Source organism: Kitasatospora sp. NPDC054795, assembly GCF_053611565.1.
Genome location: NZ_JBSHAP010000049.1, coordinates 1 through 56,040 on the forward strand (window position 1 = coordinate 1; position 56,040 = coordinate 56,040).

Below are 56,040 nucleotides of genomic sequence, written 5' to 3' on the forward strand. Positions count from 1 at the left end.
ACATTCCGAACCCGGAAGCTAAGCCTTACAGCGCCGATGGTACTGCAGGGGGGACCCTGTGGGAGAGTAGGACGCCGCCGAACAATTATTCAGAAAAGCCCCTGATCCACTCGGATCAGGGGCTTTTCGCATTTCCGGTGACGTATCGTCTGGGCATGGACGATCAGACAGCGGTCATTGCGGACGATGTGCTCCGGCCCGAGCAGCGCGACGGTTCCCTGCGCGTTCTGGCGGCGGCCCAGGCGGTGGACGGCCGGGCCGCCGTGTCCGAGCAGGGCCGGCTTCGGTTGCGGAACGCGGAGATCCCGCGGCCGGGTGTGATCCACCTCGTCGAGACCGGCGCCGACACCGGGACCGACACCGACACCAGGACCGAATCCGGGACCGGGAGCGACGCCGTCCTCGGCTACGGCCAGCTCGAGGTGCCGGAGAGCCGGGCGGCCAACCCCGCCGCCGAGCTGGTGGTCGACCCGGCCGCCCGCGGTCGCGGCCTGGCCCGCCCGCTGGTGGACGCCGTCCTGGAGCAGGCCCACCGGGCGGGGCGCGACGCGGTGGACTTCTGGGTGCACGGCGGCCACCCGGCGGCCCGGCACCTGGCCGGGGCGTACGGCGCCGAGCTGGTCCGCGAGCTGCGGCAGATGCGCCGCACCGGCCGGCAGACCGAGGAGGTGGCCGTTCCCGAGGGCATCGAGCTGCGGACCTTCCGCCCGGGCGAGGACGACGCCGAATGGCTGCGGCTGAACGCCCTGGCCTTCGCCCACCACCCCGAGCAGGGCGCCTGGACCGGGCAGGACCTGGCCGAGCGGATCGCCGAGCCGTGGTTCGACCCGGCCGGCTTCTTCCTCGCGACCCGCGACGGCAGGGTGGTCGGCTTCCACTGGACCAAGGTGCACCCGGCCACCGCCACCGAGCCCGAGCTCGGCGAGGTGTACGTGGTCGGGGTGGACCCGGCCGAGCAGGGCAGCGGTCTCGGCCGTGCGCTGACCGCGGCGGGCCTGCGCCACCTGACCGGCACCGGCACCGGGGAGCGCGGACTGGACACCGTGCTTCTCTACGTCGACGCCGACAATCCGGCCGCCGTGCGGGTATATGAACGATTGGGATTCGCCGTTCACGAGGTGGACCTCATGTACCGAGCCCAGTACCGGACGAACCGGTCGGCCTAACCGGGCCCCCGGGGCGTCCGCGCACCGGACTCCCCGGTCCTCCGGCGGCGTCGAACGCGGCCGGGACGGCCCCGCGAGCGGTCGCGGGCGAGGGACGGGACGGCGACGCCCCTTGCTCCGACCGACTCAGCTTTCCTCCTGGCCATGCGGTGTTTACCGTGGATTCAATTGCTGCCGCGAAGATCACAGGATGAAGTCCGTAGTGTCTCGCTCGTGCAGAGTCGACCGCCACGCACCGGCCGGTCCTGTACGGACCGCACCGGGAGGATGGGTGCTGTCCCCGGGTCCGGCCCGGGGCGAGGGCGACGGCCCGCAGAGCCATTCGCGTCCGGACGCCGTCCTGCTGCTGGAGGAGCTGGAGCCCATGAGCATCCCCCGCCCCGTCTCTGCCCCGCTGTCACCTACGGCCCGGATGTCCGGCGCGCTGGGTATTCCGCCGGAGCTGCCGGCCACGGACGAGGAGGAGTTCGAAGCACTGCCGCAGGGCCGCTTCCTGGACCGCGAGCGCAGTTGGCTGGCGTTCAACGAACGGGTCCTGGAACTGGCCGAGGACCCGGGCATCCCGTTGCTGGAGCGGGCGAAGTTTCTGGCGATCTTCGCGAGCAACCTGGACGAGTTCTTCATGGTCCGGGTGGCCGGCCTCAAGCGCCGGATCGCCACCGGAGTCGCCCAGCGCAGCGCGTCCGGCCTCCAGCCGCGCGAGGTGCTGGACCTGATCTGGACCCGCTCGCGCGAGCTGATGGCCCGCCACGCCGCCGCCTTCCAGCAGGAGGTGCTGCCGGACCTCGCCGGCGAGGGCATCGAGGTGGTCCGCTGGTCGGAGCTGGCGGAGAAGGAGCAGGCCCGGCTGCACACGCTGTTCCGGCAGAAGATCTTTCCCGTCCTGACTCCGCTGGCCGTCGACCCGGCGCACCCCTTCCCGTACATATCGGGACTCTCGCTCAACCTGGCCGTCGTGGTGCGCAACCCGGTGTCCGGCCACAAGCACTTCGCGCGGGTCAAGGTGCCGCAGTCGCTGGCCCGCTTCCTGGAGGCCTCGCCCCAGCGGTACGTCCCGTTGGAGGACGTCATGGGCGCCCACCTGGAGGAGCTCTTCCCGGGGATGGAGGTGCTGGCCCACCACGCCTTCCGCGTCACCCGCAACGAGGACCTGGAGGTGGAGGAGGACGACACCGAGAACATCCTCAAGGCCCTGGAGAAGGAGCTGATGCGGCGGCGCTTCGGCCCGCCGGTCCGGCTGGAGGTCGAGGAGTCGATCGACCCGTACATCCTGGACCTGCTGGTGCGGGAGCTGAACATCACCGAGGCGGAGGTCTTCCCGCTGCCCGGGCCGCTGGACCTGACCGGGCTGTTCGGGATCGCCGAGCTGGACCGCCCGGAGCTCAAGTACCCGAAGTTCGTGGCCGGCACGGCCCGGGGGCTGACCGACGTCGAGTCGGCCTCCCAGCCGGACATCTTCGCCGCGATGCGCGAGCGCGACGTCCTGCTGCACCACCCCTACGACAGCTTCTCCACCTCGGTGCAGGCCTTCCTGGAGCAGGCCGCCGGGGACCCGGACGTGCTGGCGATCAAGCAGACCCTGTACCGCACCTCCGGCGACTCGCCGATCGTCGACGCGCTGATCGACGCGGCCGAGTCCGGCAAGCAGGTGCTGGTGCTGGTGGAGATCAAGGCGCGCTTCGACGAGCAGGCCAACATCAAGTGGGCCCGCAAGCTGGAGGAGGCCGGCTGTCACGTGGTGTACGGCCTGGTCGGGCTGAAGACACACTGCAAGCTCTCGCTGGTGGTCCGGCAGGAGGGCGACACCCTGCGCCGCTACTCGCACGTCGGCACCGGCAACTACCACCCGAAGACGGCCCGGCTGTACGAGGACCTCGGCCTGCTCACCTCCGACCCGCAGGTCGGCGCGGACCTCTCGGACCTGTTCAACCGGCTGTCCGGCTACTCGCGCCGCGAGTCCTACCGCCGCCTGCTGACCGCCCCGCGCGGCCTGCGCGACGGGCTGGTCTCACGGATCCACAACGAGATCGCCCACCACCGGGCGGGCCGCCCGGCCTACGTGAAGCTCAAGGTCAACTCGATCGTCGACGAGGCCGTGATCGACGCGCTGTACCGGGCCTCCCAGGCCGGTGTGCCGGTGGACGTCTGGGTGCGCGGGATCTGCGCGATCCGCCCGGGCGTGCCGGGGCTGAGCGACAACATCCGGGTCCGCAGCATCCTGGGCCGCTTCCTGGAGCACTCCCGGGTCTTCGTGTTCGGCAACAACGGCGATCCGGAGGTCTGGATCGGCAGCGCCGACATGATGCACCGCAACCTGGACCGCCGGATCGAGGCGTTGATGCGGATCACCGATCCGGCACACCGCGCCGAGCTGTCCGGGCTGATCGACCTCGGGGTGTCGGACGAGACCGAGTCCTGGCACCTGGGGCCGGACGGCGCGTGGACCCGCCACTCGCAGGACGCCGAGGGCCGTCCGCTGCGACACGTCCAGGACCTGCTGATCGACTCGCGCCAGCGCCGCCGGGCCGCGACCTCGCGCTGACGCGTCCACTGATGCGAAGCCGCCGGGACGGCAAGGGGACCTGTCCCGGCGGTCGGCCACCAGCTCCGGGGGAGCACCTCGGAGGAACGGGGATCTACCACGCCATGACCGAAGCGCCGATGACGGCCCAGGCGGCCTCCACAGCGACCGCCGGGGACATCCTTTCCCACCACCTCACCGCCCAGGCCGGCGCCTTCCTGCGCGCGCTGCCGCTGGCGGTGGGCGAGGTCGGCGCCAGACCCGGGACGGCCTCGGTCGTCCCGTCGGCCGGCACCTCGGACCTGCTGCGGGCCGTCCGGCGGGTCGGCGGGCTGCTGCACACCTTCGGCTCGGTCTTCGAGCAGACCTGGGCGCAGGAGTCGCGCACCGAGCTGCGCTGGCTGCTCAACCTGCTGGCGCTGGAGCCCGGCTACGTCCGCCGCTCGGTCCGGCTGCTGGGCGCGCTGGACTCGCTGAGCGGCACCGACCCGGACGGGACGGGCATGCTGGCCGGCCATGTGGGCGCCCCCAAGGCGCGGGCGCTGCTGGACCGGCAGCTGACCCTGGCCCGGACCAGGGCGCACTCCACGGTGCTCCAGGAGCTCCGCTCCGCCCGGCTGCACGCTCTGGCGGACCGGATGACCCTGCTGGTCGGCGACGCCCCGCTGCTGGAGTCGGCGGCCGGCCGGGCCCCCGCGGTGCTGCTGCCGCAGGCCGCCGCCGCCTTCGCCGCGCTGACCGCGGGCGCCCAGCAGCTGCCGCTGCGGCGGGCCGCGACGCCGTACGGCGGGGACGGGCTGCGCCGGCTGGGCACGGTGCCGGCGTCCCGCGGGGCGACGGACGCGGACACCGCGCTGGCGGCCGACGACGCGCCCTGGGCCCGGATGCGGATCCTGGTGAAGCGGGCCCGGTACGCACTGGAGGTGTGCGGCCGCGCCTCCTCCGAGCTGGACGGGCTGGACCTGGTGCTGGCCCGGCAGCAGGAGGCGGCGGACGCCGCCGTCACCGCCGCCACCGCGGCGCGCACCCCGCGGATCACCCCGGCGACCGCGTACGTGCTGGGGGTGGTGCACGCCGACCAGCGGCTGGAGGTGGAGTCCGCGCGGTACGCCGTCGGCCTCCGCTGGCCCGACCTGCCGCCGGGCCCGGACGGCTGGCTGGAGCTGGTCCTGACCGACGCCTGGGGGCACTCCGCCGCGGCCGGGACGGTCTGAGGTGGGCGAGCGCCCGCCCGCCGGCCGGGCGGCGGGGGCCGTGACCGGGGCGCGGCACGCCCCGGTGGTGCTGGCGGCGGGCGCGGTGCTGTGGCTGCCGGGCCGGCCGAAGAAGAGCGGCCGGCTGGGGCGGCCGCGGATCGCGGTGATCCACCGGCCCAAGTACGACGACTGGAGCCTGCCGAAGGGCAAGCTCGAAGCCGGTGAGGGCGTGGTCGACGCGGCGCTGCGCGAGGTCCGGGAGGAGACCGGGTTCCGCTGCTTGCTGGGCCCGGAGCTGCCCACCCAGCACTACCGGGTGCAGGGCCGTCCCAAGGAGGTCCGCTACTGGGCGGCGGTGCCCTCCAGCGGGTCCTTCCGGCCCAACCGGGAGGTGGACCGGCTGGAGTGGCTGCCGGCCGGGAAGGCGCGGGCCCGGCTCACCCACGACCACGACCGGTCGCTGATCGACGCGCTGCTGGCGCTCCTGGGGGCGAAGCCGGTGCGGGCGGCCGGGGCGGCACCGGTGAAGGAACGGTGGAAGTGATCTTCCCGCGCCCTTGCCGTGACGCAACCGTTACTACCTGACGTAGTTTCCTGTCATCCGTTCGAGGTTCACTCCCCGTTCACTTGCGACCGGCTGTCGTGTCACTTACCCGGCCTAACTTCGGGACCACCGGAGGGCCGAACGGGCCCCGGACCACAGCAAAACCCGTGCTGGGCCGCCGTAGCCGTACGGCCCGCGCAAGGGCAATGCCACAGAAAGGGACACCCCTGTGAAGCTCCAGCGGAACGGCCGCTCCAAGGCCCTCGCGATCGGTGCCATGGCGCTCGTCAGCTCGCTGTCGCTCGCCGCCTGCGGGTCGGACAACAACAACAACACGACCGCGTCCGGTGGTTCCGGCGGTTCCGCCGCGCCCGCCGCCGCGATCAACTGTGGCAAGGCCGGTTCGCTGATCGCCGCCGGTTCGACCGCGCAGGGCGCGGCGATGGACGTCTGGAAGACCAGCTTCGCCGCCGCCTGCTCCGGCAGCACCATCAACTACCAGGGTGGCGGCTCCGGTGCCGGCATCCAGCAGTTCAACCAGGGCAAGATCCAGTTCGCCGGCTCCGACTCGGCCCTGAAGCCGGCCGAGGTCGACGCCTCCAAGGCGGTCTGCACCGGCGGCCAGGGCATCGACCTGCCGATGGTCGGCGGTCTGATCTCGCTGGTCTACAACGTCGACGGTGTCGACAACCTGGTCCTGGACGGCCCGACCTCCGCCAAGATCTTCGACTCGCAGATCACCAAGTGGAACGACCCGGCGATCGCGGCCCTGAACCCGGGCGCCAAGCTGCCGGACACCGAGATCCAGACCTTCCACCGCTCGGACGACGCCGGCACCACCGAGAACCTGACCAAGTACTTCGCCGCCGCCGGCGGCGGCGCCTGGTCCTACCCGGCCGGCAAGGCCTGGGCGGGCAAGGGCGGCCAGTCGGCCAACGGCAGCGCCGGTGTCTCGGCCCAGGTGAAGCAGGTCAAGAACTCGATCAGCTACGTCGAGCTGGCCTACGCCCAGACCAACAGCCTGAAGAGCGCCGCGATCAACACGGGCGCCGCCAAGCCGGTCGAGGCCACCGCCGAGAACGCCGCCTCCACGATCGCCAAGGCGCAGGCCGCCGGCACCGGCAGTGACCTCGCGCTGAAGCTCGACTACGCGACCAAGGAAGAGGGTTCCTACCCGCTGGTCCTGGTCACCTACGAGATCGTCTGCGACAAGGGCAACAAGGCCGAGACCCTCGACACCCTGAAGTCCTTCCTGACCTACACCGCCAGCGACGCGGGTCAGAAGGCCATCGGCGAGAAGGGCTACGTCCCGCTGCCGAAGGCCGTGACCGACAAGGTCAACGGCGTCATCGCCACCCTGGCCTGACCCGACAGGACCCCCGGTGGAGCGGCCCCGTGAGCGAGGGGGGCCGGGGCCGCCCCACCGGAACGGACCACACCCAGCACCACGTCCGGGGCACCGCCGCCATGGTGCCGTCCCCCTTCCGGGGCGGCACCACCAGACCGGAGTAGACCAATGACTTCATCCTCCCCTGCCGCCCCGCGAGGCAGGGAACGCCGGCCGCGCGACAGCCGGGTCGGCGACAAGATCTTCATGAACCTCGCCCGGGGCTCGGGCATCCTCCTGCTGGTCGTCATGGCCGCCATCGCCGCGTTCCTGACCTGGCGGTCGGTCCTGGCCCTGACCACCAACGAGGGCAACTTCCTCACCAGCTTCGAGTGGACGCCGGACGCCCCGAAGCCCGTCTTCGGCATCGCCGTCCTGGCCTTCGGCACCATCGTCAGTGCCGTCATCGCGATGGCGATCGCCGTCCCGGTGGCCATCGGGATCGCGCTGTTCATCTCGCACTACGCGCCGCGCAGGATCGCCCAGCCGTTCGCCTACCTGGTCGACCTGCTCGCCGCCGTCCCCAGCATCGTCTACGGCCTCTGGGGCGCGCTCTTCCTGGTCCCGCACATGGACGGCCTGACCAGCTGGCTCAACGAGTACCTGGGCTGGACGTACATCTTCGACCAGACCAGGACCGGCACCCCGCGCAACCTGTTCACCGTCGGCATCCTGCTGGCGATCATGGTCCTGCCGATCATCACCGCGGTCTCCCGCGAGGTGTTCCGCCAGGTGCCGCGGATGCACGAGGAGGCGGCGCTCGCGCTCGGCGCGACCCGCTGGGAGATGATCCGCACCGCGGTGCTGCCGTTCGGCCGCCCCGGCATCATCTCGGCCTCGATGCTCGGCCTCGGCCGCGCGCTCGGCGAGACCATCGCGGTCGCGGTGGTGCTCTCCGCCAGCAACGTCCTGTCGCCGCACATCCTCGACGCGGGCGGCGGCACCTTCGCGCAGAACATCGCGCTGAAGTTCGCCGAGGCCGGTGACAACGGCCGCAACGCGCTGATGGCCTCCGGCCTCGTCCTGTTCGTCATCACCCTGCTGGTGAACGGTGCCGCGCGACTGATCATCGCCCGCCGCAAGGAGTACTCGGGGGCCAACGCATGACCGTCACCGCCGTCATCGAGGACGCCCGGCCGGTCGGCCGTCCGCTGACCGCCAACCGACTGCCCAAGTGGGCCCCGGCCGCCGTGGCCGTCGGCTCGATCGCCCTCGGCTGCGGGATCGGCGTGGCCGGCGGGCTGGCCAGCCACCTCCAGTGGGGCCTGATCTCGGCCCTGCTCTTCGTCCTGATCAGCTACGTCCTCTCGGCCCGGGTCGAGGGCCGCCGGCAGGCCAAGGACCGCTTCGCCACCTCGGTGGTCTGGGTCGCCTTCATCCTGGCCGTCGTCCCCCTGGTCGCCCTGACCTTCTACACCGTCCAGCAGGGCATCGGGGTGGTCGACGGGAACTTCCTGAGCCACTCCATGAAGGGCGTGATCCAGTCCGGGCCCGGCGGTGGCATTTACCACGCGCTGATCGGCACCCTGGAGCAGGTCGCCCTGGCCACCGCGATCGCGGCCCCGATCGGGCTGCTGACCGCCGTCTACCTGGTCGAGTACGGCCGCGGCACGCTCGCCAAGGCGGTCACCTTCTTCGTCGACGTCATGACGGGCATCCCGTCGATCGTCGCCGGTCTGTTCATCCTCTCGCTCTGGAACCTCGCCCTGGGCTTCAGCTACTCCGGCTTCTCGGGCAGCCTCGCGCTGGCGATCCTGATGATGCCGGTCGTGGTCCGGTCCACCGAGGAGATGCTGAAGCTCGTCCCGAACGAGCTGCGCGAAGCCTCGTACGCGCTCGGCGTGCCGAAGTGGAAGACCATCCTGCGGATCGTCCTCCCCACCGCGATCGGCGGCATCACCACCGGTGTGATGCTCGCGGTCGCCCGCATCACGGGCGAGACCGCCCCGGTGATGATGCTGGTGTTCGGCGCCGACTACATCAACAACAACCCGTTCGACGGACCGCAGCAGTCCCTGCCGATGTACATCTGGACCCAGTACTCGCAGGTCAACAACGACTTCGGCTACGCCCGTGCCTGGGGCGCGGCGCTGGTGCTGATCGCCTTCGTGATGGGGCTCAACCTCGTCGCCCGGGGCATCGCACGCTGGCGCTCGCCCAAGGGCGGACACTGAGCGACCGACTGACGTACGAGACAGACGAGAGAAGCAACGATCATGGCCAAGCGCATCGACGTCAGCGGACTGTCGGCCTACTACGGCACCACCAAGGCCATCGAGGACATCTCGATGAGCATCGAGCCCCGCTCGGTGACCGCCTTCATCGGCCCGTCCGGCTGCGGCAAGTCCACCTTCCTCCGGACTCTGAACCGGATGCACGAGGTGATCCCGGGCGCCCGGGTCGAGGGCAAGGTCCTCCTGGACGACGAGAACCTCTACGCCTCCAACGTCGACCCGGTCGCCGTGCGCCGCTCGGTCGGCATGGTCTTCCAGCGCCCCAACCCCTTCCCGACCATGTCGATCTACGACAACGTGATCGCGGGTCTGCGGCTCTCCGGTGTGAAGAAGAAGTCCGTGCTGGACGAGGTGGTGGAGCGCTCCCTGAAGGGCGCCAACCTCTGGAAGGAGGTCCACAACCGGCTGAACAAGCCGGGGGCCGGCCTCTCCGGCGGTCAGCAGCAGCGCCTGTGCATCGCCCGCGCCATCGCGGTCGAGCCCCAGGTCCTGCTGATGGACGAGCCCTGCTCCGCGCTCGACCCGATCTCCACCCTCGCCATCGAGGACCTGATCGGCGAGCTCAAGGAGCAGTTCACCATCGTCATCGTGACCCACAACATGCAGCAGGCGGCCCGCGTCAGCGACCGCACCGCCTTCTTCAACCTGGCCGGCGTCGGCCAGCCGGGCAAGCTGGTCGAGCTGGACGACACCCAGCGGATCTTCTCCAACCCGCAGGTCCAGGCCACCGAGGACTACATCTCCGGCCGCTTCGGCTAGACCGGAGCCCGTCACGGGCGGCGCCGAGGCGCCGGGACGCGTGACGGACCGTGAGCTGTCCCGCGGTGCTGCATGGCGGTGCCGCCGCGGGACATGGAAAAGGGCCCGCCCCCGAGATGTGGGGGCGGGCCCTGTCCGTTCGTGCGTCCTGCGGGGCCGTCAGCCCCAGAACAGGTGGACGAACCAGTACATCAGCGCTGCGACGACGGCGGCCGCCGGCATCGTGATGAACCAGCCGAGCACGATGTTCTTCGCGACGCCCCAGCGCACCGCGCGGATCCGCTTGGTGGCCCCCGCGCCCATGATCGCCGCGGTGATCACGTGGGTGGTGGAGATCGGCGCCTTGAAGACGAACGACGAGATGTACATGACCGTCGCGGAGGTGGCCTCGGCGGCGAAGCCCTGCGGCGGGTCCAGCTCGATGATCTTTCGGCCGAGCGTCCGCATGATCCGCCAGCCGCCCGCGTAGGTGCCCAGCGAGAGCATCGTCGCGCAGGAGATCTTCACCCAGACCGGAATGCCGTTGCCGGACTGGTGGCCGGAGATGGTCAGTGCCATGACCACGATGCCCATCGTCTTCTGGGCGTCCTGGAGGCCGTGCGCCAGGGCCATCGCGGCGGCCGAGGCGGTCTGGGCGACCCGGAAGTTGCGCTTGGCCCGGTGCGGGTTGGCCCGGCGGAAGATCCACAGGATCGCCAGCATCACCAGGAAGCCGCCGACCAGGCCGACCACCGGCGAGACGAACATCGGGATGACGATCTTGTCGAGGACCCCGCTCCAGATCACCTCGGTGCCGCCGGCCAGCGCCGCGCCCACCATGCCGCCGAACAGCGCGTGCGAGGAGGAGGACGGGAGGCCGAAGTACCAGGTGACCAGGTTCCAGGCGATCGCCCCGACCAGGGCCGCGAACAGGATCGCCATCCCCTGGTTGCCGGTGGGGGTCTCGATGATCCCCTGGGAGACGGTGTGCGCCACGCCGCTGCCGAGGAACGCGCCCGCCAGGTTCATCACCGCGGCCATCGCCAGCGCCGCCCGGGGGGTGAGCGCCCGGGTGGAGACCGACGTGGCGATCGCGTTCGCCGAGTCGTGGAAGCCGTTGGTGTACGTGAAGAAGAACGCAACGCCGATGACGGCGATGAGTGCTGCCATGTCCACGGGGGTCAGGACTCCTTGACGGCGATGGTCTCCACCGTGTTGGCGACGTGCTCGAACGCGTCCGCCGCCTCCTCAAGGACGTCCACGACCTGCTTGAGCTTGAGGACCTCGATGGCGTCGTACTGACCGGAGAACAGGTGGGCGAGCAGCTTGCGGTGGATCTGGTCGGCCTGGTTCTCCAGACGGTTGACCTCGATCCAGTACTCGGTGAGGTTGGACATGCTGCGCAGGTTCGGCATCGCCTCGGCGGTGAGCTCCGCGGCGCGCGCCAGTACCTCGATCTGCTGCTCGACGCCCTTCGGCAGGGTCTGGATGTCGTAGAGGACGACCAGGTCGACGGCTTCCTCCATGAAGTCCATGATGTCGTCCAGCGACGAGGCGAGGCTGTAGATGTCCTCGCGGTCGAAGGGCGTGATGAAGGACGAGTTCAGCTGGTGGAAGACGGCATGGGTGGTGTCGTCCCCGGCGTGCTCGGCGGCGCGCATGCGCTCGACGATCTCCGCACGGGCCGACACGTCTGATCCCAGCAGCTCCAAAAGGAGCTTCGATCCGACGACGAGGTTCTCCGCCGCGGCGGCGAACATGTCGTAGAAGCTCGTCTCCTTCGGGGTCAGGCTAAAACGCACGGAAATCTCCGATGTGCGGGGTAGGGACTGAACGATGCTAGGTGCAACCGAACGCAATCACGCAAACGGGGTGTCGGGAGAGGAGCCGGAACCTCCCCTTCCGTTCGGCCGCCGCACCGGCTGATCCAGGCGCACCACCACACGTGGACGCGAGCCCCCAGTCTGACGGAACCTCGCCCGGATTGTCCCCGTCGTGCGCACCGGAGAACGGGGCGCCGCTCAGACGGGTGAACCGCCGGGAGCCCCCTCCAGGGGCCCTGCGGCACATGCCGGGACGGCCGTCGGAACACCACGGAGGGCCCCGGTGTTGGACACTTGTGGCCGACGCAGCCACCAGGCACTGAGACGAAGGCGGGGCCGATGACCACGACGCAAGCGCGCAGCGAGCCGGAGCACGCGCAGGGGACCGAGCCGCCCGCCGGCCAGGCCCCGGCCGGGCACCACGGCCCGCACGGCTACAGCGCGCAGAAGGACGCCCACCTCAAGCGGCTGCGCCGGATCGAGGGCCAGATCCGCGGCCTCCAGCGCATGGTCGACGAGGACGTCTACTGCATCGACGTGCTCACCCAGGTCTCGGCCGGCACCAAGGCGCTGCAGTCCTTCGCGCTCTCCCTGCTGGAGGAGCACCTGCGGCACTGCGTCGCCGCGGCCGCCGAGGAGGGCGGCGCCGAACTGGACGCCAAGGTGGCGGAGGCCACCGCCGCGATCAGCCGCCTGCTGCGCAGCTGAGCCGCCGGGCCGGCCGCTTCGCTCCGGGGGCGCGTCGCTCCCGGAGCGGGTCCGCCCGTGTCGCGCCCGGAGTCCGTGTCGCGCCCGGAGCCCGCGTCGCGCCCGGAGTCCGCTAGCCGTCGGCCTCCCGGTCGCACTGCCCGGGTTCGGACCGGTCCAGCAGCACCTCGTCGATCCGCTCGGTCGGCAGCCGGTCGCCGGAGCTGGCCGTCGCGGCGATCATCAGCTCGCCGGCCAGATCGATCTCGTCGAGGGCCGCGTCGTCGTGGCCGCCGCTGCGGCCGCCCGTGGACGACACCACCTGCACCACCCCTTCAGTGCCTCGCCAGCCCGGGCGGCAGCCACCCGGAGTCCAGCCTAGGCACTTCGGGGCCCGTCCACATGGCACGGACGGGCCATCTCGGCGCCGCCGAAACGGGTGGCAGTCGCTCCCCGGACGGCCACCCGCCCCGGCGGCACCCCGTCTCGCCCCGGCGCCGGAGCGCTGCCCCGGCGGCCCGGGGCGCGTCGGACCAGCCCTACTTCGGGCTCTCCGTGGGCTTCATCCGGTAGATGTCCGAGGCCGAGGGCTCGGCCGCCTCCACCGGCTTGCCGAAGTCCGACAGCGAGGTCGTCGACGTCACCTTCACCTGGTCCTTGGGCTCCTTCGACCCGGCCACCCCGGCGAAGGTGAACACCTCGACCACCTTGCGCAGCCGGCCCTGGTCGTCCAGCCAGGCGTCGTACGGAACCTCCTTGACGGTGAAGGTCTGCGCGCCCGTCCGCAGGCCGTCCCCGCCCCTGCCGCCCGTCGCGTCGGCCGCCTTCACCAGGTCCAGGGTGCCCCGGAAGTGGTGCAGCGCCACCCCGTCGACGGTCTCGGTGCCCACCGCCTCCGCCTTCTGCGCCCCGCGCAGCGCCCCCGCCGCCGAGGCCGGGTCGGTGGCGCCGCTGCTGACCAGGTTGCCGTCCGGCAGCTGGCGCACGTCCAGCTTGACCCACTTGCCCGCGGGGACCTTGGCACCGCTGTTCTGGAGGTAGACGGTGCCCGGCAGGACCACCTCGACGATCTTCCCGGTGGTCGCCGCACCCGGCGGCACCTGGACCTCCAGCCGGCCGATCCGCTTGACGTAGTCGTAGCCGCCGGTGCCGCTGAACGAGGCCTTCTTCTCGGTCGACTCGGTGACCAGCTCGGTCGCGGCGTGCGCGGAGCCGGTGCGGCCGGTGATGTCGGGGGCGTTGCGCACCGCCGTCAGCGCGTCCGCGGCGAGCTGGTCGGGGGCGCCCGACTGCTGGTCGGAGGAGCCGTCGACGGGGCCGCCGGAGCAGCCGGCGGCCCCCGCCGCCAGGACGGCGGCGAGCAGGGCGGCCCCCGCCGCCGAGCGCAGGTGCGGACCCGGACGGCGTGCCGACCGTCCGGTGCGCTGCTGGTCGGTCATCTTCATCCTCGCGACAACCCCCTCGGGCCCGACTGCCCCGCCGGCCACCACCGGGCGGGCAGAGCTCTTTCCGGGCAAACGAGTTGGGGCGCCAAGGGTTACGGGGGCCGGTGCGGGCGCTACCGTGAACCACGTGCACAGTGAGCTGCCGACGGCACCCGGCACCGCCCGGATGCCCGAACACCGCCTCGTGGTCGGCGAGCGCGGATCCTTCGCCTTCGCGACCTGCAGCTGCGGCTGGTACTCCCCGGCCCGCCGCTCGCGCGATCTGGTCCGCCGCGAGGGGGCCGACCACCTCGCCGAGAACGGTGCCGGACCGGACTGATCCCACCGGGCCCAGGGCACCTGCGCGGCGCCGGGCCCGGGGACGGCGTCAGGCCGCGAGGTCGGACTCCGGCGGCTGCTCCCCGGCCCGCACCGCCCCGCGCCCGCGGCGACGGCCGCGCGGACCGGCCCCGACGCGGGCCGCACCGCCGCGCTCGGGCGCCCGGATCAGCGGGGCGACCACCGTGCGGCTCAGCGCGTGGCAGAACGGCACCAGCACCGCCATCGCGATCGGCGCCAGCAGCAGCACCACGGCGACGGCGAGCGCGAAGCCGCCGATCACGTCGGTCGGGTAGTGGACGCCCATGAACATCCGGCAGAAGCCCTGGAGGAGCGCCAGCCCGCCGGCGATCCAGCCCAGCCTGCGGTTCACCAGGAACAGCGCCACCGCGACACCCATGGTCATGGTCGAGTGGTCGCTGACGAAGGAGTGGGTGCCGGCCTTGCCGTCCACCAGCACCAGCAGCCCGGGATGGTCGACGAAGGGACGCGGGCGGTTCACGATCGCGGCGATCGGCAGGTTGGCCAGCTCGGCGACGGCCACCGAGAGCGGCACCCAGAGCAGCCCGGCCACCGCCACCGGCGCGTCCGGCCGGCGTCTGGCCTGGAGCCAGGCCACCAGGCCGAGCATCGCCAGGCCGATCAGGATGCCGTACTCGCCGATCCAGGAGATCAGGTGGTCCAGCCACTGCGGGGAGCGCTTGGCCAGACCGTTGACGGCGTAGAGCAGGTCGAGGTCGGGGTTGGTCGTGTCGGCAAGCGGCGTCGACACGCCGCACCTCCTTCTGGTCCGCTGCACCTGTACGTTCCCGCCGGGGTCCGCCCGGCGCCGAAAGCTGACGAGGGACCACCGGACCCAACGTCAACGCCGGGACACAGCGTTCCACGGAAACGCGCGGTTATGGAAACTTGACTCAGCGTCCACAGCGCGCACACAGCTCCCCGCCGTCCCGGCCCCACCGCACCTACCGACCCGCCCCGGCTGGAGCCGGCCCGGACGGTGCGGGCGGGGCGGCGACGGCCGACCGGGCGGGGGTCGCCGGGGCGCTTCCCGGCGCGCCGCCCTGGGGGAGGCCCTGGGTGCCGCCCTGGTTCCCCGCGGGGGCGGCGGGCTCCGCCCCGCCCGGGCGGGACGGAGCGTTGACCGCGCCGTCGTTGTTGCGGGTCGGCAGCGCCTGGGCCCCGTCCGAGGTGACCCGGGTCGCGCCGATGTACTCCCGGGTGTCGATCTTGTCGTAGCGGATCACCGCACCGGTGTGCGGGGCGTTGATCATGTACCCGCCGCCCACGTAGATCCCGACGTGGTGGATGCTCCGCGGATCGCTCAGGTCCGTCGCCCAGAACACCAGGTCGCCCGGCCGCAGCTGATCGCGCGACGGGTGCGGCCCGGCGTACCACTGGTCGTTGGCCACCCGGGGCAGGGTGATGCCCACACTGGCGAACGCGGCCTGGGTCAGGCCCGAACAGTCGAACCGCCCGCTCTGCGAGGGCAGGCCCTCACCGCCCCACAGGTACGGGGTGCCGAGCTTGGTCTGCGCGAAGTAGATCGCGGCCGACGACTGCGGGGACACCTCCAGCGGCGCGGTCGGCGAGGCGGGCGCCGTGAAGCTGCGGGCCATCGCCTGGATGTTCCGCACGTAGCCCTGGGTCTCCTTGTACGGCGGCACCCCGTTGTACTTCTCCACCGCGCCCTCGCCGGCGTTGTAGGCCGCCAGCAGGTTGGCCTGGGGGTCGCCCGGGACCTTCGCGACCCGCTTGGCGATCGCGCAGTCGTAGGTCGCCGCCGAGGCGATCGCGTCCAGCGGGTCCCAGACGTCCGCCCTGCCGTCCCCGTTGCCGTCGGTGGCGTACGAGCTCCAGGTGCCCGGCATGAACTGCGCCATGCCCTGCGCCCCGACCCCGGAGCGCGCCCTGGGGTCGAAACCGCTCTCCTGGTACAGCTGCGCCGCGAGCATCGGCGGGGAGATCTCCGTGCAGAGCGCGCCCCACTTCTGGATCGGGTCCTGGTAGGCCGCGGGGACCGTTCCGGGGGAGAGGGCGGAACGATTCGCCGCCTGTTGCGGCGTCCCACTTGCCGCATAAGTCCCCATCGTCACCAGCCCGATGAACCCGAACGCAACAACTCCCGCAGCGGCGGCGGCCGTACCGGCCTTCCGGAGTACCATCAGCACCATCCCGACGAATCGTCAGTCGAAGTGTCCCGGAAGGCGTTGCTCACCGCAATCATCAGAGATACGAACAGTGAGCGCTATCCTTCGTACGGTGTACATCCTCGCGTACGTGTCCGATGCCTCACGACCGATTCGCGAGAAGTAGCCAAGTCGACATCAGATCTGGCCAAGAATAGGTACCGACCCTTCGCGCGGGCCGGGTCCGGGCCCTTGAATTTGCCTGATCGGGCGGTGAGATGGAAATGAACCTGAGCAGCGTGCACACCAATGCGGTCGGCCACCTGGCCGAGGACCCCCCCAAGAAGCCGAACATCGACACCATCATCGGCGGAATCGCCCCGGACTGGGGGCCGTTCGCGACCCTCGGGTCGGAGGCACGGGTGATGGTCGAGGTCATCATGGCCATCGCCATCCTCCTCTGCCTCGGCATCGCGGTCTGGGGCGCGGCCAAGCAGCGGATCGGTGCGACCGCGATGCGCGACAGCTTCGGCGCCGAACAGGGCAAGGGACTGATCGTCGCCGGACTGACCGGCGTGTTCATCATCGGATCACTGGGCACCCTGTTCACCATTGTCTACGGCATGGCGATCTGACGATCGGACAGCAGTAGTCCGACCCGCCTGGGACCGGGTCCCCGCCCGGACCCCCTCCGACAGCCGACCCGCCAGGAATCCACCCCGTTCCCACCCCCCGTCCGCGCCCGCCCCTGGACGGAGGGCCCCCGGAGCCGCCCCGGCTCCCCGCACCAGGAGGGCCGCCGTGCCGTTGTCCGACGACCAGCCGCGCACCCGTACGCGCCTGCCGGTCGGCGAACAAGCCTCCCCCCCGTCGAACCACCGTCAGACCCGCCCGCTGCGCGCCCTGCTGGCCGTCCTGGCCGTCGTCACCCTGCTCGTGGTGGCCATCGCCGTCGCCAACCGCGTCACACCCGGCACCAGTACCGGCAGCGACGGCTCCTCCGCCGACCGCGCAGGATCCGGCTCCGGCGCCGGCCCCGCCCCCAGCGGCGACCAGCCCGTCGGCACCACCGTCAACGGCATCCCGACCGGCTACCCGCACACCGAACCGGGCGCCCAGTCGGCCGCCACCAACTACGCGGTGGCGATCGGCTCCGCGGACATGTTCCGCACCGACAGCCGGCACGGCATCGTCGCCACCATCACCGACCCTGGCGCCCTGGCCGGGCTCCAGAGCCGGCTGGACCAGGGCTTCGGCGGCGACACCGCCACCCGCTACGGCCTCGACGCCCAGGGCCGAGCGCCCAAGGGCCTCACCTTCGTCAGCCGCACCGTCCCGGTCGGCGCCAAATCGACGGGCTACAGCGAGGGCGACGCCAAGGTCGAGGTGTGGTGCACCGGCCTCACCGGCCTCGCCGGTGAACGCTCCGTCCAGCCGGTGACCACCAACTGGTTCACCCTCACGCTCTCGCTGCACTGGACGGGCAGCGACTGGAAGCTCACCGACTACACCAGCAGGCAGGGCCCCGCGCCGGTGCCCGCAGACCAGCAGGCCGCCACCGCCGATGAGATCACCGGCGCCGTCCAGCAGTTCGGGGGGTTCCGTTTTGCGCGTTGACCAGACCTCACGCCGTTCCGGCACACGGCGCCGTGTGGGCACCCTCGCCGGTGTGCTGGCCACCTTGCAGGTGGCGGCGCTGTCGGCGGCCCAGCGGGTGTTCGCAGAGCCTTCGCCGACGGCCACTCCGACCTGTCAGAAGGTCGATCTTCCGATCCCCGGCAGCGATGCGGGCTGTGCTCCAGGGGGAGCGGTCGTTATTCCCGGGAGTGGCACCGTCGGGACGGTGACCGACCCCCTCGGGTCGTTGGCCAAGAGCTGTGCGCAGGCCGCGGCGTGGGTGGTGCGGAAGTTGTCGGGGGCGATCGACGGGACGACGCAGGTGGACTTCACCAATGCGTCGTTCCTGCAGCAGTACGCCGTGGTGTTCGCCGTGTCGACGGTGATCACGCTGGTGCTGTGGCTGCTGGCGGTGGCGAAGCGGGCGGTGCGGGGGGCGCCGTTGACGACGGCGTTCTCGGAGGCGATCGGCTTCCTGTGGCTGACGGTGGTGGCGTCCGCGTTCACGCCGTTGATCCTGTTCACCGTGGTGAGCGTGACGGACGGGCTGACCAAGGCGATAGCGGTCGGGACGAAGACGGACACCGGGTCGTACCTGGGCGGGTTCGCCGACACGCTGGAGAAGGGCGACGTGGGCGGCGGTCCGCTGATCCTGGTGATCGTGTCGCTGGTCGCGGTGCTGGCGGCGGCGGTGCTCTGGATCGAGCTGCTGATCCGGGCGGCGATGCTGTACGTCGGCGCGCTGCTGGGGACGGCCGTGTACGCGGGGCTGGTGGACCGGCAGCTGTGGAAGCACGTGCGGCGCTGGGCGGGCGTGATGCTGGCGGTGGATCTGGCGAAGCCGATCATCGTGGTCATCCTGGGCCTGGCGGGGGCGGTGGCGACGGGGTCCGGGGCCGACGACGATTTCGCCCGGGTGCTGTCCGGGTTGGCGATCCTGTTCCTGTCGATCTTCGCGAGTGCCTCGGTGTACCGCTTCGTGCCGGGTTTCGGCGACGAGCTGCTGAACATGCGCGGGGCCCGGGCCAACGCCGTGCAGGCCGGTTCGGCGATGATCAACGGCACCGCGAACCTGATGAAGCAGGGCATCACCACCCACGGCGACCGCGGTCCGCAGGGGGCCGGCACGGGTGGCGGGGGTGCGGGCGGCGGTTCGGTCGCGCCGGGCATCGCCGCCCACGCGGGCCGGACGCCGGCCCCGCCGCCGCAGGGCGGGCCGCCGCCGGCCCCGGTTTCGATCCGCGACAGCAATCCAGCGAAGGGAGGGTGACGGGTAAGTGAGCAGTGAACCGCTCGGCCAGTACGGTGCCCAGTACGCCCAGCCGTACGTGCACCAGCGCCGCACCTACCTGATCGGCAAGGCCCGCCCGAACGCGCCGATCGGCCGGAACCGGGAGTCCGGCGAGATCGTGCTGATCATCTTCGGGGCCTTCCTCGGCATGCTCTGGGGCCTGCTGATGCCGGTCCTGCCGCTGCGGATCGGCGGTCTGGTCGGTCTGCCGGCGCTCGCCATCGCGGCGGTGTACGTGCCGTACCGCAGGCGGACGTTCTACAAGTGGGTGGAGATCAACCGCACCTACCGTCGGACGGTTCGCAGCGGGCGGGCGGTGTGGCGTTCGGACGTGATGGACGCCGGCACCCGGCTGGACGGCCGGGAGGTGGAGGTGGGCCCGCCGCCCGGGGTGGGGCGGCTGCGCTGGCTGGCGGCGCCGTTCGGGCCGGACGAGGTCGGGGTGCTGATGCACCTGGAGCGGCGTACGGTGACGGCCGCGATCGAGATCGAGGGCCCGGGTGTCGGTCTGCGCGACTCGGAGGACCAGGAGGCCCTGGTCGACCGGTTCGGGACGCTGCTGAAGCACGTCGCCAACGGGGACGGTTTCGTGACCCGGTTGCAGATCCTGGCCCGGACCCTGCCGGCGGACCCGGACGCGCACGCCAAGGACGTCGAGCGGCGCGGTGACCCGTCCTCGCCGCGCTGGCTGCAGGACTCGTACGACCAGCTCCAGTCGATGGTGTCGACCTCCTCGGAGCAGCACCGGGCGTACTTGGTGGCCTGCATGCACTACACCCGTGACCTGGCGGCCGAGGCGCACGCGATGGGCCGGACGGCCACCGGGCGGCGGGCGCGGGACGACGAGGGGCTGGCGGCCGTGATGGCGCGCGAGCTGACGGACATCTGCGCCCGGCTGGCCGAGGCGGACATCCGGGTGCGCCAGCCGCTGGGCCAGGCCCGGCTGTCCTCGCTGCTGCACTCGATGTACGACCCGGACCACCCGATCGACCACATCCAGGCGATGTCCCGGCGCAACGCCTGGCCGGCCGAGCTGGACGCGACCCAGCCGCAGTACCTGCAGGCGAAGACCCGCGAGTCGGCGACCCGGGAGCCGTGGTGCCACGCCACCGCGTGGATCAAGGAGTGGCCGCTCACCCCGGTGGGCGTCAACTTCCTGGCGCCGCTGCTGGTGCACACCCCGGACGTGATCCGGACGGTGGCGGTGACGATGGACCTGGAGCCCACCGACGTCGCGATCGAGCGGATGCTGACCGAGAAGACCAACGACGAGGCCGAGGCCAGCCGTGCGGCCAAGATGAACCGCACGGTGGACCCGCGCGACCTGGCCCACACCGGCCGGGTGGACCAGCGCGGCGACGACCTGGCCTCCGGCGCGGCCGGGGTGAACCTGGTCGGCTACATCACGGTCTCCTCGCGCAACCCCGACGCGCTGGCCCGCGACAAGCGGACCATCCGGGCCTCGGCCGGCAAGAGCTACCTCAAGCTGGAGTGGTGCGACCGTGAGCACCACCGGGCCTTCGTCAACACCCTCCCGTTCGCCACCGGCATCCGCCGCTGAGCGCACCGGCCGACCCGCGCACCCGCACACCCGCACGTCCGTCCACCGCTGACCCGTCAGGAGACCGCCCATGGCGCTCGGCAACCTCACCGATGCGTTCACCAGCCTGATGTTCGGCAAGGTGGAGACCACCCGCCTGCCGGTGCGCACCTCCACCGGCCAGGCACAGGCCGTCTACCTGCCCACCGCCGCCCCGGGGCTGGGGGACTCGGGTGTGATCATCGGCCGCGAGGTGTACAGCGGCAAGGGGTACGTGTACGACCCGTTCCAGCTGTACGGGCAGCAGCTGCCCGCCCCGCACTGGCTGGTGCTCGGGGAGTCCGGCAACGGCAAGTCGGCGCTGGAGAAGACGTACGTGCTGCGGCAGCTGAGGTTCCGTGACCGCCAGGTCGTGGTGCTGGACGCGCAGGGCGAGGACGGTGTGGGCGAGTGGAACCTGATCGCCAACGCGCTGGGCATAAAGCCGGTCCGGCTGGACCCGATGGCGGCCCGGGACGGCGGGGTGAAGCTCAACCCGCTGGACCCGGCGATCACCCAGAACGGCCAGCTGTCGCTGCTGCGCACCATCGTCGAGGTGGCGATGGGGCGCGGGCTGGAGGAGCGGGCCGGCTTCGCGCTGAAGGCCGCGCACGCCCATGTGGTGGCCTCGGTGCAGGACCGCCAGCCGGTGCTGAACGACATCATCGACACCCTGCGCAGCCCCGAGCTGTCCTCGGTGGAGTCGCTGGGCGTGGCGGTGGACGAGGTGCAGTCCTGGGGCCTGGACGTGGCGCTGGTGCTGGACCGGCTGGTCGACGGTGACCTGCGCGGCATGTTCGACGGGTCGACCACCGACGGTATCGACCTGGACGCGCCGCTGATCGTCTTCGACCTCTCGCACATCGACCGCAACTCGATCGCGATGCCGATCCTGATGGCGATCGTCGGGGTGTGGTTGGAGCACACCTGGATCCGGCCGGACCGGAAGAAGCGCATCTTCCTGGTCGAGGAGGCCTGGCACATCATCAACAGCCCGTTCGTGGCCCAGCTGTTCCAGCGGCTGCTGAAGTTCGGCCGCCGGCTCGGCCTGTCCTTCGTGGCGGTGGTGCACCACCTGTCCGACGTGGTGGACGGCGCGGCCGCGAAGGAGGCCTCGGCGATCCTGAAGATGGCCTCCACCCGGACGATCTACATGCAGAAGGCCGAGGAGGCGCGGGCCACCGGCCGGGTGCTGGGCCTGCCGCGCTGGGCGGTGGAGATCATCCCCACCCTGTCGCCGGGCATCGCGGTCTGGGACGTCAACGGCAACGTCCAGGTGGTCAAGCACATCATCACCGAGGCCGAGCGTCCGCTGGTCTACACCGACCGCGCGATGACCGAGGACGCGGTGGCCGAACGGGTGCGTGCGGAACGGCAGTTGGCTGCCGAGCCGGGAGTCTGAGCGGGGTCGTCGGGGCTCTTCCGCATGGTCTCCGCATCCGGCGGACGGCGACGGTTCGTCAGTAGGTAATCCTCTCGTTACGTTCGACGTCCTGACAGCTACGCGCGTTGACCCTAGGCTTCGCAGTCGCAACACATGTTCGAACGCCGATGCTGTCCACAGCCGGTGCTCCTTCCAAGGTGCAGGGGAACCCTTCATGCTCACCGTCAGATCCCGACGGACGGCGCTCGCCGTCGTCGCCGCCGCTGGTCTGTTCGGCACGGTGGTCGTGCCGACGGCCGCCCAGGCCGCCGACGCCGACGCCAAGCGCCACAAGACCGTCAACCTCCAGCTGCTGGCGATCAACGACTTCCACGGCAACCTGGAGCCCCCGGCCGGTTCGTCCGGCACGATCAAGGAGATCGATCCGGCCACCGGCAAGGAGGTCGCCACCCCGGCCGGCGGCATCGAGTACCTGGCCACCGAGCTGCGCAAGGCGCGCATCCCGGCCGACGACTCGATCACCGTCGCGGCCGGCGACATCATCGGCGCCAGCCCGCTCACCTCGGCGCTCTTCCACGACGAGCCGACCATCGAGGCGATGGACAAGCTCGGCCTGGACGTCACCTCCGTGGGCAACCACGAGTTCGACGAGGGCGCGCAGGAGCTGCGCCGCATGCAGGACGGCGGCTGCCACCCGACCGACGGCTGCTACGAGCCCGGCCGCACCTTCAAGGGCGCCAACTTCAACTACCTGTCGGCCAACGTCACCGACGAGAAGACCGGCAAGCCGCTGCTGGCCCCGTACTGGATCACCAAGTCCCAGGGCGTGAAGGTCGGCTTCATCGGCGTCACCCTGGAGGGCACGCCGAACATCGTGACCGCCGAGGGCGTCAAGGGCCTGAAGTTCGCCAACGAGGTCACCACGATCAACAAGTACGCCGCCGAGCTCAAGGCCAAGGGCGTCAACTCGATCGTCGCGCTGATCCACGAAGGCGGGTACCCGGCCAGCAGCGTCTACAACTACGACTGCGGCGCGGCCGGCCAGGGCATCTCCGGCCCGATCGTCGACATCGCCAAGAAGATCGACCCGGCGGTCGGCGCCATCGTCACCGGCCACACCCACAACGCGTACGCCTGCAGCATCCCCGACCCCAACGGCGTCCCGCGCTCGGTGACCAGCGCCGCCTCCTTCGGCCGGCTCTTCACCGAGATCGACATGAAGCTGGACAAGACCACCGGCGAGATCGTGCGTCCCTCGGTCAAGGCCGAGAACCACGTGGTGCGCCGCACGGTCGAGAAGGCGCCCGACATGACGGCGCTGGTCGACCGCTACTCCAAGCTGGCCGCCCCGATCGCCAACCGTCCGATCGGCTACATCGCCTCGGACATCAACGGCCGCGGCAACAGCGACCTGGAGAAGCCGCTCGGTGACGTGATCGCCGACGCGCAGCTCGCCGGGCTCGCCCCGGCCGACAAGGGCGGCGCGCAGGTCGCCTTCATGAACCCCGGCGGCATCCGTTCCGACCTGGTCTACAAGGCCTCCGGCGGCGAGGGCGACGGCGTGGTGACCTACGGCGAGGCGTTCACCGTCCAGCCGTTCACCAACATGATGCAGGTCAAGACGCTGACCGGCGCCCAGCTGATCCAGCTGCTCCAGCAGCAGGTGAGCGGCTCCAACGCCGCCGCGCCGAAGGTCCTCCAGGTGTCCTCGAACCTGCACTACACCCTGGACATGCGCAAGACCGGCGCGGACCGGGTGATCCTGGACTCGGTCCGGCTGAACGGTGCCCCGGTCGACCCGGCCGCCACCTACCGGGTCGCGGCCAACGAGTTCCTGGCCGGCGGCGGCGACGGCTTCCCGGCCTTCGCGGCCGGCACCGACAAGCTGGTCGGCGCCTCGGACCTGGACGTCTTCGCGACCTACCTGAGCGCCCACAGCTCGGCGGCCTCGCCGCTCCAGGCCCCGGCGCAGGACCGGATCAAGGTCATCGGCCCGGGCAGCGACATCGACTGACCGTGAGCCGGCCCGGGAGGGGCGGGGCCGCCGGGCAGCCGGACGGTGGCCAGCGCGCCCGGGCCGCCGTCGGCCGCCGGACCGAGGCTGACCTCGCCGCCCGCATCCCGGACGCTCTGCGCGACGATCGACAGCCCGAGGCCGGAGCCGGGCAGCTGGCGCGAGGAGGGCGAGCGCCAGAACCGGTCGAAGACGTACTGGAGCTCGTCCGGAGGGATCCCGGGGCCGTGGTCGCGGACGGTCAGCACGCCCTGGTGCAGCCGGACCTCGATGGTGCCGCCGGGCGGGCTGTACTTGACCGCGTTGTCCAGCAGGTTGATCACCGCGCGTTCCAGCCCGGCCGCGTCGCCGTGCACGTACCAGGGCTCGGTGTCGGTCTCGAACACCAGCCCCGGGCCGCGCAGCTCGGCCCGCTCGACGGCCCGTCCGGCGATCTCGTGCAGGGCGACCACGGTGAGGGCCGGGCCGCTCTTCGGGGTGTCCGGGCGGGAGAGCTGGAGCAGGTCGCCGATCAGCAGGGTGAGTTCCTGCATCTGCGACTTCATGTTGCCGAGCAGCTTGGTCCTGGTCGCGGCGGGCAGCGGGCGGCCGGTGTCGTTGCTGCGGATCAGCAGGTCGACGTTGGTGCGCAGGGAGGTCAGCGGGGTGCGGAGCTCGTGCCCGGCGTCGGCTATCAGCCGGGTCTGCCGCTCGCGGGAGTTGGCGAGGGCGGTGCTCATCGAGTTGAAGGAGGTGGAGAGCCGGGCGATCTCGTCGTCCCCGTGGACCGGGATGGTGCTGCCGACCTCCTCGGTCCGGGCGATGTGCTCGACGGCGTCGGTGAGCTGGTCGACGGGCTTCAGGGCGGAGCGGGCGACCAAGCGGCCGGCGACGGCGGCGAGCAGGATGCCGCCGACGGAGACCGAGGCGAGGAGGATGGCGAGGCCCTGGAGGGAGTCCTCGACGGGTTGGGTGGAGGTGGCCACCATGACGACGACCGGCACCGTGTACCTGGGGTCCACCGTCAGCCGGACCAGCGCGGGATCCCCGTTGGTGTACCGGCCTTCCCGGATGATCGACTGGCCGGGTTTGAGTGTGAACGCTACTGAGTCCTTGGGCTCGGTCACGATCGCCTTGGTCGCGGTGGGAGGCAGACAGACCCCCTTGCCGAACGCGAGGAACTGGGTGTCCCGAGTGGCGGCTCCGCTGGTCTCCGGCAGTACGCTGACGGGTTGGCGTTCCAGCGCGTGTTCCGGGGTGTCGTAGCAGGTGAGGTTCCTGCCGACCATGCCCGGGGGCGCGCTCGCCAGGTCGGCCCGTACCTGCCCGTACAGCTGCTTCTCCACGATGAACCAGCACGCCAGTGCCGACAGCGCGATCGCCACCGCCACCGCCGCCGCGCTCAGGAAGATGAGGCGGCTGCGCAGGGAGCGGGAGCGGAACCAGTGGAGGAGGCGCTGTCGGCGGTCGGGCGTGCGGGGCCGGGCCTGCGGAGGCGTCAGCGGAGGGGGCGGAACGTTGTTCACGCGCTCGTGCCGGCGGCCTGGCGCAGGGCGTAGCCGACGCCGCGTACGGTCTGGATCAGACGGGGCATGCCGCCCTGCTCGGTCTTGCGGCGCAGGTACATCACGTACACGTCCAGGGAGTTGGAGGAGGGCTCGAAGTCGAAGCCCCAGACCGCCTTGAGGATCTGTTCGCGGGTGAGGACCTGGCGGGGGTGGGCGAGGAACATCTCCAGCAGCATGAACTCGGTGCGGGTGAGCTCGATCGGCTTGCCGGCCCGGGTGACCTCGCGGGTGGCGGTGTTCATCCGCAGGTCGGCGAAGGAGAGCACCTCGCTCTCGTCCTCGACGGCGGCGCGGGCGGCGGCCTCGGCGGCGAGGGCGTTGCGGCGCAGCAGGGCGCGGACGCGGGCGAGCAGTTCGTCGAGCTCGAAGGGCTTGGCGAGGTAGTCGTCGGCGCCGACGTCGAGGCCGGTGACGCGGTCGCCGACGGCGTCGCGGGCGGTCAGCATCAGGACCGGGACGGTGTCGCCGCGCGAGCGCATCCGGCGGACGGCGGTGAGGCCGTCCATCCGGGGCATCATGATGTCCAGCAGGACGAGGTCGGGCCGGTCGCGTTCGACGGATTCCAGGGCCTCGTAGCCGTCGGTGGCGGTGGCGACCTCGTACCCCTCGAAGGCGAGGCTGCTCTCCAGGGCGTCCCGGAGGGCGGGTTCGTCGTCGACCACGAGGAGCCGGGCGGAGGGGTGGCCGGCCTCGGCGGTGGTGCGGTCGTCGGCGGACGGGGTCATGGGCGGGTGCCCTTTCTCGTCGGGTGGAGGGCCTGCTGGGAGCAATTGTCCGTCTCAGCGAGTGTGGCTCACAGGTTCTGGCCGGCTTCGAGTTTCGGCAGCACCTGCTTGATGTCGTTGATCGGGATGGCGAAGCCGAGGCCGACGCTGCCGGCCGAGCCGCCGCCGGAGGAGCCGGAGCCGCCGGGCGCGTACATCGCCGAGTTGACGGCGATGACCTGGCCGCTGGCGTTGATCAGCGGGCCGCCGGAGTTTCCGGGGTTGAGCGCGGCATCGGTCTGGAAGGCCTTATAGGTGGTGCTGCTGCCGCCGGTGGGCTGCGGGGTGGTGCCGCGCAGGCCGGGGACGCCGGGCAGGAAGGGGAGGCCGAAGCCGCCGTTGTTGCTGGTGCTGCCCTCGTCGAGCTGGACGGTGACGTCGCGGTTCTCGGCGCTGATGATGCCGGAGGTGACGGTGCCGGTGAGTCCGTCGGGGTTGCCGATGGCGACGACCGGGTCGCCGACGGCCACGGCGGAGGAGTCGCCGAGGACGGCGGGGGTGAGGTTCTTGGCGCCGGTCGCGGTGATCACGGCGACGTCGAGGGCCTTGTCGGTGCCGGTGACGGTGGCCTGGGCGGTGGAGCCGTCCTTGAAGGTGACGGTGATCCGGCCGCCGGCGGTCGCGGTGTCGATCACGTGGTAGTTGGTGAGGATCCGGCCGTCGGTGTCGAGGACGACGCCGGTGCCGGTGGCGGTGCCGTTGCCGTTCTTGACGGTGATCTGGACGGTGCTGGGCGAGACGGCGGCGGCGATGGCGGCCACGTCGGCGCTGCCGTCGGAGCGGGCGGAGACCGGGCTGGCGATGGTGCCGACGCGGTTGTCGGTGCCCTGCCGGTCGGCGGCGACCAGGCCGCCGGTGACCCCGCCGAGGACGGCGGCGATCGCGGCGACGGCGGTGACCAGGGCGAGCCGCCCGCGCAGCAGTCCGCGCCGGGCCCGGTTGCCGTGGTCGCCGGGGCCCTCGGGGGAGCCCGGCCCGAGGATCGTGGGCGGCTCGGGCGGGGTGGGCGGGGGCGGCGGCGGGCCGTCGAAGACGCCGCCGGAGTGGTCCTCGCGGTAGCCGTACCCAGCCGGGCCGGTGGTGCCGTGGGCGTCGGCGGTCGGGCCGCCGCCGAGCACGGTGCCCTCGATCACCCGGGGCTCCGGGGCCCGGTCCGGGCCCTGCTGCTCGTACTGGCCGTACTGGCTGTACTGCTCGTACTGCTCGTGCTGCGGGTGGGACGCGTGGGGCTCGTACGGGCCGTAGTGCTCGCCGGGGTACCGCTGCTGTTCGCTCATGCCGACCAAGCTCGTCCCGCTGCATGAGGAGTGCATGAGAACCGGCTCAGAACGGGGAGAGAAGCCCGTTGGATTCTCATAAAGCCTGGTCAGGCGACCTGCCGAGCGGAATCGGCTACTCCGGTACGGATCGGTCCGGGGCGGAGCCGCCGCAGCCGCAGGAGCGGCGGATGACCAGGCGGGACGGGAAGGTGCGGACCCGCTCGGTGTCCGAGCCGGGCACCATCAGCGAGTCGTCCAGCACCAGGTCCACGGCGGCCCGGGCCATCGCGTCGCGGTCGGAGGCGACGGTGGTCAGCGGCGGGTCGGCGAGCGCGGCCTCCGGCACGTCGTCGAAGCCGGCCACCGCGAGGTCCTCCGGGACCCGCAGGCCGACCTCGCGGGCGGCCCGCAGCACGCCGATCGCCTGGTCGTCGGTGGAGCAGAAGATCGCCCGCGGCCGGTCCGGCGAGCGGAGCAGGCCGAGCGCGACGTCGTAGGCGCCGTAGCGGTGGAAGGGCGCGTCGATCAGGTGCGGCTCGGTGGGGATGCCGTGCGCGTCCATGGCGCGCTGCCAGCCCTCGACGTGGTCGATGACCGGGTCGCCGGGGGCGGGGGACTCGACCGGGCCGCCGAAGCAGGCCACGTACGGGTGCCCGTGCACCTCCAGCAGGTGGCGCACCACGGCCTCGGCGCCCGCCACGTCGTCGGTGACCACCGCGACGTCGTCGATCGCCTCGGGCCGGCGGTGCAGCAGCACCACCTTGGCGCCCTCCATCGCGGCGAACTCCTCGGCGGCGCGCTGCGAGGGGCCCTGGCTGACCAGGATCAGGCCGGAGACGCGCATCCCGAGGAACGCGCGGACGTAGTGCACCTCGCGGTCGTCCACGTAGTCGGAGTTGCCGATCAGCACCAGCTTGCCGCGGTCGGAGGCGGCCCGTTCCACGGCGTGCGCCATCTCGGCGAAGAAGGGCTGGCGGGCGTCCGGGACGACCATGCCGATCAGGTTGGTGCGGCGGGAGGCCATCGCCTGGGCGACGCTGTTCGGCCGGTAGCCGAGCTGCTCGATCGCCGCGAGGACCTTCTCCCGGGTCGCGGGCGCGACCGGGCGCGGCCCGTTGTTGATGACGTAGCTGACGACCGCGGTCGAGGTACCAGCCAGCCGGGCTACATCGTCGCGCGTCACTTTGGCCACGGGGGGAGTCTACGCGTGTGGCCTCCAGGGCGGCAGTGGGGTCCGGGGCCCTGTTCGGCAGGCCGACGGGCCCCTCCGGGAGGAAGCGGACAAGCCGGGCGGGGCGCGGCCCGCCCGGCTCCGGAGCGGTGTCCGGGCGGGCCCGGGCTCAGGCGTCCAGGTGGGTGGCGGGGCGCTGGGCGAGCTCCGGCCGCTCGCCCTTCTCGGGTTTCTCCGGGACGACGAAGCGGTAGCCGACGTTGCGCACGGTGCCGATCAGCTGCTCGTGCTCCACGCCGAGCTTGGCGCGCAGCCGCCGGACGTGCACGTCCACGGTCCGGGTGCCGCCGAAGTAGTCGTAGCCCCAGACCTCCTGGAGCAGCTGCGCCCGGGTGAAGACCCGGCCGGGGTGCTGCGCGAGGTACTTGATCAGCTCGAACTCCTTGAAGGTGAGGTCGAGCGCGCGGCCCTTGAGCTTGGCGGAGTAGGTGGCCTCGTCGACCGAGAGGTCGCCGTTGCGGATCTCCATCGGGCTGTCGTCGGTGACGACCTGGAGGCGGCCGAGGGCGAGCCGCAGCCGGGCCTCGACCTCGGCCGGGCCGGCGGTGTCCAGCAGGACGTCGTCGATGCCCCACTCGGCGGTGACGGCGGCCAGGCCGCCCTCGGTCACCACCAGGATCAGCGGGCAGCCGATGCCGGTGGAGCGCAGCAGCTGGCAGAGGCTGCGGATCTGCGGCAGGTCACGCCGGCCGTCGACCAGGATGACGTCCGCGCTGGGGGTGTCCACCAGGGCCGCGCCCTCGGCGGGCGCCACCCGGACGTTGTGGAGCAGCAGTCCGAGGGCGGGCAGCACCTCGGCGGAGGGTTGCAGCGCATTGGTGAGGAGGAGGAGAGAACTCATGCCCGGTGGTCCCCTTTCCGGGTCGTCGCGGTCGCGTTACGGCTGCCGCCACAGCCGGATGGCGCACGTGCTGAGGGGGAGGGGAGGACGACGGTCGGCCGCGGCGAACCGGTGGAGCGGACGGCGAGCAGGGCGCGACGGCGGGTCGGCCGGGGGTCCCGCAACCCCTGGCGCACCGTTTCTGCCCTGTTCATCACCGCGAACCCTCCGGTCTGGTCCGGTGCCGGGTGGCGGCCCGGTGCCGGTGGCGGTGCCCCGGCCGGCCGGGGCACGTCGTTGTGCCGCGTCAGGCGGGGCGGTTCCTGCTGCGCGCCGGGGGTGGGCCGACGAATCGCAAGAACATCCGTACTGGCGTCCTGAAAGCACAAAAGGACCCGGGGGCGACTCTGCCCGGATCCCTCTTGGTGGTCGAGGATAGCCGACCGCCCCCGCCACCGGGAGTGCGGGAATCCGGCGGTTCGCCCAATTCGGGCGTGCGCCGGGTGAGGCTGGACACAGCTTCGAGCGCCGGTCCGGCGCGCCTCGGTGGCGCTCCAGTGGCGCTCCGGTGGTGTTCCCCGTGCCGGCCAGGCCAGGGCGATTGCCGCTCGTGGCGGTGGACACGCCATCATGGGACGCACATCGAAGGCGCTGTTCGGGTCCATCGTTCGGGTGGTCGGGCGGCCGTTGAGGTGTCGAGCCGGACCGGGACACCGGCACCGGGCGAGGACGACGAGAAGGGGTGGCCCGATGGGCGTGACCACCGAGCCCGCGAGCGGCGCCCGGGTGCGCGGGACGATCCGCTACTGGGCAGCGGCGAAGTCCGAGGCCGGGCTGGCCGAGGAGCCGTACGAGGCGGCGACCCTGGCGGAGGCGCTGACGGCGGCCAGGGAACGGCACGCCGACCGGCCGAAGCTCGTCCGGCTGCTCGGGCACTGCTCGTACCTGGTCGACGGGGCCCAGGTGGGCGGCCGCGACCACGCGGCCGTCGCCCTGACCGAGGGCGGGACGGTGGAGGTCCTCCCCCCGTTCGCGGGAGGCTGAGCGGCGTGACGGACATGAACAACCCGAACGACCCGAACCGCGGCGGCTACGGCGGATCGCCGCAGCAGCCCCACCAGCCGCAGCAGCCGTACCCGCCCCGGGCGCAGCAGCAGCACCCGCAGCAGCACCCGCACCCGCAGCAGTCGCACGTCCCGCAGCAGCAGCCGGGCCACCCGTCGCCGTACGGTTTCCCGGTGGACGACGCGGCGGCGACCACGGTGATGCCGCCGGTGCCCGCGTTCGACGACGGGGCCGCGACCACGGTGATGCCGCCGGTGCCGGCCGTGGACGACGCCGAGGTGACGGCGCTGCTTCCGCCGGTGGTGGTGTCCGGTTCGGTGCCGGTCGCGCCGCCCCGGTCGCACCAGCCCCACCAGCAGCAGTTCCAGCCGCAGCCCCGGCTCCACCAGCCGCAACAGCCGCAGCCTTACCAGCAGCAGCCCCAACAGTTCCAGCAGCCGCAGCCGCAGCCGCAGCAACCCCAGCCGCAGCCGCAGCAGTCGAGGCAGCAGCGGCGCCGGCAGTCGGAGCAGCCGCAGCAGCCGGTGCAGCCCCAGCCGGACCCGACGATCCAGCTCCAGCTCCAGCAGCCGTCGAGGCCGCGGGCCCGGCACGCGGCCCCTGCGGCGCAGCCGGCTCCCGCGCCGCAGCCGGCGGAGGCCTTCGATCCGCCGACCATGACGCTCAAGCGCCCGACCGCCCCCGGCGTGCCGGGTCCGGCCGGGGCCCCCGGCCCGCTGGGCGTCCCCGCCGCGGCGCCGTTCCCGGCCGTCCCGCCGCAGTCCGCGCCGTCCGCGGGCCCGCGTGGCCGGACCGGCTCGCCGATCATCGACCCGGGCCTGCAGCCGGCCCTGATCACCGCGGGTGCGGCCGCGCTGCTGGCCGGCGGTGCCGCGCTCGGGCAGGTCGCGTTGGCCCTGGTGGTCGCGCTGCTCCAGCTGCTGACGGCGGCCGGCTGGTTCCGGCTGAACGGCATGTGGCCGGCCCGGCAGGGCATCCTGCTCGCCGCGCTGGCCGGTCTCACGGCGGACGTGGCGGTGCTGCTGGCGGACTCCGACGGCGGCGTGGCGGCGGTGGTGGGCACCCTGGGCGGGTTCTTCCTGCTCGTCCTGGTGCTGCAGACGTTCCGTCCGTCGGACCCGAAGGAGCGGTTCTACGCGCTGACCGTGCTCGGCTCGGCCACCGTGGTGACCGCGCTGTGCACCATGCTGCTGCTGGCCGACTGGGTGCCGGCCGCGGTGGGCGCGGTGGCGCTGGCCACCCTGCTGGCCGCGGCGCCGCTGCCCGGACCGAAGCAGCTGGGCCCGGTGCTGGGTCTGGCCGCGGCGGTGGTGCTGGGCCTGCTGGTCGGGGCGCCGGTGGCGCTGGGTGCGCTGGCCGGGCTGGGGGCGCTGGTCGGCCGCCGGGTCGCGGCGTACGACTTCCCGTCCCGCTTCGTGCACATGACGGCGGGGGTGGCGCTGCCGCTGGCGGTGGCCGCGCCGCTGATCTGGATCGCCACCGAGCTGCTGGCCTGATCCTCCCGTCCGCTGTGCGCAGGGTCGGATTCCGGCTCCGGAACCATGTTCCGGGGCCGGACGTCGTACGGTCGTGCGAGGCGGACGTGTCCCGCGTCCGCCGCGGAACGACGAGCGACCCACTGCGAACGACCGACTGCGAACGATTTCAGCGACGAACGACCACAGCGAGCGGCGACGACGGGGGACACGATGCGCGGATGGCTGAAGGCCACGATCGGCCTGGCGGTGCTCTCGGGCCTGCTGCTGGGGGCCGACCGGATCGCGGTGGGCGTGGCCGAGGACGAGGCCGCCGACCGGATCGTGAAGAGCGGCCGGATGAGCCAGCGCCCGGACGTCTCGATCGAGGGCTTCCCGTTCCTCACCCAGGTGGTGTCGATGAAGCTGGACGACGTCCGGATCTCCTCCGACGGCCTGACCGTCGGGGACGGCAGTCACCAGGTGGCGCTGCACTCGTTCAAGGCGCAGCTCTCCGGCGTCAAGGTCAGCGACAGCATGAGCAGCGCCACGGTGGACAGCGGCACCGGCAGCGGGGTGATCTCGTACGCGGACCTCGCGCAGTTGCTGCCGCCGGCCTCCCAGCTGCTGCACGGGGCCAAGCTGCCGGTGGGCGGCAGCTCGCGGCTGATGCTGTCCTACGCCGGTCCGGGCAAGGTCAAGGCCTCGCTGGGGCCGATCGCGATCGGCGAGGGCACCGTGCACAACAAGGGGAACACCGTCACGGTGGACGGCTTCCGGCTGAGCTCGCTGGCGGGGTTGGTGGCCGGTGCCACCAACCAGCAGCTGGAGCCGATGAGCTTCACCCTGGACTCGCTGCCGGCCGGGCTGAAGCTGGCCGACAAGGACGGCGGCAGCGGGGTGGCGCCGCTGCCGGAGGGCCTCCAGCTGACCTTCGACGGCAAGGGCGTCAAGCTGCTGGGCTGATCCCCGGCCCGGTCCTGGTTTCGGTCCCCGTCCCGTTCCCGGGCACGGGAACGGGAAGCCGAATCGTTCCGCTCCGCGAGACGCGCTGTCCAGCGCGGACCGCGGAGCGGTGCCGTTTCCGCCCCGCGCATGCGTTCGGACGGCTTCGGTTCGGGCTCCCGCGGGCCGGTCCGGGGCAGAATCCCATCATGCGGTCGTTTCGATCCCACCATTCGATACGCTGATGACAGCGGGCCTCCGGTGTCCCTAGCATCGTCGGCATGAAGCGACAGACGGACCTCACGAAGCGGCGGGCGGTAGACCTGTGCCGCGTGTCCGCCTGTCTGTGTCGAATGCGCTGATTCGGCGCTCCGGCTGGGCAGTTGAAGCCCGCCGCCGATCTTTCCGGTGACCGCGTCCGGCTCTGTGAGCGGGTGGTCGCCGAGGTACTCCGCAGTTCACTGCCCGGCCGCGCCGGTCCGCCCCCTCGTCCCGGTATTCGGACAGGATTTCGGACCGCACCCACTCGGGCACCCTGCAGCACCCTCCTGAGCAGCACCTTCCGCACAACCGCCCTCGGATGGAGAACCCACCATGAGCCGCAGCGACGTCCTGGTCGACGCCGACTGGGTCCAGGCCCGCCTGGACGACCCGAAGGTCGTGATCGTCGAGGTCGACGAGGACACCTCCGCGTACGACAAGAACCACATCCGCAACGCCGTCCGGATCGACTGGAAGCAGGACCTCCAGGACCCGGTCCGCCGCGACTTCATCGACCAGGCCGGCTTCGAGGCGCTGCTCAGTGCCAAGGGCATCGCCAACGACGACACCGTCGTCCTGTACGGCGGCAACAACAACTGGTTCGCCTCGTACGCCTACTGGTACTTCAAGCTGTACGGCCACGGCGACGTCCGCCTGCTGGACGGCGGCCGCAAGAAGTGGGAGCTGGACTCCCGCGACCTGGTCGCCGAGGTGCCGGCCCGCCCCGCCACCGAGTACACGGCGCAGGCCGTCGACTCCTCGATCCGCGCCTTCCGCGACGACGTGCTCGCCGCCATCGGCACCCTGAACCTGGTCGACGTCCGCTCGCCCGACGAGTTCTCCGGCAAGCTGCTGGCCCCGGCCCACCTCCCGCAGGAGCAGTCGCAGCGCCCCGGCCACGTGCCGAGCGCCCGCAACATCCCGTGGGCCAAGAACGCAAACGACGACGGCACGTTCAAGAGCGACGACGAGCTCAAGGCGCTGTACGAGGCCGAGGGCATCGACCTGGCCAAGGACACCATCGCCTACTGCCGCATCGGCGAGCGCTCCGCGCTCACCTGGTTCGTGCTGCACGAGCTGCTCGGCCAGGAGAACGTCAAGAACTACGACGGCTCGTGGACCGAGTACGGCAGCCTGGTCGGCGTGCCGATCGAGCTCGGCAACTGAGCCCAGGCCCGACCCGTAAGTCAGAAGGCCAGTAAGTCAGAAGGTAGGCAGACATGTGCGGTGCGAAGGCCGGCGGCCCGGACCTGGCAGGAGTTGACGTGGCGAACGAGACGATCATCCAGGGTTCGGTGACCCGCGACGGTGAGCCGGTCAACGGCTACGTCCGGCTGCTGGACGAGGGCGGTGAGTTCACGGCCGAGGTGCCCACCTCGGCGACCGGCCAGTTCCGGTTCTTCGCCCGCCCGGGCAAGTGGACCCTGCGCGCGCTGGTGCCGGGCCAGACCGTGGACCGCCAGGTGGTGGCCTCCCAGGGCACTGCCGTCGAGGTCGCGATCGCGGTCTGACCGGAGCCGCGACGTTCCCGGATCACCCCGAGGGCCCCTGCCGTGCAGGGGCCCTCGGTCGTACCGTGGAGGGGTGCAGGCAAGGCGGCGGCGTCGCTACTACTTCGCCATGATGGGCGTGTGCCTGGGCCTGTTCGTCATGGCCTGGGGTGTGGTGCGGTTCTTCTCGGTCGGCGCGGCGATCGGCATGTGCGTGGTCGCGATGGTCATCCCGCCCGCCGCCGCGGTGTTCGCCAACAAGCGGGACCCGGACGACGACTGGTGGGACGACCCTCGCTGGGACGACCCGAAGTGGGACGAGCCCGGCCACGACCGGGACCGCCCCGACCACGAGGAGCACCCGTAGGGCCCGGGGGAGGCGTCAGTACACGAGCGCCTGGACGCCGTCCGCCATGATCTCGCTGACGAAGACCTGGGCGCCCGCGATGCGGACACCCTCGACGGTGTCCTTCTGTTCGATCCCGCGCCGGGCCGCGCACTGGGTGCACAGCGTCACCGAGCCGGCCGCCAGGATCGACTCCAGCAGGTCCGGCAGCGGTGCCGCGTGCGGCAGTTCGAACTCCGCCGCCCGGTCCGGCAGCGCGAACCAGGAGGACTCCCCGGTCAGCCAGAGCGAGACGTCGATCCCGCTGGCGACGGCCACCGCCGCCACCGTGAACGCCTGCGAGCACCGCTCCGGCGCGTCCGCCCCTGCGGTGACCTTGATGACCAGTTTCTTCGGCATGGCGCCACCATAGAGGTCGGGCCGCCCCCGCCGTCCGGCATCCCCGGAACCCTTGGGCAAAGCTTGGGCAGCCGCGGTAGAGCGGCGCGAACCGCGACGTGGTGGGGCTCACCGCGACCGGCCGGAACCCGGCGGATAGAGTGAGCCGAGCACAATCCACCACACTGTCGCCGCCTGGGAGCCACCCGTGTCCGGTCTGGAAATCTTCTTCGACGGTCTGCTGGCCCTCATGGCCGTGCTGATCACCTGGTTCGCCATCTTCTCGGTGATGAAGCTGTACCAGGGCCAGCGCTGAGCCTGCCGTACGGTTGAGGCAGGCCCACACCGACGAGAACAGCGACCAGGAACATGATCGAGATCCCTTCCGACCTCCACAAGGACGTCGTCCCGCTCGCCTTCCTCCTCGGCACCTGGGAGGGCGCGGGCGTCTACGCCCCTCTGCCGGGTGACGGGGGCCCGGGCGCGGAGAAGTGCAACTTCGGCCAGGAGATCGTGATCCGCCACGACGGCCGCCCCTTCCTGGAGTTCCGCTCCCGCACCTGGGTGCTGAACGAGGAGGGCGAGAAGGTCCGTCCGCTGGAGAACGAGCACGCGTTCTGGCGCATCACCAGCAACCACGACGGCACCAGCGGCGCCCGGGGGATCGAGATCTCCTCCGTGCGCGACGACGGCACGGTCGAGATCTGGTACGGCGAGCTGGCCGACGGCAAGCCGCAGGTCGACGTCTCCACCGACGCGGTCGCCCGGATCGAGGGCTCCCCGGAGTACTCGGGCGGCAAGCGGCTGTACGGCTTCGTCAACGGCGAGCTGCTCTGGGTCGGTGAGAAGGCCGCCCCGAACGTGCCGCTGCGCCCGTACATGTCCGCGCAGCTGAAGAAGGTGCTCAGCCCGGCCCAGCTGATCAAGGACATCAACGACCTGCCGGACGACGGCATCGCGTTCTTCAAGTAGGCCGATGGCGCAGGCCGGTCGCACGACCGGCACTTCCGTGCACGAGGTAGGGACCGGCCCGCGGCCGGTCCCTACACTTGTCCCAGGACCCCAGACCATTGGCAGGGACGAGTACCGTGGCGGACACCGGCACCACCGACTGGCAGCTCTCCGGCGACTGGAAGGCCGACCTGCGCGAACGCGGGTACCGGCTCACCCCGCAGCGCCAGCTCGTGCTGGAGGCTGTCGACGAACTCGACCACGCCACCCCCGACGACATCCTCTGCCACGTCCGCCGGACCGCCAGCGGCGTCAACATCTCCACCGTCTACCGGACCCTGGAGCTGCTGGAGGAGCTGGGGCTGGTGTCGCACGCCCACCTCGGCCACGGCGCCCCGACCTACCACCTGGCCGGCCGCCACCACCACCTGCACCTGGTCTGCCGGGACTGCGAGCAGGTCACCGAGACCAGTACCGAGATCGCCCAGCCGCTGATCGACAGCCTGCGCGAGCGGCACGGCTTCGACACCGACCTCAAGCATTTCGCCATCTTCGGCCGCTGCGCCGACTGCACCGCCAAGGCCGCCGGGGAGCAGCCGTAAGCTGGCCGGTATGACCGGTGTGAAGAGCCCGCTGCTTTCCCTGCCCGGAGCCGTCCCCGCCGAGGGGGCCGACGAGGGTGTCGCCGCCCACTACGGCGACATCTTCCGCGAGCAACGCAACCTGTCGCAGGGCGCCGGCTTCGTCGACCTCTCGCACCGCGGTGTGGTCACCGTGACCGGCCCGGACCGGCTCTCCTGGCTGCACCTGCTGCTCACCCAGCACGTCAGCGAGCTGCCGCCGCAGCAGGCCGCCGAGGCGCTGGTGCTCTCCCCGAACGGGCACGTCGAGCACGCGCTCTACCTGGTGGACGACGGCACCACCACCTGGGCGCACGTCGAGCCGGGCACCCAGGAGGCGCTGGTCGCCTACCTGGACGGCATGCGGTTCTTCTACCGGGTGGAGGTCGCCGACGCGACCGCCGAGTACGCCGTGGTCCACCTGCCGGCCGGCTCCACCGCTTCTGTGGAGGGCGCCGCCGCCGTCCGCGAACTCCCGTACGGGCGTGACCTGTTCGTGCCGCGCGGCGAGCTGGGGCGGCTCACCGCCGGGTACGGCCCGGCGGCCGGGGTCTGGGCGTACGAGGCGCTGCGGATCGAGGGCCACCGGCCGCGGCTGGGCTTCGAGACCGACCACCGGACCATCCCGCACGAGGTGGACTGGCTGCGCACCGCCGTCCACCTGCAGAAGGGCTGCTACCGCGGCCAGGAGACCGTCGCCCGGGTGCACAACCTGGGCCGGCCGCCGCGCCGGCTGGTCTTCCTGCACCTGGACGGCACCGAGGAGTCGCTGCCCCCGCACGGCACCGAGGTGCGGCTGGCCACCGACCCGGACGGGCGGGCGCTGGGCTTCGTGACCTCCTCGGCCCGGCACCACGAGCTGGGGCCGATCGCGCTGGCGATCGTCAAGCGGAACGTCCCGGTGGACGCCGTGCTGCTGGCCGGGACGGTGCCCGGCACCCAGGACGTGATCGTCCCGCAGTAGGGGCCGCTCAGACCTCGACGAGGACGGTGAACGGGCCGTCGTTCACCAGCGCCACCTGCATGTCGGCGCCGAACCGGCCCGTCTCCACCTTGGCGCCCAGCGCCCGCAGCTGCGCCACCACCTCGTCCACCAGCGGCTCGGCGACCGGGCCGGGGGCGGCGGCGTTCCAGGTGGGGCGGCGGCCCTTGCGGGCGTCGCCGTAGAGCGTGAACTGGCTGATCACCAGCAGCGGGGCGCCGAGGTCCGAGCAGCTCTGCTCGACGCCCTCGTCGTTCGCGGGCAGCAGCCGCAGCGTCCAGAGCTTGCGGGCCAGCTGGGCGGCCTTCGCGGGGGTGTCGTCGTGGGTGACGCCGACCAGGGCGCAGAGCCCCGGTCCCTCGATCGCGCCGACGGTCTCACCGGCCACGGTCACCCGGGCCTCGGTCACTCGCTGCACCACTGCTCGCATGCCGCCATTGTGCCGGAGCGCCGTACGGCCCCCGGAGGGCCCCCGGCGGCCGTGGGGACCTCCCCGCGCATCGGCCCGTGCGCCCGTTGCCGCCGCGTCGGACGCCGTGCGTCCGTTGCCCCTGCGCCCCTGCGCCCCCGTCGTGCCTACGGGCCCGCGCCATGCCCTTCCCGTGCGCCCCGGCTGCCTCCCCAGGGCGCACACCAGGGGCGCGTGAAGCGGCTCTGCGCGCCTCTGGGTGCGCGCCTGCGCCGAATCGGGCGCTGCTCTTCCTGCGGAAAGGACCGGTCATATCAGCCACCCCTGTTCGCCAGGGGGCCGTTCGGGTGCACGGGCGGTGCGCGTGCGTCGGGCGGGGTGGCAGGGTGGACCGTACGAAGGGTCCGGGGCGCCAGGAGGTCCGCCGCGCCGGGCCGGGTTCGGCCTGGCGGTCGAGCCGGTAGGTCAGGCGTCTGGCGGTGCCGCCCCGGTGGGCGGTCGCGGCCGGGGACCGGAGCCTCCGGGGGGTTCCCGGGCGTGCCGGTGGACGGGACGTGCGGCCCGTCGGGGGACGGGCCGGACCGGCGGCAGGGACGGGGTGCCGCGAGCGGGCGGGATCGGACGACGTCAGGTGGTTGGGTGATGGACGCGAGCAGCGCGGCGCGGGACCGGTCCGGGCCGGTGGTGCGGCCCCCCGGGGCCCCGTACGGCCCGGCGGCGGGCGCGGGGGACGAACCCGACCTGGAGCGGCTGGGCCTGGAGCAGTTGCGGGTGCTGCGCCGGGAGACCCTGGAGCAGGAGGCCGACCTGTCGTACCTGCGGCGGCTGCTGCACGGGCGGATGGACATCCTGCGCGCCGAACTCGACCGGCGGCCCGGCGCGGGCCCGGTCCGTACCGCCGGCCCGTCCGGCCCCGAGCCGGCCCCCGGCGACCTGCTGGACCGGCTGCCCGCGATCCTGACCGACGCGCCCTCCACCGTGCGGCGCTCGGCCCGGCACGTCACCCTCGGTCCGCCGCGCACCCGGGAGTCCGGGCTGGAGGCGGACGCCCTGATGGGCGACGTTCAGCTCGCCGACCTGGCCGCGCACCCGGCCGAGGAACTGCTGGCCGCGCTGGAGCGGCTGCGGGCGCACGAGCGGGAGGTGTCCGGACGGCGCCAGCGGCTGCTGCGCACGGCCGACGGTTGCAATGCCGAGATCACCCGCAGGTACCGTGATGGGGAAGCACGGGTCGACGACCTGCTCGCAGGGGGGCCGCTCTGACCGGGTGAGTCGCCGCGGGCGGTGGGCCCGGCTACCGCCCGGCCCACCCTCGCCCCGGAAGGCTCACCCGCCATGTCCCTGCCCGCCACCACGCCCGTTCTCGCCGAGGTCGTGCGCTCCGGTTTCGTCGAGGGCCGCCACCGCGGCTCCCTGGTGCTGCTCGCGGCCGACGGCTCGGTCGAGTTCGCGCTCGGCGACCCGGACGCCCCGGTCTTCCCGCGGTCGACCGCCAAGCCGTTCCAGGCGGTGGCCACGCTGCGGGCCGGGCTGGCGATCGAGGGCGAGCTGCTGGCGCTGGCGGCCTCCAGCCACTCTGCAGAATCGTTTCACCTCGATGGTGTGCGGAGCATCCTCGGCTCCGCCGGGCTCGACGAGTCGGCCCTGCGCACCCCGGCCGACCTGCCGCTGGACGAGACCGAGGCGGAGCTGCTGCTCGCCGGCGGCGGCGGGCGCGCCCCGATCCTGATGGACTGCTCCGGCAAGCACGCCGGCTGGCTGGCCGCCTGCACGGCCAACGGCTGGGACACCGAGAGCTACCTCGACCCGGCCCACCCGATCCAGCGGCTGGCCCGCGAGGCCCTGGAGGAGGCCACCGGCGAGACCGCCGCGCACGCCGGGGTGGATGGCTGCGGCGCGCCGCTGCTGGCCGTGTCGCTGACCGGGCTGGCCCGCGGCTACCGCGGCCTGGTGCTGGCCGCCGAGGGCACCGAGCCGCGTCGCGTCGCCGACGCGATGCGCGCCCACCCCGAGTACGTGGCCGGCACCCGCCGGGCCGACACCCGGCTGATGCGGGCGGTGCCGGGAGCGCTGTCCAAGATGGGCGCCGAGGCCGTCCAGGTGGTCGCGCTGCCGGACGGGCGGGCGCTGGCCTTCAAGATCGAGGACGGCGGCGAGCGGGCCCGCGGCCCGGTGCTGGCGGCGGCGCTGCGCCGGCTCGGGGTGATGGGGGCGGACGGGACCGTCGAGCGGATCGGCGCGGCCCCGCTGCTCGGCGGCGGCGTGCCGGTCGGCGAGGTGCGGGCGGCGTTCTAGGGCGTTTTTCGGGCGGTCGGCGGCCGCCCGTCCGGGTGCGGGAGGACCCGGGCCGGTGCACGGTGGACCGGGGGCCGTCGCACAGCTGAGGAGTCCGCCATGACCGACCATGTGTACCGGGTGACCGAGATCGTCGGGTCCTCGACCGAGAGCGTCGACGCCGCGATCCGCAACGGGGTGGAGCGCGCCTCCCGGACGCTGCGCAACCTCGACTGGTTCGAGGTCTCGCAGGTCCGGGGCCACCTGGAGGAGGGCCGGATCAAGCACTACCAGGTGTGCATCAAGGTCGGCTTCCGGCTGGAGGACTGACCGGGCCCGGAAGCCCGACCAGGCCGCCCGGCAGGACCGCCCCGGTTCAGCCGCGTTCCGGCAGCACCAGCGGCACCCCGGTGCGCGGGTGCGCCAGCACCTCCACGGGGTGCCCGTACACCTCGCTGAGCAGCGGGGCCCGCAGCACCTCGGCGACCGGACCGTCCGCGACCGTCGTCCCGTCCGTCAGCAGGACCACCCGGTCCGCGTAGGCCGCCGCCAGGGACAGGTCGTGCAGCACCACGACCACCCCGTCCCCGGCCGCGGCCCGGGCCCGGGCGACCCGCAGCACCAGCTCCTGGTGGCGCAGGTCGAGGGCGGCGGTCGGTTCGTCCAGCAGCAGCAGCGGGGTGCGCCCCTGACGATCGGCGGTTTCCAGGGGCGTTCCTGACCGCCGGCGTCAACGGCAGGCCCCCGGACGGCGCGTCGACCTCGCTGCGCGGTGCCAGGATCGCCAGGCTCGACGTTCCGGCCTCCGCGCTGAAGCCGGTCGGCGGCGTGGTCACGCTGGCGAACGTCCCGGCCACCCTCACGGCCGAGGGCGTGCCGGCGTTCTCCAACTACCCGGCCGGTACGGCCCTGGACCCGGTCAGCGCCACGCTCGCCTTCGACAAGGACGCCGAGCTGCCGACCGCCCCGCGGCGTACGCCTCGATCCCGAGTCGGCCTCCCAGCAGCCGGCTCATGAACGTGGACTGCTCGGCGGCCTCGTGCTCCTCGCTGCTGGCGGTGCGGAGCACGGTGGAGAACGGGGCGGGCGCGGGCGTGGGCATGCGGCCTCCAGGGTTCGGGGTCGGCCGTTCGGGTCGGCCGTTCGGGTCGGGCCGAATATTTTGGTTAACCTAACCTAACTTCACATCATGCCGACAGGGTGTCGGCAAACCGTCCCGTCCCCGGAAACGACAGAGGCCGGGGCCCGCGGAAGAAATCCGCGAACCCCGGCCCCGGGCTGTCCCGACCTGCCTCGAACCGCTCTCGATCGAATGAGATCGGAACGACGGCTCAGTGGCCGCCCTGCTCCGCCAGACGCTTGATCGAAGCGGTGACCTCGGCCTCGGCCTCGGCGCGGCCGACCCAGTCGGCGCCCTCGACGGACTTGCCGGGCTCCAGGTCCTTGTAGACCTCGAAGAAGTGCTGGATCTCCAGGCGGTCGAACTCCGACACGTGGTGGATGTCGCGCAGGTGCTCCCAGCGCGGGTCGGTCGCCGGGACGCAGAGCAGCTTGTCGTCGCCGCCCGCCTCGTCCGTCATCTTGAACATGCCGATGGCGCGGCACTTGATCAGGCAACCGGGGAAGGTCGGCTCGTCCAGGATGACCAGGGCGTCCAGCGGGTCACCGTCGTCCGCCAGGGTGCCCTCGACGTAGCCGTAGTCGGCCGGGTAGCGGGTCGAGGTGAAGAGCATCCGGTCGAGCCGCAGACGGCCGGTCTCGTGGTCGACCTCGTACTTGTTACGAGAGCCCTTCGGGATTTCGATAAGGACGTCGAACTCCAACGGTTCCTCCAAGGTAGGGACTGACAGAATCCAAGTGTCTCCTACGGGAGCGAGTGCTCGGGAAAGGGTCCGGTCGGTGGGAGCAGGGGGAGGGGCGGCGCGCCGTCGCGGGGGGACGGCCGCGGGGCTGGTCGGAGCGGCGCTGCTGGTCGTCGGTACGGTCCTGACCTCGGGTGGTGCGTACGCGCAGCCGTCCCCGCCGCCGGGTGGGCACAGTGCCGGGCGGGGAGAGGACGAGGACCACGACGGGCAGGGCGGCCGCGACCGAGGGAAGGGCGACCACGGGAAGGGCGGCGCCGGACCGCGGTCGAACGACGGTCCGGGTGCCGAGCCCACCCGTCGGGCCGTGCCGCCCGTGGCCTCCGGGCCCGCCGCCCCCACCGCCGGCGGCAGCGACGCGCCCGGCGCACGCCCGGCGCCCGCGCCGGGCGCCGTCCTGGCCGCCGTGGACGGCGCCACGGGCGCCGCCGTCCCCACCGCGCAGGGCCTCCAGCAGGCGCTCGCCGCCGCCCTCGCCGACAAGAGCCTCGGCGAGGTCACCTTCGCCGTCGCGGACGCCGCCACCGGCCAACTCCTCTACGGCTCCGGGGAGAACACCCCGGCCACCCCCGCCTCCACCACCAAGCTGGCCACCGCGATCGCGGCCCTGTCCCTCATCCCGGCGGACACCCGGCTGCACACCCGGGTGGTCCGGGGCGCGGACCCGGGCACGATCACCCTGGTCGGCGGCGGCGATCCGACGCTCACCGCACTGCCCGCCGACCAGGTGCAGATCGGCGGGCAGCCGGCCGACGCCGACACCGCCCCCGCCTCGCTGGACCTCCTCGCCCGGCAGACCGCCGACACCCTCAAGAACCTCGGCACCACGACGGTCCGGCTGGACTACGACCTGTCGCTGTACGCGGGCAGCCCGCAGCACCGGAACCACGACGGGCAGAACATCGCCCTGGTGGTCCCGTTGATGGTGGACGAGGGCAGGGTGGACCCGAAGAGCCGGGAGGACGCGCCGGACCGGGTCGCCGACCCGGCGGCCGCGGCCGCCGAGACCTTCGCCGCCCTGCTCAGGGCCCGCGGCATCACGGTGACGGGCAAGGCCGCCCCGGCCGCGGCGCCCGCCCCCGCCCCGACCGCCTCCGGTCAGGCCCCGCTCGGCGACGTCTTCTCGCCGACGGTCGTCCGGCTGGTGGAGCGCTTGCTGACCACCTCGGACAACCAGCTCGCCGAGGCGATGGCCCGTCAGGTCGCCGTCGCCGCGCACCAGCCGGCGAGCTTCGAGGGCGCCGCGGCGGCCGTCACCCAGGAGCTCACCCGGCTCGGGGTGCCGATGGGCGGCGTGGTGCTCAACGACGGCAGCGGCCTGCACCCGGGCAACGCGATCCCGCCCGCCGTCCTGACCCGGCTCCTCGCGCTGGCCGCCTCCGAGCAGCACCCCACCCTGCGCCCGGTGCTCACCGGCCTCCCGGTCGCCGGCTTCACCGGCACCCTCAACAAGCGCTACGGCTCCGGGTCCGGCGCCGCCGACGCGGCCGGTCTGATCCGCGCCAAGACCGGCACCCTCAACGGCGTCAACACCCTCGCGGGCACCGTCGTCGACGCCGACGGCCGCCTCCTTGCCTTCGCCGTCATGACCCGCACCACCGCCCCCGCCGACACCGCCCGCGCCGCCATGGACCGGGTCGCCGGCCGCCTCGGCGGCTGCGGCTGCCACTGACCCGGCCCCGCCCGTCCCGTCGCGCCGGCCGTGCCGATCGGCCGCCGGGGGAGAGGTCTTGGCCGCGGGTGGCTGCCGCCGGTGGTGGGGAGCACGTACGGTGAGGGCATGACGAGCGCGAGTGGCGGTGCTGACATGGTCGACTGGAACCTCGCGGTCGCAACCGCGACCAGGTTGGTGCGGCCGGGGCCGGAAGTGAGCCGGGAGGAAGCGGCGGCGGTGGTCGCCGAGCTCCGCCGGCACGCCCTGGAGGCGGAGGAGCACGTGCGGGCGTTCACCGGCATGCGTTCGTCCAGCCTGTCCCGGGCCGCGGCGACGCCGGTGCTGGTGGTGGACCGACCCGGCTGGATCCGGGCCAACGTGGCGGGTTTCCGCACGGTCGTCCAGCCACTGGTGGAGAAGCTCCAGGCGCGTCGGGCGAACAGCGCGACGGCCGGGGTGTTCGGCGCGGTGGGCGAGAAGGCCACCGGGATCGAGGTCGGGGCGCTGCTGGCGTTCCTGTCCACCAAGGTGCTGGGCCAGTACGAGACCTTCGCCCCGGCGGGGCCCCCGCTGGAGGCGCCGGACAGCCCGGCGGCGCTGTTCGACAAGCCGCGGCTGGGGCCGGACGGCCCCGGGCCGGGCCGGCTGCTGCTGGTGGCGCCGAACATCGTGCACGTCGAGCGGGAGCTGGACGTCGACCCGTCCGACTTCCGGCTCTGGGTCTGTCTGCACGAGGAGACGCACCGGACGCAGTTCACCGCGGTGCCGTGGCTGCGCGACCACATCCAGTCCGAGGTGCAGTCCTTCCTCTCCGAGACGGACGTCGACCCGGGCGCCCTGCTGGAGCGGCTGCGGGACGCGGCCGGTTCGTTCGGCGGCCTGCCGGGCGGCGGCAACCGGGAGAGCGCCTCGTCCGGGAACCTGCTGGAGATCGTCCAGTCGCCCGCGCAGCGCGAGATCCTCGGCCGGCTGACGGCCGTGATGTCGCTGCTGGAGGGCCACGCGGACGTGGTGATGGACGGCGTCGGCCCGGCCGTGGTGCCGACGGTCGCCGAGATCCGGGAGAAGTTCCAGCAGCGCCGGGACCGCGGCGCCAGCCGGCTCGACCTGCTGCTGCGCCGGCTGCTCGGCATGGACGCGAAGCTGCGCCAGTACCAGGACGGCGCGGTGTTCGTGCGCGGCGTGGTGGAGCAGGTCGGCATGGAGGGGTTCAACCGGGTGTGGACCTCCCCGAACACCCTGCCGACCAAGGACGAGATCCACGATCCGGCCGCCTGGGTGGCCCGGGTGGCCCGCTGAGCGGGTGCTCCTGACGCGGGCGCGCCGTGAGCCGGGCGGCAAGCGGCGCGCGTCGGTCAAACCCGCTCGTACGAGTGGTCCAATCGGCCAGACGATGGGTGAAGAAGCGTTTCTTCATTCACCCGTACGTGGGACGGTGGTCGTACCGGTGGCGCGGGTGGCGTAGCGGGTCGCTCCTTTCTGCCACCATCTGTGAGCGCCCGGTAACAGGGCGCTCATGCGGTGCGCGGTCCCCGCCGCGTCCGCCGCGAGTCCTGTCCCCTCCGACGAGGAGTCTTCCGCCGTGGGCCCTCACCCCGCTGTCGCCGCGATACGCCTGGCCGTTCGCCGTACGCTCACCGACCTCGCCGCCGAGGCCGGTACCACCTTCACCGCGCCCGTGCGCGAGCCCCGCGAGCGCCCGGCCGGGGCGCCGCTGGTGGGCGCCGCGGTCGGCACCACCCTGATCGGCAACGCCGCGCGCCACCCCTCCGGGCTGCCCCGCACCCCGGCCGCGCCCGGTTCACCGCTGATCCTGGTCGCGGTCAGCGGCGGCGCGGACTCGATGGCGCTGGCCATCGCCGCCGCCTTCGAGGCCCCCAAGATCGGCCTGCGGGTCGGCGCCGTCACCGTCGACCACGGCCTCCAGGCCGGCTCCGCCGAGCGCGCCGCCCAGGTGGCCGACCGGCTGCGCACGCTCGGCCTCGACCCGGTGGAGGCCGTCCCGGTGCGGGTCGGCCGCGCCGGGGGCCCGGAGGCCGCCGCCCGGGACGCCCGCTACGCCGCCCTGGACGCGGCCGCCGACCGCCACGGAGCGATCGCGGTGCTGCTCGGCCACACCCGGGACGACCAGGCCGAGACCGTGCTGCTGGGACTGGCCCGCGGCTCCGGCGCCCGTTCGCTGGCCGGGATGCCCGCCCACAAGGGCCGCTACCGCCGCCCGCTGCTGGAGCTGGACCGGGCCGCCACCCGGCAGGCCTGCGCCGCCCAGTCGATCCCGGTCTGGGACGACCCGCACAACTGTGATCCCGCCTACACCCGCTCAAGGGTCCGCCACGAGGTGCTGCCGGTCCTGGAGAAGCACCTGGGCGGTGGCGTGGTCGAGGCGCTGGCCCGGACCGCCCGGTTGTTCCGCGACGACGCCGACGCCCTCGACCAGTGGGCCTCTTTGGCCGAACGCGACCTCCGTACGGGCGACGGCGCCCTGGACGCCGTGAAACTGGCCGAACTGCCGCCCGCGGTGCGCCGCCGGGTGCTGCGCAGGGCCGCGCTGCGGGCGGGCTGTCCGGCCGGGGACCTGTTCGCCCGGCACCTGGAGACGATCGACCTGCTGGTCACCGGATGGCGCGGACAGGGCCCGCTGCACCTACCCGGGGGAGTCGAGGCCACCCGCAGGTGTGGCACGCTGGTCTTTCGGCGGCAGGGCGACTGACGGGCGAGGCATGCCCCGGGGGAGCCGACCGCCGGCCACACAGACCCCGAACGTTTGAGGACGTATCCCCGGTGGACCAGAACGACATGGGCGCTGACCTCGCGAAGGTGCTCATCAGCAAGGACGAGATCGACGCCAAGCTCCTTGAGCTGGCCGAGCGCATCGACCGGGACTACGCAGGGAAGGACCTGCTGATCGTCGGCGTCCTCAAGGGGGCTGTGATGGTCATGGCCGACCTGGCCCGGACCCTGCACTCGCAGGTCACCATGGACTGGATGGCCGTCTCCTCGTACGGCATGGGCACCAAGTCCTCCGGCGTGGTGCGGATCCTGAAGGACCTGGACACCGACATCGCCGGCCGTGACGTCCTGATCGTCGAGGACATCATCGACTCCGGTCTGACGCTGTCCTGGCTGCTGGGCAACCTGGGTTCGCGCGGTCCGGCCTCGCTGGAGGTCTGCACCCTGCTCCGCAAGCCGGACGCGGCCAAGGTCGAGATCGACGTGAAGTACGTCGGTTTCGACATCCCCAACGAGTTCGTGGTCGGCTACGGCCTGGACTACGCGGAGAAGCTGCGCAACCTTCCCTTCATCGGCACCCTCGCGCCGCACGTCTACGGCGGCTGAGGTCCCCGTTCGGGCGACGGGCGGGAACAGTGGGCCGTTCCCGCCCGTTGCACCCGGGAGACAGAGAACCAAAGCCGTGTCGCCGTGCTCCCGCCATGGGTGGGTCGGACTGCGGTACGGTCCAATAAACCGCTCTTCACATGAGCATCAATTCGGACGCGCCGCGGTCAACAGTCCTCGGCGCCGTTGAGTGGCAGGAGGGACGGGGCGGCAACGCCCCGCATGGATGGACGTCAAGCGATACTTCCGTGCGCCGATCATGTGGATCGTGCTGGCCGTCCTCGCCGTCATCGTACTGATGCAGGTCGTTTCGGACTCGAACGGCTACAAGACGGTGGACACCGGTCAGGTCGTCGCGGCGATCGACGCGCACAACGTCAAGTCGGCGCAGATCACCACCGGTGACTCGAACACGATCAAGATCCAGCTGAAGGACGGCGCCACACTGCCCAGCTCCGGTACGGGCAAGGCCCCGTCCGGCACCAAGTTCCAGGCCTCGTACATCGGCGACCAGGGCGTCGCCATCGCAGACAAGCTGCAGGCGCAGGTCAACGACAAGGACCAGAGCACGCTCGCCGAGGGCTACACGATCAGCCCCGAGAAGCAGAGCACCTTCGTCAGCCTGCTGCTGTCGATGCTCCCGATCGTGATCATCGTCCTGGTCTTCCTGTTCCTGATGAACCAGATGCAGGGCGGCGGCTCCCGGGTCATGCAGTTCGGCAAGTCCAAGGCCAAGCTGCTCACCAAGGACACCCCGAAGACCACCTTCGCCGACGTCGCCGGCGCGGACGAGGCGGTCGAGGAGCTCCACGAGATCAAGGAGTTCCTCCAGGAGCCGGCCAAGTTCCAGGCCGTCGGCGCCAAGATCCCCAAGGGCGTGCTGCTCTACGGCCCGCCCGGTACCGGCAAGACCCTGCTGGCGCGCGCCGTCGCGGGCGAGGCCGGGGTGCCGTTCTACTCCATCTCCGGCTCGGACTTCGTCGAGATGTTCGTCGGCGTCGGCGCCAGCCGCGTCCGCGACCTCTTCGAGCAGGCCAAGGCGAACGCCCCGGCGATCGTCTTCGTCGACGAGATCGACGCCGTCGGCCGGCACCGCGGCGCGGGCCTCGGCGGCGGCCACGACGAGCGCGAGCAGACCCTCAACCAGCTGCTGGTCGAGATGGACGGCTTCGACGTCAAGGGCGGCGTGATCCTGATCGCCGCGACCAACCGCCCCGACATCCTGGACCCGGCGCTGCTGCGCCCGGGCCGCTTCGACCGCCAGATCGCGGTGGAGCGCCCCGACCTCCAGGGCCGGCTGGACATCCTCAAGGTGCACCAGAAGGGCAAGCCGATCGCGCCCGACGTCGACCTGTCGGCCGTCGCCAAGCGCACCCCCGGCTTCACCGGTGCCGACCTGTCGAACGTCCTCAACGAGGCGGCGCTGCTGACCGCCCGTTCGGACAAGAAGCTGATCGACAACGGCATCCTGGACGAGGCGATCGACCGTGTCGTGGCCGGTCCGCAGAAGCGCACGCGGATCATGTCCGACAAGGAGAAGAAGATCACCGCGTACCACGAGGGCGGCCACGCCCTGGTCGCGGCGGCCTGCCAGTACAGCGACCCGGTGCACAAGATCACCATCCTGTCCCGCGGCCGGGCCCTCGGCTACACCATGGTGCTGCCGGAGGAGGACAAGTACTCCACCACCCGCAACGAGATGCTCGACCAGCTCGCCTACATGATGGGCGGTCGCGCGGCGGAGGAGCTGGTCTTCCACGACCCGACCACGGGCGCCTCGAACGACATCGAGAAGGCCACCGCGACGGCCCGGGCCATGGTCACCCAGTACGGCATGACCGAGCGCCTGGGTGCGATCAAGTTCGGCAACGACAACTCGGAGCCGTTCCTGGGCCGTGAGATGGGCCACCAGCGCGACTACTCGGAAGAGGTCGCCGGGCTGGTCGACGAGGAGGTCAAGAAGCTCATCGACACGGCGCACAACGAGGCCTGGGAGATCCTGGTCGAGAACCGCGACGTGCTCGACAACCTGGTCCTGGAGCTCCTGGAGAAGGAGACCCTGAACAAGGAGCAGATCGCCGAGGTCTTCGCCCCGATCGTCAAGCGCCCGGCCCGGCCGGCCTGGACGGGTTCCTCCCGTCGCACGCCGTCCACCCGGCCGCCGGTGCAGTCCCCGAAGGAGCTGGCGCTCACCAACGGCGCCGCCTCCGTCGAGAGCGCTCCGGTGGACGTCGTGAAGCTCCCGCCGCTGCCGACGGCCGAGCCGCCGACCGAGGGCTGACCCCCGCTCCGCAGGGAATGGATGCCGCGTCACCAGGGTTTGTACCCTGGAGGCGCGGCATCCGTGCTGTTCAGCCAGAGTCTTCCGATACATAAGCGAGGCCCGCATGATCGACCCGGTGACGTTCGACGGTCCGCCCGCCGTCGGTACCTTCGACCAGAAGCGGGCCGAGGACGCCATCCGCGAGCTGCTGCTCGCCGTCGGGGAGGACCCGGACCGCGAGGGCCTGCGGGAGACCCCGGCCCGGGTCGCGCGGGCCTACAAGGAGATATTCGCGGGCCTGTGGCAGGAGCCCGAGGACGTCCTCACCACCACCTTCGACCTCGGCCACGACGAGATGGTGCTGGTCAAGGACATCGAGCTGACCTCGGTCTGCGAGCACCACCTGGTGCCGTTCCGCGGCGTGGCCCACGTCGGGTACATCCCGTCCACCAGCGGCAAGATCACCGGGCTGTCCAAGCTCGCCCGGCTGGTCGACGTCTACGCCCGCCGGCCGCAGGTGCAGGAGCGGCTGACCAGCCAGGTGGCCGACGCGCTGATGCGGATCCTGGAGCCGCGCGGGGCGATCGTCGTGGTCGAGTGCGAGCACATGTGCATGTCGATGCGCGGCATCCGCAAGCCCGGCGCCAAGACCATCACCTCCTGCGTGCGCGGCCAGCTGCGCGACCCGGCCACCCGGGCCGAGGCGATGAGCCTCATCATCGGCCGCTAGGGGCACCGGCCGGGCGGTGCTCAGAGCACCTCGTGCTCCGCGTGGGGCGGGGCCGGGGTGCCCAGCGCGTCGCGGCGCTCCGGCATCCGCAGCGTGACCATCCGGCGCCAGCCGTAGGCATGGTCGTACAGGTAGAGCGCCCGCACCCCGAGGGTGACCAGGGTGAGCTGCCAGCGCGGCCAGCGCAGGATCCGGGCCATCCGGGAGGTGACGGCGAGGCCGACGTCCCGGTGGGTGCGGATCTCGCCGCGGGCGCTGGTCTCCAGGGCGTGCCGGATGTACGGGCCGTGGCCCTCGGAGACCAGCCGCAGCAGCTCCTCGTGGCAGTAGGCGAGGTGGTTGTCCTCGTCGGCGGAGATCATCCGCATTGCCCGGCCGAGGTCGGGGTTGTCCTGGTACACCTTCACCAGCAGGCGCATCTGCTCGGCGGCGCGCTGTTCGGTGACCCGGCTGTGCACGAGGTAGGTGATGATCTCGCGGTCGGTCAGCGGGACGTCGCTGTTCAGCCGCTCGTGCGAGAGGCCGACGCCCTGGCGCTCCAGCAGCATGCAGTAGTCGGCCTCGTCCGGCACCGGCACCTTGGGCAGGCCGCGCTTGTGCAGCAGCTGGGTGAAGATCCGGCCGTGCTTGCGCTCGTCGGCACCGTGCCGGGCCACCTTCGGGGCGAGGACCGGGTCCCGGGTGAGCGTGGTGATCCGCTCGTTCTCCCAACCGCCCTGGTCCTCGCCGTCGGCCGCGATGCTGCAGAACAGCTGGTACGCCTGGTCGTTCCGGTAGATCTCGTCGAAGAGCGAGCGGGTGCTCAGCACGGTGCCTCCTGCGCGGGTCCGGGGCGGTGCCCGGCGGTGGCCGACGGGCGGTCGCGATACGTTCCCCCCGGGCCGCCGGCCGTCCGGGCCGGCCGGCGGTAATCACTCACCTGTCCTAGCCGGGTCCTCGCCGGGGCCTAGCCCAGGTGTGAGCCCAGCCATTCGAGGGTGGCCGGGAGCTCCCTGGTCCAGCTGTCGAAGTTGTGCCCGCCGTCGTCCAGGTAGAGCGAGTCGATCGTGAACTGCGGGTTGGCCGCCGCGGCCCGCGTGGCCTCGTCGACGAACTGGACGGTCTGGGGGTAGTCGCCCTCGGTGCGGGTGGAGACCGCCAGCAGGTTGAGCGCCGGGACGGGCAGGTTCTGCAGCCGCCAGCCGAGGTCGTGCTGCTGGGTCAGCGCCTTGTCGCCGTTGAAGAGGTCCCCGCCGGTGTAGTTGTCCTGGCGCACGGTGAAGTCGCCGTGCAGGCTCGCCGCGTTGCCGTAGACGTTCGGGAAGCGCATCGCCAGGCGCAGCGCGCAGCTGCCGCCGGTGGAGTAGCCGAGGGTGCCCCAGGAGCCGGCGGTGCGGCCGACCCGGTAGCTGCTGCGGATGGCCTCGGGCACGTCCTTGACGAACCAGGTCTCGGTGCGCGGCCCGCCGGGGACGTCCACGCACTCGGTGTCCCGGGACGGGACGACGGCCGGGCGGGCCATCACCAGGACGGTCGGCGGCATCCTGCCGGAGCGCTGCAGGTCGATCGCGGTCTGGGCGAACGGGAGCTCGTGCAGCAGGTTCAGCGTGGTGCCCGGGTAGCCGGCGATGGCCAGCAGGACGGGGAAGCGGACCAGGGCGAGCTTCTGGTCGAAGTACGCGGGCGGCAGGTAGACGAACATCTGGTCGGAGAAGCCGGTCTCCTTGCCGCTGACCCGGACCGACTCGATCCTGCCGACCTCCTCGGGCGGGCCCTTCGGCAGGTTGGTGATGGTCTCCAGGCCGCCCTCGGTGGTGGGCTGGACCAGCGCGTCCGAGACCGGGGTGCCGCCCTTGTGGTTCGCGCTGCCGGTCAGCGCGAGCTTGGCGCCGCCCGGACTGAGCAGGTCGTCCCAGGAGGTGTAGAACCCGAAGGAGTTGTTCACCGACAGCGCGAGCACGGCCAGGACCGAGGCCTGAACGACAGTCAGCAGTCCGATCCGGCCGAGCACCGGCAGCGGCCGCTGGGGCGCCAGCCGCGGCCAGACCCACAGGGTCGCGACGACTGCCGCGACGCCGAGTGCGAGCAGCGAGTTCACCAGCGCGTCGCTGGTCAGTTCCATGCCGTCGGCCTTCCGGTGGGACACGGGCGGTGCAGGCTTCATGGTCTGGCGGTCCATCAGGCCGGGCCACCGCGGCTAGGCCGTCCGGACGCCGGGCGGGCTGGGAAGGGCGGGGGGAACCGCAGGCAACCGGCGCCCTAGAATGCGGCGTCCACCGTACGTAACGCGTCCCGGAGGGTCCTGTCGCACCACGCTGCGGCGGGCCCCCGGCTCCCACCGCCGGCTCAACCCGCAGCGCGACCACGGACCCGGTTTACCGATCGTTTCCGGGTCCTTGGTATGCGCATTGCCTGATGAAGGAATAGGCATGAAGGTCCATCACGCGTCCTCCCCCGGAGTGACAGGACACCGCACCGCAGCCTCTACGCTGAGCTTCCATGAGCGTTCCCGTGTCCGTTGAGCCGAGCCCCGAGCAGCCGCCGCGCCGTCGCCGCGGCCTGCAGACGCTGCGCAACCAGGCGTCCGCCGTCCCGAGGGCCTGGCTCCCCGGGGCGGTCGGCTACGCCTGTCTGCTGATCGGGCTCGTGGACATCGCCAGCGCGGTGTTCCCCAAGCTCCGGCACACCAAGGTGCACACCTTCGCGGGGCAGCTGCCGGGCGGCACCACCAGCCTGGCGGCGGTCGGCGCGCTGATGGTCGGCATCCTGCTGGTGCCGCTGGCGCACGCGCTGCGCCGCCGCAAGCGGCGGGCCTGGCGGGCGGTCTGCGTGCTGCTGCCGGTCAGCGCCGGACTGCACATCGTGCGCTGGCACCAGATCGGCCCGGCGGTCGTCTCGCTGGTGCTCCTCGTCGTGATGCTGGTCCACCAGCGCGAGTTCTACGCCAAGGCCGACCCGCGCACCCGCTGGCGGGCGCTGGTCAACCTGGTCGTCATGGGCGTCCTCAGCGTGCTGCTCGGCCTGCTGATCGTGAGCACCCGGACCAAGTACGAGATCGGCCACCCCGGCCTGACCGAGCGCCTGCAGCACGTCGGGTACGGGCTGTTCGGTTTCGAGGGCCCGGTCCGGTACAACAACGTCCGGATGTCCGACCTGGTCGCCTACCTGCTCGGCGGGCTCGGCCTGCTGACCGCCTTCACCACCGCCTACCTGGCGCTGCGCCCGGGCAAGCCGAAGCCCGAGCTGACCGCGGAGGACGAGGAGAAGGTCCGCGAGCTGCTCGGGCGGCACGGCGAGCGGGACTCGCTCGGGTACTTCGCGCTGCGCCGCGACAAGAGCGTGCTGTTCTCGCCCACCGGCAAGGCCGCGATCTCCTACCGGGTGGTCTCCGGCGTGATGCTGGCCTCCGGCGACCCGGTCGGCGACGTCGAGGCCTGGCCCGGCGCGATCAAGGTGTTCATGGCCGAGGCCCGCGAGCACGCCTGGGTGCCGGCCGTGATGGGGTGCAGCGAGGTCGGCGGCGAGGTCTGGACCCGCGAGGCGGGCCTGGACGCGCTGGAGCTGGGCGACGAGGCGATCGTGGACACCGCCTCCTTCTCGCTCTCCGGCCGGGCCATGCGCAACGTGCGCCAGATGGTCAAGCGGATCGAGCGCAACGGCTACTCCTGCCAGGTGCGCCGGGTCTCCGAGCTCACCGCGGAGGAGAAGTACCGGATCGCCGACGCCGCCGCCCGCTGGCGCGGCACCGACACCGAGCGCGGCTTCTCGATGGCCCTCGGCCGCTTCGGCGACCCGCTGGACGACGACTGCGTGGTGGTCACCGCCCACAAGGCCCCGGAGGAGGGCGAGGAGGGCGACGACCTGAAGGCCGTGCTGCACTTCGTGCCCTGGGGGCCGGACGGCATCTCGCTGGAGCTGATGCGCCGCGACCGCGCCGCCGACCCGGGCCTGAACGAGCTGTTGATCGTCGCCGCGCTGCAGGCGGTGCCCGCGATGGGCGTGCGCCGGGTGTCGCTCAACTTCGCGATGTTCCGCTCGGCGCTCGCCCGCGGCGAGCGGATCGGCGCGGGCCCGGTGCTGCGCGCCTGGCGCGGGCTGCTGGTCTTCCTGTCGCGCTGGTTCCAGATCGAGTCGCTGTACAAGTTCAACGCCAAGTTCCAGCCCGAGTGGGAGCCGCGCTTCCTGGTCTTCCCGAGCACCCGGGACCTGCCGCGGATCGGCTTCGCCGCGATGCAGGCGGAGGCCTTCATCACGCTCGGCATGCCGCGCTTCGGCCGCCGGCGCCAGCGCGAGGGGCTGATGCCGGTCCCGTCGACCCGTGAGGTCACCGAGGCCGCCTGAGACCCGTCACCGCCCTCCGGGGCCGGCCGCCGACACGGAACGGGGCCCCCGCCGAGCATCCTCGGCGGGGGCCCCGTTCGATAATGGGAAGCATGAACGATTCGCCGTCCTTCTCCCTGCCGGCCGGTCTGCCGCGGCTGGAGCGCTGCGCCGTGATGGGCGTGGTCAACGTCACGCCCGACTCCTTCTCGGACGGCGGGATGTGGCACGACCCCGCCAAGGCGATCGCGCACGGCCTCGCGCTGCGGGCCCGCGGCGCGGACCTGGTGGACGTCGGCGGCGAGTCCACCCGGCCGGGCTCGCAGCGGGTGTCCGAGGAGGAGGAGCTGCGCCGGGTGCTCCCGGTGGTGCGCGAGCTCTCCGACGCCGGGGTGATGGTCTCCGTGGACACCATGCGCGCCACGGTCGCCGAGCGCGCCGTCGAGGCCGGCGCCGCGATCGTCAACGACGTCTCCGGCGGCCTCGCCGATCCGGCGATGGCCCGGGTGGTCGCCGAGACCGGCGCGCCCTTCGTGGTGATGCACTGGCGCGGGCAGTCCGCCGACATGTACGCGACGGCGGTCTACGACGACGTGGTGCGGGACGTGGTCGCCGAGCTGACCGACCGGGTGGACGCGCTGCTGGCGGCCGGGGTCAAGGAGGACCAGCTGATCCTCGACCCGGGGCTCGGCTTCGCCAAGACCTCCGAGCACAACTGGGCGCTGCTCGGCCGGCTGGACGCGCTCACCGCGCTCGGCCGTCCCGTGCTCGTGGCGGCTTCGCGCAAGCGGTTCCTGGGTACGCTGCTCGCCGACCCGGCAACCGGGGAACTGCGCCCGGCCCGGGAGCGCGACGACGCGACGGCCGCGGTGTCGGTGCTGTCCGCCCGGGCCGGAGCCTGGGCGGTGCGGGTGCACGACGTGTCCGGCACGGCGGACGCCGTCCGGGTGGTCGCGGCCTGGCAGCACGCGGCGCGGTTGGGGTGAGGGAGGGTCTGTGACAGGTGACGGCAGGTTGAGCGGCGGCA

General features: G+C 72.2%; 55 protein-coding genes, 1 rRNA gene and 2 pseudogenes (1 of these 58 only partly in view). 40 read left to right on the top strand and 18 right to left on the bottom strand.

Annotated features, from left to right (window positions below):
• The 9 genes from rrf to pstB all read left to right on the top strand — a co-directional run.
• A 5S ribosomal RNA gene (gene rrf / locus ACWGJO_RS19135) occupies positions 1-83 on the top strand; the annotation flags it as partial.
• A 72-nt stretch (positions 84-155) separates the two neighbouring features.
• Positions 156-1,166 carry a mycothiol synthase gene (gene mshD / locus ACWGJO_RS19140; RefSeq protein WP_452185224.1) on the top strand — a complete coding sequence of 337 codons (1,011 nt, stop codon included), beginning with the start codon at positions 156-158 and terminating at the stop codon, positions 1,164-1,166.
• Between the two features lie 190 nt (positions 1,167-1,356).
• Complete coding sequence (locus tag ACWGJO_RS19145) at positions 1,357-3,708, top strand: RNA degradosome polyphosphate kinase (protein ID WP_452185226.1); 2,352 nt, start codon at positions 1,357-1,359, stop codon at positions 3,706-3,708.
• Positions 3,709-3,812: 104 nt separating this feature from the next.
• Positions 3,813-4,901, top strand: a complete 1,089-nt coding sequence (locus tag ACWGJO_RS19150) for a CHAD domain-containing protein (protein ID WP_452185228.1) — start codon at positions 3,813-3,815, stop codon at positions 4,899-4,901.
• A gap of 40 nt (positions 4,902-4,941) precedes the next feature.
• The gene (locus ACWGJO_RS19155; RefSeq protein WP_387695524.1) at positions 4,942-5,427 is read left to right on the top strand and encodes an NUDIX hydrolase; all 486 of its coding nucleotides are present in this window, start codon (positions 4,942-4,944) and stop codon (positions 5,425-5,427) included.
• 229 nt (positions 5,428-5,656) lie between these two features.
• Entirely contained in the window at positions 5,657-6,793 is a 1,137-nt protein-coding gene (pstS, locus tag ACWGJO_RS19160) for a phosphate ABC transporter substrate-binding protein PstS (RefSeq protein ID WP_359914160.1), read from the top strand.
• Positions 6,794-6,943: 150 nt separating this feature from the next.
• Positions 6,944-7,921, top strand: coding sequence for a phosphate ABC transporter permease subunit PstC (gene pstC / locus ACWGJO_RS19165; protein WP_359914163.1), 978 nt, complete (start codon positions 6,944-6,946; stop codon positions 7,919-7,921).
• Positions 7,918-8,988 (top strand): phosphate ABC transporter permease PstA, encoded by a 1,071-nt coding sequence (gene pstA / locus ACWGJO_RS19170; RefSeq protein ID WP_401047802.1) that lies wholly within the window; start codon positions 7,918-7,920, stop codon positions 8,986-8,988. The genes pstC and pstA overlap by 4 nt, the downstream gene beginning before the upstream one ends.
• Before the next feature lie 42 nt (positions 8,989-9,030).
• Positions 9,031-9,807: a phosphate ABC transporter ATP-binding protein PstB gene (gene pstB / locus ACWGJO_RS19175; protein WP_359914169.1), complete on the top strand. Its 777-nt coding sequence runs from the start codon at positions 9,031-9,033 to the stop codon at positions 9,805-9,807.
• A gap of 159 nt (positions 9,808-9,966) precedes the next feature.
• Here pstB and ACWGJO_RS19180 read toward each other — a convergent pair whose 3' ends face one another.
• On the bottom strand, positions 9,967-10,962 hold the full coding sequence (locus ACWGJO_RS19180; RefSeq protein WP_359914171.1) for an inorganic phosphate transporter: 996 nt from the start codon (positions 10,960-10,962) through the stop codon (positions 9,967-9,969).
• 5 nt (positions 10,963-10,967) lie between these two features.
• Positions 10,968-11,588: a DUF47 domain-containing protein gene (locus ACWGJO_RS19185; RefSeq protein ID WP_359914173.1), complete on the bottom strand. Its 621-nt coding sequence runs from the start codon at positions 11,586-11,588 to the stop codon at positions 10,968-10,970.
• A 360-nt stretch (positions 11,589-11,948) separates the two neighbouring features.
• Between ACWGJO_RS19185 and ACWGJO_RS19190 the strand changes: the two genes are divergently transcribed.
• On the top strand, positions 11,949-12,317 hold the full coding sequence (locus ACWGJO_RS19190; RefSeq protein WP_359914176.1) for a metal-sensitive transcriptional regulator: 369 nt from the start codon (positions 11,949-11,951) through the stop codon (positions 12,315-12,317).
• Between the two features lie 112 nt (positions 12,318-12,429).
• On the opposite strand, the gene ACWGJO_RS19195 is transcribed toward ACWGJO_RS19190, so the two are convergent.
• Both ACWGJO_RS19195 and ACWGJO_RS19200 read right to left on the bottom strand, forming a co-directional pair.
• The gene (locus ACWGJO_RS19195; RefSeq protein ID WP_359914178.1) at positions 12,430-12,618 is read right to left on the bottom strand and encodes a hypothetical protein; all 189 of its coding nucleotides are present in this window, start codon (positions 12,616-12,618) and stop codon (positions 12,430-12,432) included.
• A gap of 217 nt (positions 12,619-12,835) precedes the next feature.
• Positions 12,836-13,735 (bottom strand): hypothetical protein, encoded by a 900-nt coding sequence (locus ACWGJO_RS19200; protein WP_359914181.1) that lies wholly within the window; start codon positions 13,733-13,735, stop codon positions 12,836-12,838.
• A 133-nt stretch (positions 13,736-13,868) separates the two neighbouring features.
• On the opposite strand from ACWGJO_RS19200, the gene ACWGJO_RS19205 reads away from it, so the two are divergent.
• On the top strand, positions 13,869-14,060 hold the full coding sequence (locus ACWGJO_RS19205; RefSeq protein WP_387695504.1) for a hypothetical protein: 192 nt from the start codon (positions 13,869-13,871) through the stop codon (positions 14,058-14,060).
• A 48-nt stretch (positions 14,061-14,108) separates the two neighbouring features.
• On the opposite strand, the gene ACWGJO_RS19210 is transcribed toward ACWGJO_RS19205, so the two are convergent.
• Positions 14,109-14,831 (bottom strand): phosphatase PAP2 family protein, encoded by a 723-nt coding sequence (locus ACWGJO_RS19210; RefSeq protein WP_452185232.1) that lies wholly within the window; start codon positions 14,829-14,831, stop codon positions 14,109-14,111.
• A gap of 193 nt (positions 14,832-15,024) precedes the next feature.
• A complete protein-coding gene (locus ACWGJO_RS19215; RefSeq protein WP_452185233.1) occupies positions 15,025-16,233 on the bottom strand; it encodes a C40 family peptidase in 1,209 nt (402 codons plus the stop codon).
• 239 nt (positions 16,234-16,472) lie between these two features.
• On the opposite strand from ACWGJO_RS19215, the gene ACWGJO_RS19220 reads away from it, so the two are divergent.
• The 6 genes from ACWGJO_RS19220 to ACWGJO_RS19245 all read left to right on the top strand — a co-directional run bounded on the left by ACWGJO_RS19220 (position 16,473) and on the right by ACWGJO_RS19245 (position 24,073).
• Complete coding sequence (locus tag ACWGJO_RS19220; RefSeq protein ID WP_380546944.1) at positions 16,473-16,823, top strand: hypothetical protein; 351 nt, start codon at positions 16,473-16,475, stop codon at positions 16,821-16,823.
• 166 nt (positions 16,824-16,989) lie between these two features.
• Entirely contained in the window at positions 16,990-17,805 is an 816-nt protein-coding gene (locus ACWGJO_RS19225) for a hypothetical protein (RefSeq protein WP_452185236.1), read from the top strand.
• A gap of 52 nt (positions 17,806-17,857) precedes the next feature.
• The gene (locus tag ACWGJO_RS19230; RefSeq protein WP_452185238.1) at positions 17,858-19,075 is read left to right on the top strand and encodes a hypothetical protein; all 1,218 of its coding nucleotides are present in this window, start codon (positions 17,858-17,860) and stop codon (positions 19,073-19,075) included.
• A gap of 7 nt (positions 19,076-19,082) precedes the next feature.
• On the top strand, positions 19,083-20,657 hold the full coding sequence (locus tag ACWGJO_RS19235; RefSeq protein WP_380546938.1) for an SCO6880 family protein: 1,575 nt from the start codon (positions 19,083-19,085) through the stop codon (positions 20,655-20,657).
• A 70-nt stretch (positions 20,658-20,727) separates the two neighbouring features.
• Positions 20,728-22,077, top strand: coding sequence for an ATP-binding protein (locus ACWGJO_RS19240; protein ID WP_452185240.1), 1,350 nt, complete (start codon positions 20,728-20,730; stop codon positions 22,075-22,077).
• A 196-nt stretch (positions 22,078-22,273) separates the two neighbouring features.
• Complete coding sequence (locus tag ACWGJO_RS19245; RefSeq protein ID WP_452185242.1) at positions 22,274-24,073, top strand: bifunctional metallophosphatase/5'-nucleotidase; 1,800 nt, start codon at positions 22,274-22,276, stop codon at positions 24,071-24,073.
• Here ACWGJO_RS19245 and ACWGJO_RS19250 read toward each other — a convergent pair.
• The 5 genes from ACWGJO_RS19250 to ACWGJO_RS19270 form a co-directional block, all read right to left on the bottom strand.
• Positions 23,980-25,578: a HAMP domain-containing sensor histidine kinase gene (locus tag ACWGJO_RS19250; protein ID WP_452185244.1), complete on the bottom strand. Its 1,599-nt coding sequence runs from the start codon at positions 25,576-25,578 to the stop codon at positions 23,980-23,982. The genes ACWGJO_RS19245 and ACWGJO_RS19250 overlap by 94 nt on opposite strands.
• Entirely contained in the window at positions 25,575-26,345 is a 771-nt protein-coding gene (locus ACWGJO_RS19255) for a response regulator transcription factor (protein ID WP_359915066.1), read from the bottom strand. The genes ACWGJO_RS19250 and ACWGJO_RS19255 overlap by 4 nt, the downstream gene beginning before the upstream one ends.
• A 68-nt stretch (positions 26,346-26,413) precedes the next feature.
• Entirely contained in the window at positions 26,414-27,661 is a 1,248-nt protein-coding gene (locus ACWGJO_RS19260) for a S1C family serine protease (protein WP_452185246.1), read from the bottom strand.
• Between the two features lie 115 nt (positions 27,662-27,776).
• Positions 27,777-28,835 (bottom strand): LacI family DNA-binding transcriptional regulator, encoded by a 1,059-nt coding sequence (locus ACWGJO_RS19265; protein ID WP_387695514.1) that lies wholly within the window; start codon positions 28,833-28,835, stop codon positions 27,777-27,779.
• Positions 28,836-28,983: 148 nt separating this feature from the next.
• Positions 28,984-29,715, bottom strand: a complete 732-nt coding sequence (locus ACWGJO_RS19270; protein WP_387695515.1) for a response regulator transcription factor — start codon at positions 29,713-29,715, stop codon at positions 28,984-28,986.
• A gap of 729 nt (positions 29,716-30,444) precedes the next feature.
• On the opposite strand from ACWGJO_RS19270, the gene ACWGJO_RS19275 reads away from it, so the two are divergent.
• The 7 genes from ACWGJO_RS19275 to ACWGJO_RS19305 all read left to right on the top strand — a co-directional run bounded on the left by ACWGJO_RS19275 (position 30,445) and on the right by ACWGJO_RS19305 (position 35,276).
• Positions 30,445-30,738: a MoaD/ThiS family protein gene (locus ACWGJO_RS19275; protein ID WP_452185249.1), complete on the top strand. Its 294-nt coding sequence runs from the start codon at positions 30,445-30,447 to the stop codon at positions 30,736-30,738.
• Between the two features lie 5 nt (positions 30,739-30,743).
• Entirely contained in the window at positions 30,744-32,255 is a 1,512-nt protein-coding gene (locus tag ACWGJO_RS19280) for a hypothetical protein (RefSeq protein ID WP_452185251.1), read from the top strand.
• Positions 32,256-32,447: 192 nt separating this feature from the next.
• Entirely contained in the window at positions 32,448-33,179 is a 732-nt protein-coding gene (locus ACWGJO_RS19285; RefSeq protein ID WP_452185253.1) for an LmeA family phospholipid-binding protein, read from the top strand.
• Between the two features lie 260 nt (positions 33,180-33,439).
• Positions 33,440-33,520, top strand: coding sequence for an Ms5788A family Cys-rich leader peptide (locus ACWGJO_RS19290; RefSeq protein WP_353652343.1), 81 nt, complete (start codon positions 33,440-33,442; stop codon positions 33,518-33,520).
• A 232-nt stretch (positions 33,521-33,752) separates the two neighbouring features.
• Complete coding sequence (locus ACWGJO_RS19295; protein ID WP_380354414.1) at positions 33,753-34,586, top strand: sulfurtransferase; 834 nt, start codon at positions 33,753-33,755, stop codon at positions 34,584-34,586.
• A gap of 53 nt (positions 34,587-34,639) precedes the next feature.
• Positions 34,640-34,930, top strand: a complete 291-nt coding sequence (locus ACWGJO_RS19300; RefSeq protein ID WP_030059605.1) for a DUF1416 domain-containing protein — start codon at positions 34,640-34,642, stop codon at positions 34,928-34,930.
• 73 nt (positions 34,931-35,003) lie between these two features.
• A complete protein-coding gene (locus ACWGJO_RS19305; RefSeq protein ID WP_359909413.1) occupies positions 35,004-35,276 on the top strand; it encodes a DUF3099 domain-containing protein in 273 nt (90 codons plus the stop codon).
• Between the two features lie 15 nt (positions 35,277-35,291).
• On the opposite strand, the gene ACWGJO_RS19310 is transcribed toward ACWGJO_RS19305, so the two are convergent.
• Positions 35,292-35,654 carry a DsrE family protein gene (locus ACWGJO_RS19310; RefSeq protein ID WP_387737085.1) on the bottom strand — a complete coding sequence of 121 codons (363 nt, stop codon included), beginning with the start codon at positions 35,652-35,654 and terminating at the stop codon, positions 35,292-35,294.
• A gap of 348 nt (positions 35,655-36,002) precedes the next feature.
• On the opposite strand from ACWGJO_RS19310, the gene ACWGJO_RS19315 reads away from it, so the two are divergent.
• The 3 genes from ACWGJO_RS19315 to ygfZ all read left to right on the top strand — a co-directional run bounded on the left by ACWGJO_RS19315 (position 36,003) and on the right by ygfZ (position 38,168).
• Complete coding sequence (locus tag ACWGJO_RS19315) at positions 36,003-36,605, top strand: FABP family protein (RefSeq protein WP_359909407.1); 603 nt, start codon at positions 36,003-36,005, stop codon at positions 36,603-36,605.
• Between the two features lie 116 nt (positions 36,606-36,721).
• The gene (locus ACWGJO_RS19320; protein WP_387695520.1) at positions 36,722-37,186 is read left to right on the top strand and encodes a Fur family transcriptional regulator; all 465 of its coding nucleotides are present in this window, start codon (positions 36,722-36,724) and stop codon (positions 37,184-37,186) included.
• Between the two features lie 19 nt (positions 37,187-37,205).
• Positions 37,206-38,168: a CAF17-like 4Fe-4S cluster assembly/insertion protein YgfZ gene (gene ygfZ / locus ACWGJO_RS19325; RefSeq protein WP_359909431.1), complete on the top strand. Its 963-nt coding sequence runs from the start codon at positions 37,206-37,208 to the stop codon at positions 38,166-38,168.
• Between the two features lie 7 nt (positions 38,169-38,175).
• On the opposite strand, the gene dtd is transcribed toward ygfZ, so the two are convergent.
• Positions 38,176-38,616 carry a D-aminoacyl-tRNA deacylase gene (dtd, locus tag ACWGJO_RS19330; RefSeq protein WP_387695521.1) on the bottom strand — a complete coding sequence of 147 codons (441 nt, stop codon included), beginning with the start codon at positions 38,614-38,616 and terminating at the stop codon, positions 38,176-38,178.
• Positions 38,617-39,237: 621 nt separating this feature from the next.
• Here dtd and ACWGJO_RS19335 point away from each other — a divergent pair.
• From ACWGJO_RS19335 to ACWGJO_RS19345, 3 genes are all read left to right on the top strand, one after another.
• Entirely contained in the window at positions 39,238-39,858 is a 621-nt protein-coding gene (locus ACWGJO_RS19335) for an RsiG family protein (RefSeq protein WP_387695522.1), read from the top strand.
• 72 nt (positions 39,859-39,930) lie between these two features.
• Positions 39,931-40,890 carry an asparaginase gene (locus ACWGJO_RS19340; RefSeq protein WP_452185256.1) on the top strand — a complete coding sequence of 320 codons (960 nt, stop codon included), beginning with the start codon at positions 39,931-39,933 and terminating at the stop codon, positions 40,888-40,890.
• Positions 40,891-40,989: 99 nt separating this feature from the next.
• Positions 40,990-41,199 carry a dodecin gene (locus tag ACWGJO_RS19345; protein ID WP_359909395.1) on the top strand — a complete coding sequence of 70 codons (210 nt, stop codon included), beginning with the start codon at positions 40,990-40,992 and terminating at the stop codon, positions 41,197-41,199.
• A 46-nt stretch (positions 41,200-41,245) separates the two neighbouring features.
• On the opposite strand, the pseudogene ACWGJO_RS19350 reads toward ACWGJO_RS19345, so the two are convergent.
• Positions 41,246-41,554: pseudogene (locus ACWGJO_RS19350) on the bottom strand (hemin ABC transporter ATP-binding protein); the annotation flags it as partial.
• A 32-nt stretch (positions 41,555-41,586) separates the two neighbouring features.
• Between ACWGJO_RS19350 and ACWGJO_RS19355 the strand changes: the two are divergent.
• The gene (locus tag ACWGJO_RS19355; protein WP_452185275.1) at positions 41,587-41,886 is read left to right on the top strand and encodes an HtaA domain-containing protein; all 300 of its coding nucleotides are present in this window, start codon (positions 41,587-41,589) and stop codon (positions 41,884-41,886) included.
• Here the strand turns inward: ACWGJO_RS19355 and ACWGJO_RS19360 are convergent.
• Positions 41,840-41,971, bottom strand: a pseudogene (locus ACWGJO_RS19360) (biliverdin-producing heme oxygenase); the annotation flags it as partial. The gene ACWGJO_RS19355 and the pseudogene ACWGJO_RS19360 sit on opposite strands and share 47 nt — an antisense overlap.
• 229 nt (positions 41,972-42,200) lie before the next feature.
• A complete protein-coding gene (locus ACWGJO_RS19365; protein ID WP_316526893.1) occupies positions 42,201-42,692 on the bottom strand; it encodes an inorganic diphosphatase in 492 nt (163 codons plus the stop codon).
• 76 nt (positions 42,693-42,768) lie between these two features.
• Here ACWGJO_RS19365 and dacB point away from each other — a divergent pair, with 76 nt between their 5' ends.
• From dacB to folE, 6 genes are all read left to right on the top strand, one after another.
• A complete protein-coding gene (dacB, locus tag ACWGJO_RS19370; RefSeq protein ID WP_452185258.1) occupies positions 42,769-44,403 on the top strand; it encodes a D-alanyl-D-alanine carboxypeptidase/D-alanyl-D-alanine endopeptidase in 1,635 nt (544 codons plus the stop codon).
• 108 nt (positions 44,404-44,511) lie between these two features.
• Positions 44,512-45,684, top strand: a complete 1,173-nt coding sequence (locus ACWGJO_RS19375) for a zinc-dependent metalloprotease (RefSeq protein WP_452185260.1) — start codon at positions 44,512-44,514, stop codon at positions 45,682-45,684.
• A 283-nt stretch (positions 45,685-45,967) separates the two neighbouring features.
• A complete protein-coding gene (tilS, locus tag ACWGJO_RS19380) occupies positions 45,968-47,095 on the top strand; it encodes a tRNA lysidine(34) synthetase TilS (protein ID WP_387695567.1) in 1,128 nt (375 codons plus the stop codon).
• A gap of 71 nt (positions 47,096-47,166) precedes the next feature.
• On the top strand, positions 47,167-47,721 hold the full coding sequence (gene hpt, locus ACWGJO_RS19385; RefSeq protein ID WP_280685463.1) for a hypoxanthine phosphoribosyltransferase: 555 nt from the start codon (positions 47,167-47,169) through the stop codon (positions 47,719-47,721).
• A gap of 226 nt (positions 47,722-47,947) precedes the next feature.
• Positions 47,948-50,002 carry an ATP-dependent zinc metalloprotease FtsH gene (ftsH, locus tag ACWGJO_RS19390; RefSeq protein ID WP_452185262.1) on the top strand — a complete coding sequence of 685 codons (2,055 nt, stop codon included), beginning with the start codon at positions 47,948-47,950 and terminating at the stop codon, positions 50,000-50,002.
• Positions 50,003-50,108: 106 nt separating this feature from the next.
• Positions 50,109-50,714 carry a GTP cyclohydrolase I FolE gene (folE, locus tag ACWGJO_RS19395; protein ID WP_359909368.1) on the top strand — a complete coding sequence of 202 codons (606 nt, stop codon included), beginning with the start codon at positions 50,109-50,111 and terminating at the stop codon, positions 50,712-50,714.
• A gap of 20 nt (positions 50,715-50,734) precedes the next feature.
• On the opposite strand, the gene ACWGJO_RS19400 is transcribed toward folE, so the two are convergent.
• Positions 50,735-51,523: a ferritin-like domain-containing protein gene (locus ACWGJO_RS19400; RefSeq protein WP_452185264.1), complete on the bottom strand. Its 789-nt coding sequence runs from the start codon at positions 51,521-51,523 to the stop codon at positions 50,735-50,737.
• Between the two features lie 137 nt (positions 51,524-51,660).
• Positions 51,661-52,839, bottom strand: coding sequence for an alpha/beta hydrolase (locus ACWGJO_RS19405; RefSeq protein ID WP_452185265.1), 1,179 nt, complete (start codon positions 52,837-52,839; stop codon positions 51,661-51,663).
• 353 nt (positions 52,840-53,192) lie between these two features.
• Here ACWGJO_RS19405 and ACWGJO_RS19410 point away from each other — a divergent pair, with 353 nt between their 5' ends.
• The 3 genes from ACWGJO_RS19410 to ACWGJO_RS19420 form a co-directional block, all read left to right on the top strand.
• Positions 53,193-55,034: a phosphatidylglycerol lysyltransferase domain-containing protein gene (locus tag ACWGJO_RS19410; RefSeq protein ID WP_452185267.1), complete on the top strand. Its 1,842-nt coding sequence runs from the start codon at positions 53,193-53,195 to the stop codon at positions 55,032-55,034.
• 83 nt (positions 55,035-55,117) lie between these two features.
• Positions 55,118-55,999, top strand: a complete 882-nt coding sequence (gene folP, locus ACWGJO_RS19415) for a dihydropteroate synthase (RefSeq protein WP_359909356.1) — start codon at positions 55,118-55,120, stop codon at positions 55,997-55,999.
• Positions 56,000-56,027: 28 nt separating this feature from the next.
• Positions 56,028-56,040 carry the 5' end (the start) of a nuclear transport factor 2 family protein gene (locus ACWGJO_RS19420; RefSeq protein ID WP_359909353.1) on the top strand. It continues 467 nt past the right edge of the window, so the window shows 13 of its 480 coding nt (coding positions 1-13); its start codon is at positions 56,028-56,030; the stop codon falls past the right edge of the window.

Coding starts and splice junctions, on each gene's coding strand:
- ACWGJO_RS19260 (WP_452185246.1), bottom strand. CDS start 27,661: ATGAGCGAACAGCAGCGGTACCCCGGCGAGCACTACGGCCCGTACGAG.
- ACWGJO_RS19410 (WP_452185267.1), top strand. CDS start 53,193: ATGAGCGTTCCCGTGTCCGTTGAGCCGAGCCCCGAGCAGCCGCCGCGC.
- ACWGJO_RS19375 (WP_452185260.1), top strand. CDS start 44,512: ATGACGAGCGCGAGTGGCGGTGCTGACATGGTCGACTGGAACCTCGCG.
- pstB (WP_359914169.1), top strand. CDS start 9,031: ATGGCCAAGCGCATCGACGTCAGCGGACTGTCGGCCTACTACGGCACC.
- ACWGJO_RS19335 (WP_387695522.1), top strand. CDS start 39,238: ATGGACGCGAGCAGCGCGGCGCGGGACCGGTCCGGGCCGGTGGTGCGG.
- ACWGJO_RS19345 (WP_359909395.1), top strand. CDS start 40,990: ATGACCGACCATGTGTACCGGGTGACCGAGATCGTCGGGTCCTCGACC.
- ACWGJO_RS19285 (WP_452185253.1), top strand. CDS start 32,448: ATGCGCGGATGGCTGAAGGCCACGATCGGCCTGGCGGTGCTCTCGGGC.
- pstC (WP_359914163.1), top strand. CDS start 6,944: ATGACTTCATCCTCCCCTGCCGCCCCGCGAGGCAGGGAACGCCGGCCG.
- dtd (WP_387695521.1), bottom strand. CDS start 38,616: ATGCGAGCAGTGGTGCAGCGAGTGACCGAGGCCCGGGTGACCGTGGCC.
- ACWGJO_RS19245 (WP_452185242.1), top strand. CDS start 22,274: ATGCTCACCGTCAGATCCCGACGGACGGCGCTCGCCGTCGTCGCCGCC.
- ACWGJO_RS19315 (WP_359909407.1), top strand. CDS start 36,003: ATGATCGAGATCCCTTCCGACCTCCACAAGGACGTCGTCCCGCTCGCC.
- ACWGJO_RS19310 (WP_387737085.1), bottom strand. CDS start 35,654: ATGCCGAAGAAACTGGTCATCAAGGTCACCGCAGGGGCGGACGCGCCG.
- ACWGJO_RS19220 (WP_380546944.1), top strand. CDS start 16,473: ATGAACCTGAGCAGCGTGCACACCAATGCGGTCGGCCACCTGGCCGAG.
- ACWGJO_RS19290 (WP_353652343.1), top strand. CDS start 33,440: ATGAAGCGACAGACGGACCTCACGAAGCGGCGGGCGGTAGACCTGTGC.
- ACWGJO_RS19255 (WP_359915066.1), bottom strand. CDS start 26,345: ATGACCCCGTCCGCCGACGACCGCACCACCGCCGAGGCCGGCCACCCC.
- ACWGJO_RS19190 (WP_359914176.1), top strand. CDS start 11,949: ATGACCACGACGCAAGCGCGCAGCGAGCCGGAGCACGCGCAGGGGACC.
- folE (WP_359909368.1), top strand. CDS start 50,109: ATGATCGACCCGGTGACGTTCGACGGTCCGCCCGCCGTCGGTACCTTC.
- ftsH (WP_452185262.1), top strand. CDS start 47,948: ATGGACGTCAAGCGATACTTCCGTGCGCCGATCATGTGGATCGTGCTG.
- ACWGJO_RS19240 (WP_452185240.1), top strand. CDS start 20,728: ATGGCGCTCGGCAACCTCACCGATGCGTTCACCAGCCTGATGTTCGGC.
- folP (WP_359909356.1), top strand. CDS start 55,118: ATGGGAAGCATGAACGATTCGCCGTCCTTCTCCCTGCCGGCCGGTCTG.
- ACWGJO_RS19275 (WP_452185249.1), top strand. CDS start 30,445: ATGGGCGTGACCACCGAGCCCGCGAGCGGCGCCCGGGTGCGCGGGACG.
- ACWGJO_RS19340 (WP_452185256.1), top strand. CDS start 39,931: ATGTCCCTGCCCGCCACCACGCCCGTTCTCGCCGAGGTCGTGCGCTCC.
- mshD (WP_452185224.1), top strand. CDS start 156: ATGGACGATCAGACAGCGGTCATTGCGGACGATGTGCTCCGGCCCGAG.
- pstA (WP_401047802.1), top strand. CDS start 7,918: ATGACCGTCACCGCCGTCATCGAGGACGCCCGGCCGGTCGGCCGTCCG.
- ACWGJO_RS19145 (WP_452185226.1), top strand. CDS start 1,357: ATGAAGTCCGTAGTGTCTCGCTCGTGCAGAGTCGACCGCCACGCACCG.
- ACWGJO_RS19150 (WP_452185228.1), top strand. CDS start 3,813: ATGACCGAAGCGCCGATGACGGCCCAGGCGGCCTCCACAGCGACCGCC.
- ACWGJO_RS19295 (WP_380354414.1), top strand. CDS start 33,753: ATGAGCCGCAGCGACGTCCTGGTCGACGCCGACTGGGTCCAGGCCCGC.
- ACWGJO_RS19270 (WP_387695515.1), bottom strand. CDS start 29,715: ATGAGTTCTCTCCTCCTCCTCACCAATGCGCTGCAACCCTCCGCCGAG.
- ACWGJO_RS19215 (WP_452185233.1), bottom strand. CDS start 16,233: ATGGTGCTGATGGTACTCCGGAAGGCCGGTACGGCCGCCGCCGCTGCG.
- ACWGJO_RS19200 (WP_359914181.1), bottom strand. CDS start 13,735: ATGACCGACCAGCAGCGCACCGGACGGTCGGCACGCCGTCCGGGTCCG.
- ACWGJO_RS19300 (WP_030059605.1), top strand. CDS start 34,640: ATGTGCGGTGCGAAGGCCGGCGGCCCGGACCTGGCAGGAGTTGACGTG.